At 35.4% G+C, this 57,671-nt stretch carries 48 protein-coding genes, 2 tRNA genes and 1 pseudogene (2 of these 51 cut by a window edge); 24 read left to right on the top strand and 27 right to left on the bottom strand.

Going from position 1 to position 57,671, the window contains the following annotated elements:
- From OOK87_RS02260 to pgsA, 4 genes are all read right to left on the bottom strand, one after another.
- A protein-coding gene (locus OOK87_RS02260) for a YebC/PmpR family DNA-binding transcriptional regulator (protein WP_253309949.1) crosses the window boundary here: on the bottom strand, nucleotides 1-285 show its 5' end (the start). It extends 456 nt beyond the left edge of the window; the window shows 285 of its 741 coding nt (coding positions 1-285); its start codon is at nucleotides 283-285; its stop codon lies off the left edge, out of view.
- Between the two features lie 59 nt (nucleotides 286-344).
- A complete protein-coding gene (locus OOK87_RS02255; RefSeq protein ID WP_264687942.1) occupies nucleotides 345-1,052 on the bottom strand; it encodes an outer membrane protein assembly factor BamD in 708 nt (235 codons plus the stop codon).
- A 60-nt stretch (nucleotides 1,053-1,112) separates the two neighbouring features.
- Nucleotides 1,113-2,111, bottom strand: a complete 999-nt coding sequence (locus tag OOK87_RS02250; protein ID WP_253309178.1) for a hypothetical protein — start codon at nucleotides 2,109-2,111, stop codon at nucleotides 1,113-1,115.
- Between the two features lie 100 nt (nucleotides 2,112-2,211).
- Nucleotides 2,212-2,754: a CDP-diacylglycerol--glycerol-3-phosphate 3-phosphatidyltransferase gene (pgsA, locus tag OOK87_RS02245; protein ID WP_253309177.1), complete on the bottom strand. Its 543-nt coding sequence runs from the start codon at nucleotides 2,752-2,754 to the stop codon at nucleotides 2,212-2,214.
- Nucleotides 2,755-2,880: 126 nt separating this feature from the next.
- On the opposite strand from pgsA, the gene OOK87_RS02240 reads away from it, so the two are divergent.
- The 3 genes from OOK87_RS02240 (at nucleotide 2,881) to grxD (ending at nucleotide 4,839) form a co-directional block, all read left to right on the top strand.
- On the top strand, nucleotides 2,881-4,203 hold the full coding sequence (locus tag OOK87_RS02240) for a malic enzyme-like NAD(P)-binding protein (RefSeq protein WP_264687941.1): 1,323 nt from the start codon (nucleotides 2,881-2,883) through the stop codon (nucleotides 4,201-4,203).
- A 78-nt stretch (nucleotides 4,204-4,281) separates the two neighbouring features.
- Nucleotides 4,282-4,500, top strand: coding sequence for a BolA/IbaG family iron-sulfur metabolism protein (locus OOK87_RS02235; RefSeq protein WP_253309175.1), 219 nt, complete (start codon nucleotides 4,282-4,284; stop codon nucleotides 4,498-4,500).
- 15 nt (nucleotides 4,501-4,515) lie between these two features.
- A complete protein-coding gene (gene grxD / locus OOK87_RS02230) occupies nucleotides 4,516-4,839 on the top strand; it encodes a Grx4 family monothiol glutaredoxin (protein ID WP_164224629.1) in 324 nt (107 codons plus the stop codon).
- Nucleotides 4,840-4,912: 73 nt separating this feature from the next.
- Here grxD and OOK87_RS02225 read toward each other — a convergent pair whose 3' ends face one another.
- Nucleotides 4,913-5,995, bottom strand: a complete 1,083-nt coding sequence (locus OOK87_RS02225) for an efflux RND transporter periplasmic adaptor subunit (protein WP_264687940.1) — start codon at nucleotides 5,993-5,995, stop codon at nucleotides 4,913-4,915.
- A 184-nt stretch (nucleotides 5,996-6,179) separates the two neighbouring features.
- Complete coding sequence (gene dnaG / locus OOK87_RS02220) at nucleotides 6,180-7,928, bottom strand: DNA primase (protein WP_264687939.1); 1,749 nt, start codon at nucleotides 7,926-7,928, stop codon at nucleotides 6,180-6,182.
- A gap of 175 nt (nucleotides 7,929-8,103) precedes the next feature.
- Between dnaG and ubiG the strand changes: the two genes are divergently transcribed.
- On the top strand, nucleotides 8,104-9,273 hold the full coding sequence (gene ubiG, locus OOK87_RS02215) for a bifunctional 2-polyprenyl-6-hydroxyphenol methylase/3-demethylubiquinol 3-O-methyltransferase UbiG (protein ID WP_253309173.1): 1,170 nt from the start codon (nucleotides 8,104-8,106) through the stop codon (nucleotides 9,271-9,273).
- Between the two features lie 25 nt (nucleotides 9,274-9,298).
- On the opposite strand, the gene OOK87_RS02210 is transcribed toward ubiG, so the two are convergent.
- Nucleotides 9,299-9,769, bottom strand: coding sequence for a TrbC/VirB2 family protein (locus OOK87_RS02210; protein WP_264687938.1), 471 nt, complete (start codon nucleotides 9,767-9,769; stop codon nucleotides 9,299-9,301).
- 139 nt (nucleotides 9,770-9,908) lie between these two features.
- Here OOK87_RS02210 and metG point away from each other — a divergent pair, with 139 nt between their 5' ends.
- The gene (metG, locus tag OOK87_RS02205) at nucleotides 9,909-11,486 is read left to right on the top strand and encodes a methionine--tRNA ligase (protein WP_264687937.1); all 1,578 of its coding nucleotides are present in this window, start codon (nucleotides 9,909-9,911) and stop codon (nucleotides 11,484-11,486) included.
- Here metG and OOK87_RS02200 read toward each other — a convergent pair.
- Nucleotides 11,483-12,967 (bottom strand): hypothetical protein, encoded by a 1,485-nt coding sequence (locus OOK87_RS02200; RefSeq protein ID WP_264687936.1) that lies wholly within the window; start codon nucleotides 12,965-12,967, stop codon nucleotides 11,483-11,485. The genes metG and OOK87_RS02200 overlap by 4 nt on opposite strands.
- Nucleotides 12,968-13,091: 124 nt before the next feature.
- Nucleotides 13,092-14,543, bottom strand: coding sequence for a replicative DNA helicase (locus OOK87_RS02195; protein ID WP_253309169.1), 1,452 nt, complete (start codon nucleotides 14,541-14,543; stop codon nucleotides 13,092-13,094).
- Nucleotides 14,544-14,650: 107 nt separating this feature from the next.
- Between OOK87_RS02195 and OOK87_RS02190 the strand changes: the two genes are divergently transcribed.
- Both OOK87_RS02190 and OOK87_RS02185 read left to right on the top strand, forming a co-directional pair.
- Nucleotides 14,651-14,733: transfer RNA gene (locus tag OOK87_RS02190), tRNA-Leu, on the top strand.
- 24 nt (nucleotides 14,734-14,757) lie between these two features.
- A complete protein-coding gene (locus OOK87_RS02185) occupies nucleotides 14,758-15,354 on the top strand; it encodes an RDD family protein (RefSeq protein WP_264687935.1) in 597 nt (198 codons plus the stop codon).
- Between the two features lie 33 nt (nucleotides 15,355-15,387).
- Here OOK87_RS02185 and OOK87_RS02180 read toward each other — a convergent pair whose 3' ends face one another.
- On the bottom strand, nucleotides 15,388-16,923 hold the full coding sequence (locus OOK87_RS02180) for a lysine--tRNA ligase (protein WP_264687934.1): 1,536 nt from the start codon (nucleotides 16,921-16,923) through the stop codon (nucleotides 15,388-15,390).
- A gap of 116 nt (nucleotides 16,924-17,039) precedes the next feature.
- Here OOK87_RS02180 and OOK87_RS02175 point away from each other — a divergent pair, with 116 nt between their 5' ends.
- The 8 genes from OOK87_RS02175 (at nucleotide 17,040) to rsmD (ending at nucleotide 32,469) form a co-directional block, all read left to right on the top strand.
- Entirely contained in the window at nucleotides 17,040-17,336 is a 297-nt protein-coding gene (locus OOK87_RS02175) for a type IV secretion system protein VirB3 (protein WP_253307377.1), read from the top strand.
- A gap of 9 nt (nucleotides 17,337-17,345) precedes the next feature.
- The gene (locus tag OOK87_RS02170; RefSeq protein WP_264688467.1) at nucleotides 17,346-19,751 is read left to right on the top strand and encodes a VirB4 family type IV secretion/conjugal transfer ATPase; all 2,406 of its coding nucleotides are present in this window, start codon (nucleotides 17,346-17,348) and stop codon (nucleotides 19,749-19,751) included.
- Nucleotides 19,744-22,296, top strand: a complete 2,553-nt coding sequence (locus OOK87_RS02165) for a TrbL/VirB6 family protein (protein WP_264687933.1) — start codon at nucleotides 19,744-19,746, stop codon at nucleotides 22,294-22,296. Before OOK87_RS02170 ends, OOK87_RS02165 begins: the two co-directional genes overlap by 8 nt.
- Before the next feature lie 33 nt (nucleotides 22,297-22,329).
- Nucleotides 22,330-24,729, top strand: coding sequence for a TrbL/VirB6 family protein (locus OOK87_RS02160; RefSeq protein WP_253309163.1), 2,400 nt, complete (start codon nucleotides 22,330-22,332; stop codon nucleotides 24,727-24,729).
- Nucleotides 24,726-27,719: a TrbL/VirB6 family protein gene (locus OOK87_RS02155; protein WP_264687932.1), complete on the top strand. Its 2,994-nt coding sequence runs from the start codon at nucleotides 24,726-24,728 to the stop codon at nucleotides 27,717-27,719. Before OOK87_RS02160 ends, OOK87_RS02155 begins: the two co-directional genes overlap by 4 nt.
- 90 nt (nucleotides 27,720-27,809) lie before the next feature.
- Nucleotides 27,810-31,184, top strand: coding sequence for a TrbL/VirB6 family protein (locus OOK87_RS02150; protein ID WP_264687931.1), 3,375 nt, complete (start codon nucleotides 27,810-27,812; stop codon nucleotides 31,182-31,184).
- Nucleotides 31,168-31,800 carry a WD_0853 family protein gene (locus tag OOK87_RS02145; RefSeq protein ID WP_264687930.1) on the top strand — a complete coding sequence of 211 codons (633 nt, stop codon included), beginning with the start codon at nucleotides 31,168-31,170 and terminating at the stop codon, nucleotides 31,798-31,800. The genes OOK87_RS02150 and OOK87_RS02145 overlap by 17 nt, the downstream gene beginning before the upstream one ends.
- Nucleotides 31,801-31,920: 120 nt before the next feature.
- Complete coding sequence (rsmD, locus tag OOK87_RS02140; protein ID WP_253309159.1) at nucleotides 31,921-32,469, top strand: 16S rRNA (guanine(966)-N(2))-methyltransferase RsmD; 549 nt, start codon at nucleotides 31,921-31,923, stop codon at nucleotides 32,467-32,469.
- On the opposite strand, the gene OOK87_RS02135 is transcribed toward rsmD, so the two are convergent.
- From OOK87_RS02135 to murD, 3 genes are all read right to left on the bottom strand, one after another.
- On the bottom strand, nucleotides 32,466-33,821 hold the full coding sequence (locus tag OOK87_RS02135; protein ID WP_264687929.1) for a hypothetical protein: 1,356 nt from the start codon (nucleotides 33,819-33,821) through the stop codon (nucleotides 32,466-32,468). The genes rsmD and OOK87_RS02135 overlap by 4 nt on opposite strands.
- An 89-nt stretch (nucleotides 33,822-33,910) precedes the next feature.
- Nucleotides 33,911-34,510 carry a COQ9 family protein gene (locus OOK87_RS02130; protein ID WP_264329272.1) on the bottom strand — a complete coding sequence of 200 codons (600 nt, stop codon included), beginning with the start codon at nucleotides 34,508-34,510 and terminating at the stop codon, nucleotides 33,911-33,913.
- 6 nt (nucleotides 34,511-34,516) lie between these two features.
- Nucleotides 34,517-35,923 (bottom strand): UDP-N-acetylmuramoyl-L-alanine--D-glutamate ligase, encoded by a 1,407-nt coding sequence (gene murD / locus OOK87_RS02125; protein WP_264687928.1) that lies wholly within the window; start codon nucleotides 35,921-35,923, stop codon nucleotides 34,517-34,519.
- A gap of 902 nt (nucleotides 35,924-36,825) precedes the next feature.
- Here murD and OOK87_RS02120 point away from each other — a divergent pair.
- Genes OOK87_RS02120 through OOK87_RS02110 form a run of 3 tightly spaced genes read left to right on the top strand, consistent with a single transcriptional unit; the run spans nucleotide 36,826 to nucleotide 38,607 of the window.
- A complete protein-coding gene (locus tag OOK87_RS02120) occupies nucleotides 36,826-37,185 on the top strand; it encodes a ferredoxin family 2Fe-2S iron-sulfur cluster binding protein (protein WP_064125547.1) in 360 nt (119 codons plus the stop codon).
- Between the two features lie 2 nt (nucleotides 37,186-37,187).
- Nucleotides 37,188-38,228 carry a hypothetical protein gene (locus OOK87_RS02115; protein WP_264687927.1) on the top strand — a complete coding sequence of 347 codons (1,041 nt, stop codon included), beginning with the start codon at nucleotides 37,188-37,190 and terminating at the stop codon, nucleotides 38,226-38,228.
- Complete coding sequence (locus OOK87_RS02110) at nucleotides 38,212-38,607, top strand: cytochrome c-type biogenesis protein (RefSeq protein WP_064125549.1); 396 nt, start codon at nucleotides 38,212-38,214, stop codon at nucleotides 38,605-38,607. Before OOK87_RS02115 ends, OOK87_RS02110 begins: the two co-directional genes overlap by 17 nt.
- Before the next feature lie 9 nt (nucleotides 38,608-38,616).
- On the opposite strand, the gene OOK87_RS02105 is transcribed toward OOK87_RS02110, so the two are convergent.
- Nucleotides 38,617-39,498 (bottom strand): Rpn family recombination-promoting nuclease/putative transposase, encoded by an 882-nt coding sequence (locus tag OOK87_RS02105; protein ID WP_264687926.1) that lies wholly within the window; start codon nucleotides 39,496-39,498, stop codon nucleotides 38,617-38,619.
- A 163-nt stretch (nucleotides 39,499-39,661) separates the two neighbouring features.
- On the bottom strand, nucleotides 39,662-40,984 hold the full coding sequence (gltX, locus tag OOK87_RS02100) for a glutamate--tRNA ligase (protein ID WP_264687925.1): 1,323 nt from the start codon (nucleotides 40,982-40,984) through the stop codon (nucleotides 39,662-39,664).
- Nucleotides 40,985-41,062: 78 nt separating this feature from the next.
- Here gltX and OOK87_RS02095 point away from each other — a divergent pair, with 78 nt between their 5' ends.
- The 4 genes from OOK87_RS02095 (at nucleotide 41,063) to OOK87_RS02080 (ending at nucleotide 45,174) form a co-directional block, all read left to right on the top strand.
- A complete protein-coding gene (locus OOK87_RS02095; protein ID WP_264687924.1) occupies nucleotides 41,063-41,209 on the top strand; it encodes a hypothetical protein in 147 nt (48 codons plus the stop codon).
- Between the two features lie 4 nt (nucleotides 41,210-41,213).
- The gene (gene ligA, locus OOK87_RS02090; RefSeq protein ID WP_264687923.1) at nucleotides 41,214-43,211 is read left to right on the top strand and encodes an NAD-dependent DNA ligase LigA; all 1,998 of its coding nucleotides are present in this window, start codon (nucleotides 41,214-41,216) and stop codon (nucleotides 43,209-43,211) included.
- Nucleotides 43,212-43,555: 344 nt separating this feature from the next.
- Nucleotides 43,556-44,461 carry an Rpn family recombination-promoting nuclease/putative transposase gene (locus OOK87_RS02085; RefSeq protein ID WP_264687922.1) on the top strand — a complete coding sequence of 302 codons (906 nt, stop codon included), beginning with the start codon at nucleotides 43,556-43,558 and terminating at the stop codon, nucleotides 44,459-44,461.
- A gap of 326 nt (nucleotides 44,462-44,787) precedes the next feature.
- Nucleotides 44,788-45,174, top strand: a complete 387-nt coding sequence (locus OOK87_RS02080) for a hypothetical protein (protein WP_264687921.1) — start codon at nucleotides 44,788-44,790, stop codon at nucleotides 45,172-45,174.
- Here OOK87_RS02080 and dapA read toward each other — a convergent pair.
- From dapA to OOK87_RS02025, 11 genes are all read right to left on the bottom strand, one after another.
- On the bottom strand, nucleotides 45,164-46,096 hold the full coding sequence (gene dapA, locus OOK87_RS02075) for a 4-hydroxy-tetrahydrodipicolinate synthase (protein ID WP_264687920.1): 933 nt from the start codon (nucleotides 46,094-46,096) through the stop codon (nucleotides 45,164-45,166). The genes OOK87_RS02080 and dapA overlap by 11 nt on opposite strands.
- Before the next feature lie 9 nt (nucleotides 46,097-46,105).
- Nucleotides 46,106-46,579 (bottom strand): single-stranded DNA-binding protein, encoded by a 474-nt coding sequence (gene ssb / locus OOK87_RS02070; RefSeq protein ID WP_096616007.1) that lies wholly within the window; start codon nucleotides 46,577-46,579, stop codon nucleotides 46,106-46,108.
- Nucleotides 46,580-46,646: 67 nt separating this feature from the next.
- A tRNA-Arg gene (locus OOK87_RS02065) sits at nucleotides 46,647-46,720 on the bottom strand.
- Nucleotides 46,721-46,830: 110 nt separating this feature from the next.
- A complete protein-coding gene (locus OOK87_RS02060; protein WP_253309204.1) occupies nucleotides 46,831-47,646 on the bottom strand; it encodes a hypothetical protein in 816 nt (271 codons plus the stop codon).
- Nucleotides 47,647-47,650: 4 nt separating this feature from the next.
- Nucleotides 47,651-48,259 carry a hypothetical protein gene (locus OOK87_RS02055; protein ID WP_253309205.1) on the bottom strand — a complete coding sequence of 203 codons (609 nt, stop codon included), beginning with the start codon at nucleotides 48,257-48,259 and terminating at the stop codon, nucleotides 47,651-47,653.
- A gap of 4 nt (nucleotides 48,260-48,263) precedes the next feature.
- The gene (locus OOK87_RS02050; RefSeq protein ID WP_253309206.1) at nucleotides 48,264-49,703 is read right to left on the bottom strand and encodes a hypothetical protein; all 1,440 of its coding nucleotides are present in this window, start codon (nucleotides 49,701-49,703) and stop codon (nucleotides 48,264-48,266) included.
- Nucleotides 49,704-49,907: 204 nt separating this feature from the next.
- A complete protein-coding gene (locus tag OOK87_RS02045; RefSeq protein ID WP_264687919.1) occupies nucleotides 49,908-50,033 on the bottom strand; it encodes a hypothetical protein in 126 nt (41 codons plus the stop codon).
- Nucleotides 50,026-51,771 (bottom strand): type I secretion system permease/ATPase, encoded by a 1,746-nt coding sequence (locus OOK87_RS02040; protein WP_264687918.1) that lies wholly within the window; start codon nucleotides 51,769-51,771, stop codon nucleotides 50,026-50,028. Before OOK87_RS02040 ends, OOK87_RS02045 begins: the two co-directional genes overlap by 8 nt.
- Nucleotides 51,772-52,329: 558 nt before the next feature.
- Nucleotides 52,330-53,337 (bottom strand): tRNA (adenosine(37)-N6)-threonylcarbamoyltransferase complex transferase subunit TsaD, encoded by a 1,008-nt coding sequence (gene tsaD, locus OOK87_RS02035; protein ID WP_264687917.1) that lies wholly within the window; start codon nucleotides 53,335-53,337, stop codon nucleotides 52,330-52,332.
- 234 nt (nucleotides 53,338-53,571) lie between these two features.
- Nucleotides 53,572-53,862 (bottom strand): GIY-YIG nuclease family protein, encoded by a 291-nt coding sequence (locus tag OOK87_RS02030; RefSeq protein WP_253309210.1) that lies wholly within the window; start codon nucleotides 53,860-53,862, stop codon nucleotides 53,572-53,574.
- A 191-nt stretch (nucleotides 53,863-54,053) separates the two neighbouring features.
- Nucleotides 54,054-54,791, bottom strand: coding sequence for a WD_0702 family putative metalloprotease (locus OOK87_RS02025; protein ID WP_264687916.1), 738 nt, complete (start codon nucleotides 54,789-54,791; stop codon nucleotides 54,054-54,056).
- Between the two features lie 850 nt (nucleotides 54,792-55,641).
- On the opposite strand from OOK87_RS02025, the gene OOK87_RS02020 reads away from it, so the two are divergent.
- Complete coding sequence (locus OOK87_RS02020; protein ID WP_264687915.1) at nucleotides 55,642-56,250, top strand: superoxide dismutase; 609 nt, start codon at nucleotides 55,642-55,644, stop codon at nucleotides 56,248-56,250.
- A 1-nt stretch (nucleotide 56,251) separates the two neighbouring features.
- Complete coding sequence (locus OOK87_RS02015) at nucleotides 56,252-57,535, top strand: M16 family metallopeptidase (protein ID WP_264687914.1); 1,284 nt, start codon at nucleotides 56,252-56,254, stop codon at nucleotides 57,533-57,535.
- 19 nt (nucleotides 57,536-57,554) lie between these two features.
- On the opposite strand, the pseudogene OOK87_RS02010 reads toward OOK87_RS02015, so the two are convergent.
- Nucleotides 57,555-57,671: pseudogene (locus OOK87_RS02010) on the bottom strand (IS256-like element ISWpi15 family transposase) (its annotated part continues 429 nt past the right edge of the window); the annotation flags it as partial.

Here is a 57,671-nt window from a genome sequence, read left to right as displayed (position 1 = left end):
AGTGCCAGAAGGCCCATGACCTTCATATTGGATTTCCTCATAATTTTCTCCAGCAACGTTACCAGTTGCATTTTTTATTGCTGTTTCTATTTTATCTTTTGGTAGATTTTCCTTGCGTGCAGCAAATATAGCAGAGCGAAGGCGCGGGTTGAGTTCGGGATCGGGTAGCCCTTGCTTTGCAGCAACTGTTATTTCTCTAATCAGCTTCGTAAATTTTTGAGAGCGCTTTGCATCCTGAGTGCCTTTCCGATGTTTTATATTTGAAAATTGTGAATGACCAGCCATATTCAAATAGTTAAAAACCTAATTATATATCAAAGCATAGAAAAAGCTAAAGCAAATTTTCAAGCCTCTGGCTTGGCATCTTGCAGGTTTTCTGCTAATAACATACTTTCATACTGCTCAGCTTCTAAGTCAAGGCCAAGAGCTGAATGGGCTGCTATTAAATAGTTAATAGACTTAGAAAAATATTTAGAATCCTTATAGCTTGCTATATTCTGGAAACGCTTAATTGCTGCTAAATATTCACCACGCCTCAGGTAAAACTTACCGATAGAGTACTCTTTTGTTGATATATGCTCTGTGATCAGCTTTGCTTTTTCCTTCATCTCGTCTATATATTCGCTGCCTGGAAAGAGATTAATGTACTCTGTAGCTAGCTCTAAAGTTTTATATGCAACTTGTTGCCCGAGCTGCACTTTGTTAATTTGCATGTAATAAGATAGTACTCTTAAGTAATACACATATGGCAAATCTTCACCATTTGAATAAACGTATATATAATCATCCATATCACTTGCAGCACTACTGTAGTTACCCATATTATAGTGAGAAACCCCAGATAATAATTTTGCTTTCCTTGCCCAATAAGAGAAAGGGTACAAATCTTCTATCTTTTGAAATGCCCTAATAGCTTGTTTATATTTTTTCTGGTCAAAAAGTTCAACTGCTTCCTCATATAGTTCAGCTTCAGTTTTTTCAAGATCATCCGCATACGATTGTGTAAAGGAGCAAATTAGGAAAATAAAGCACGTGATTAAAGTCTTATACATAAGATTTTTTTCGATCAAAATAAAGTATAGACCTAAATATTACTTAAATAAATAAATTTCTTAGGCAATAGCCGGCCCTTCCTCTTTATAACTACGGTCAGAACTACCTGCATTCCTCGATTTACCTTGTCCTTCCACTTTTGGATCTTTCAGCGTTTTGCTGTAGGAATGTGTAGTTAATATCTGTACAACCATAAAAAGTGCAATACCTATCAAGCCTAAAGTAGGCCCAACAGCAGGATTTAAGGACGATGCTAATGCCATTAACATTATCCTTCTTATTAAAAATATAGAAGAACCAGCAAGCGCCAATCCGGCTACAGACATATTGCTAGTTTTCTTGCTAGATTTTTCATCAAGATTAGATTTTTCTGTTTCCTTTTTCTTATTTTTTTCATGCTCATCAATATAAGAAACAAGAGTTACAAGAAAAGCAATTGCATTGGCAAGAAATAAAATTGCATCCTCTGCTGCTTCAAGTGAAGATGTTTCACCCATTATCATACCTACAATAATCAGTGCAGTTGTTATAGCCTCAATATAGATCAAACACTGACCTATATCAGAAATATTGTGCTCTTTTTCCTTTACTTCCTCTCCATTTTCAATATTCTCCAACTCTCGTTCTTTTTGTGCTATTTTCCTATTATTGTAAATTAAATATAGCGTACAAATAAGAGATAGGACCATAGAAGGTAATATAGTGTGGCTTAGCGCGCCACTTATCACGCCAAGTAATACCTGATCGCTACATATTTTTTCCAGTTCAATAGCCATAAATAATGCAAATGGAACCATTGTTACCAATGATACACATTGTCTATATAGCTCTCTTTTTTTTAGTGTTAATAGCTCTTGTTCTAGCTTCTTCTTTTTTTCTGCTTCTCCTACTTTTAGCATTAATAACTCCTGTTCAAGCTTCTTCTTTTTTTCTGCTTCTTCTTTTAGTGTTAATGACTCTTGTTCTGACCTTTCTTTTTTGACTTCCTTATCAACTGTCAGCCAAAAATCCCCAAAAAAATCTTCAGGAGAAAACGTAGTCTTAAAGTTATCAGTCATATAAACCCTATTAACTAATATATTATACAGGATTTTAACTATTCAGTCAATATTATGAAAGTATTAACTACTTTTGTATATTAACTGTTTCTCAAGAAATTCAGTCAACCTGTTTGATGCCGGCTAGGATATAATTATAGCCTGACCACATAGTTATAATAGCTGCAACCCATAAACAAATTGCACCTATATATTGAGTTGTGTCGTAATCGTTCATTATTAGCGCTACTACAGCAACCATCTGCAAAAATGTTTTAATTTTGCCAGCTTTGCTTACAGGTAGACTAACATTTATAGCTATAAGGAACTCCCGTAAACCCGAAACTAATATTTCCCTACAGATGATGATAATCGATGGTACTATTGTAAAATCATTTATCTTCTGCTTATAAACTAGCATAATTATCGTTGAAACCACTATTAATTTATCAGCAATTGGATCAAATAGCTTGCCAAACTTTGATTGGACTTTCCACGCACGCGCCAAGTAACCATCAAAAAAATCCGTAATGCACGCAAACACAAAGATTGATATTGTTATCAGGCCTGCATATTTATTTTCTATATAAAAACTTAATATTATTGCTGGTATTGCAAGTGCACGAGAAATTGTAAGCAAATTAGGCACGTTTTTCTTAAGCATGTAATATCATCTTACGTAATAGGTAAACTTATACAGAAGTACAACAGAGTTCACAAGCTAATAGTTTACAATTGAACATTTATAAAAACTCCATATACTTAAAAATTACAAGCTTAAAATATAAGAATGAACGATGATTTAGATAATACCACAAAACAAGAGGCACTTAAGTATCACAGTAGAGGTGGTAACCCTGGTAAAATTTCAATCATGCCAACAAAACCTTTATCTACCCAGTATGATTTGTCACTTGCTTATTCTCCTGGCGTTGCAGCTCCGTGCCTTGAAATAGCTAAAAATCCTGAGGTTGTTTATGATTATACGGCAAAAAGCAATTTTGTAGCTGTCATTTCAAATGGCACTGCAGTGCTTGGGCTTGGTAATATCGGTCCTCTTGCTGCAAAACCTGTCATGGAAGGCAAAGCTGTTTTATTTAAGCGTTTTGCTGATATTGATGCAGTTGATATAGAAGTTGGTACAGAAAATATAGAAGATTTCATCAATGCAGTAAGGTACCTTGGGCCAAGTTGGGGGGGGATAAATTTAGAGGATATAAGATCTCCCGATTGTTTTATAATAGAGAAACGTCTGAATGAACTGATGGATATTCCAGTGTTCCATGATGACCAGCATGGAACTGCAGTGGTTGTTGCAGCTGGTATAGAAAATGCTCTTGATATTGTCGGAAAGAAATTAGAGGACGTTAAGATCATTATGAATGGTGCTGGAGCAGCCGGTATTGCATGTTTAGAAATACTAAAGTCCATGGGCGCTAAAAATATAGTGCTGTGTGATAAGCAAGGAGTAATATACAAAGGTAGAAACGAGGACATGAATGAGTGGAAGGAAAAATATGCAATTGATACTTCCGAACGTTCTCTACTTGATACAATAAAAGGCGCTGATGTATTCATCGGATTATCTGCAAAAGATGTGTTAAATGAAGAGATGTTAAAGAGTATGGGCAAAGACCCGATTATTTTCGCTCTCGCCAACCCCGATCCAGAAGTAAGGCCTGAGTTTGCAAAATCTGTGAGGCCAGATGCAATAATCGCAACTGGCAGGTCAGATTACAACAATCAAGTCAACAACGTAATGGGATTTCCTTATATATTCAGAGGAGCGCTTGATGTACATGCAACAACAATAAATGATGAGATGAAAATTGCAGCTGCAGATGCAATAGCAAAGCTTGCCCGTGAGCCAGTGTCTGACGAGATATCTGCAGCCTATGGCGGTCGTAAAATGAGCTATGGACGTGAATATATAATACCTACTCCATTTGACCCAAGATTCATTTCTATAGTATCTCCTGCTGTTGCAAAAGCCGCAGTTGATTCAGGTATTGCAAGAAAGGCAATACAAGATTGGAGTAAATATGAAAATCAATTGAAATCTCGCCTTGCTAGTACACTTAACACGCTGAATCTACTGTCTTCACAATATTAGTAACCATATAATCAATAATTCAATTGCACCCAGTCGTTTTAGATTTATAATGAAAGTATTGTAATTTAAAGCAAATCAATGACTATTGCAATTCACGAATTAGAAAGGATCATCAAACAATCGTTCCCCGACGCTGATATAAAGGTTCAGGACCTTGCTGGAGATGATGATCATTATCATTTAAAAATAACCTCCAAGCGCTTTCTTGGAAAGACAAAAATAGAACAGCATAAAATGGTATATAAAGCTCTGGAAGGTCAGTCTATACACGCCTTGCAACTGGAAACTAATACTTAAAAATAAGGTGAATTTATGAGCAGTTTTGAACAAATAAAAAAAGATATAGCGGAAAATGATGTGGTGTTGTACATGAAAGGCACTTCTGATTTTCCTCAATGCGGATTCTCTGGACTCGTCGTGTCAATCCTAAAAAAATTGAACGTGAAGTTTAAGTATATTAACGTGTTGGAGAATGATGAAATACGTGAATCTATAAAAAAGTTTTCTGATTGGCCAACAATTCCACAATTATATATAAAGGAAGAGTTTATCGGTGGTTGCGACATCACTCGCGAGATGTACGAAAAAGGCGAACTGCAAAATTTATTGAAGGAAAAAAAAATTATTGCGGAATAAGTACCAAGAAACCAGTGCCCAGACGCTGGGATTGGTATAACGTAGTATAAGCTATGAAAAAGGATCTTATGTCTTAAACCTTATCACCAGGCTTAACAAATAGGTGGCCCAATACTATTAACTTTATGGGTTTACCTTCGTTATTTGCTACTATCCAAACCCCATCGCTCTCATGATCAACAATTTCTATTGGTACAAATATTACATAATTATTGTCATCAACAATCTTTATTCCAAGAGCACCCTCGTCACTTAAGCTCAGGGCTGAAGAAGGAACTTTATATGCAAATCTTTCGCCTGAAGGTAGTCTTACGTTGGCAGTTAGTCCCTGCAAGGATATCATTTTATTATTAATTACCTTTACCTCTACCCTATAAGACCCAGTTTTAGGCTCAGCAATTTTACTAATAAAACTTACTTCACCTGCCAATTCTTTTCCGTCCAGTAAACTAATTTGAGCTGTGCTGCCTAGCTCTATTTTATTTACTTCATTTTCCGAAACGTATAACACCACAAGAATTTGATCGAAATCAACCACGTCAGCTATTTTTTGCCCAGCATTAACAAAATCCCCTTCGTTTGCATTGATTTTATCAATATAACCATCTATAGGAGATTTGACTGCAGTATTTTCTAAATCCAATTCTAGCCTTTTTAGGTCAGCTTTTGCACTTTGTAACGCAGTAAAAGCTGCTTCTACTTGTATTTGTGCTCCATAGCCTGTTTTATTCAGTTTGTGAGAGGAATCATACTCAATTTCACGCTGCTTTAATAAAGCTTTGGCTTTCTGAGATTGCTCAATCCTGTCATAATCTTCTATCTTTAACACTACATCATCTCTTTTTACCTTTTCACCATCAGGTAAATAAATAGCAATAATCTTACCACTTATTTTTGAGACAAGGCTAGCTCTATGTAAGGGATTTACTGTACCAGAAAAATTTAAATATATAGTGCGGTTTTGCGGCGCACATTCTTGAGTTTTTACTGAAAAGCTACTAGTTGCATTATCACTATGAACCGCCTGATCTTTTTTTAAAAATGCACTGCTGATAAAAAACAGTAGAATAAAAGCAATACTAGAAATGATGATTACTTTATTTCTCATCTTTAAACAATAGAATTTGTTGACTAATTTTGTTAGAAACAACTGCATAAATTTTCGAATCAAAAATGTAAGTATAATACATGCACCATTGTCACTCCATAAATAGTTTTATATGAGAACAAACACAAGATTTTCCTACAATAAGTAAGTTTTTTATTGCTAAGAGGCAGTATAAATTCCGTTAAAAAGCAGCAGAATGACAAACAACCTAAAAATAATTAACTGTAGCAGCCTACTTTTCAATAAACTCCATTTGCATTTCTTGTATATTACTTTCTATTTGCTCTATTTGTTCTATCAACCTTTCCTCTAAGTCAAGATTACCGCTCAGCCTCGCTTCGGTTCTTTCTTTTCGTAACGCATTTAATTCTTTTAGTAACACTATATTATTCCACACAATTTCTGCAGATTTTCTCTCGTTCAGTTGGCTATTTAGTACACTAGTTTTTTCAAATACATACTTTATAACGTCAAACTGTTTCAATTCTTGTAACAAAGCCTCTTTACCAAGTTTGCTTTTGTTACTTATTACATCAATTACACGCTGTTGTAATCTTTTCATCTCATTAGTAAATTCAAAATGAGAAAATTGCTCAAAAAATATAGGACGGTTCAAGATTTCAGGAAATTCTACGGCTATACGCAAAATTATGGCCTGATTTTGCTCTGCCTCAATTAGCTCTGGAGATTTGTTATGAAGATACTCACCTTTTGTTGCTCTAGTTTTACTATTAAAAATCTGTTTTTTGAAGCTACTTCTTAGTTCACTAGCCTTATTGTAAAAATAATCTCTATAATACCTTCTAATACTGCTGTTGCTAATAGTATTTACATATTCCATGAAGTTGTGCTCAAGAATTGAATATTTTTCCGGAGCAAGTTTTTCATAATTTTGAAAGTTGCTATCGATTATGTGACGCCATAAATATTCAGAATGCAGTTTTGTTGAATGGTCAAGAGCAGTCAACACGTCTTCTTTCTTGTATGCCAGTTCGTTACATATATCGTATGGATCTTTATTACTCGGCAAAGTCACAAACTTTAACGTGTATCCAGGCTCTAATATTGGCAGAGCAAGTTCCGCAACTCGTGTAGCAGCACGATATCCGGCATTATCGCCATCCATACAGATGGAGATTTCTTTAGCAAATCTCCACAGGTTTTTTATCTGTTCTGCAGAAATTGCGGTACCAAGTGGAGCAACTGTATTACTAATTCCCGCTTGATGTAGCGCTATAGTGTCCATATATCCTTCAACAACAAATATGTGCTGTTTTTTACGTATTTCGCTTAAAGCAAAGTTTAATCCGTATAAATTCTCCCTCTTCTTGAAGAGCTGACTCTCTGGGCTATTTAAATATTTTGGCTGTTGCTCAGAACTCAGCGCACGTCCGCCAAAACCAATAACTCTTCCTGCAATGTTGTATATAGGAAATATCAGCCGGTCATAAAAATAATCATGAAAATTTTTGTTTACTAATCCAATATCAATTAAAATTTTGTCTTCAATACCTGAAGAGTTTAAATACTCTTTCAAACCAGAGCTTGGTGCATAACCTATCTTAAATTTATCTATGATTTCAGGTAAAATCTTGCGCTGCTTTAAATAATCTACAATGCCCTGATTTTTTTGTGCAAACCAATTTGCAGCTAAATCAAGCGCTAAAAATAGTTTATTGTCCCCTTTTGTAATACTAAGACTTTTGGGCAGTTCAACACCTGTAACCGATGCTAATCTTTCCAATGCTTCTTTAAAGCTTAATCCTTCAGTTTGTGAAATAAATTCAAATGCATCACCACTAGCTGAACAACCAAAACAGTAATATAACCCCTTAGTATTGCTCACCGAAAAAGATGGGGTTTTTTCGTTATGAAATGGACAGAGCCCAACAAAACTATCTCCTCTTTTTATTAGCCTGACTTTTTTACCTACTATGTCAGATAATAATAATTTTGATTTTATAATATCTATGTGATCCATCTTATTGAATTAGTAGTAGGATAAAAATTATATAGAATTTATACACATCTGACTCGAAATTTATTTCAAGCTTTAGGACTCCCGAAAGATCAGGAGTATTAAAACGGCTTGACAGAAAGATCAAAATAAATTACCCATATAAATATCCTTAAGTTATGCAAGATCAACTTTTTATATGTCAGATATAATATCAATTGCCTCAGATCATGCTGGTTATGAATTAAAATCAGAAATAAAATCCTACCTGGAAACCCTGGGTTACACAGCGGTAGATCAAGGCTGCACTGCTAAGCAAAAGTGTGTAGATTACCCAGACTATGCTGTTAAAGTTGTAGAAGATATAACAAGCAAAAAAGCAAATTATGGGATATTAATTTGTGGTACAGGTTTGGGCATGAGTACTGTGGCAAATCGTTTTGAAGGAATCTACGCTGCTTTATGTAACAGTGTTGAGATCGCAAAATTAGCTCGCGAGCATGGCAACGCAAATGTACTGTGTCTTGGTGCAGGGTTTACTGCGAGTGGATTAGCAAAAGACATAGTCAAACAATTCCTCGAAACAGAATTTTCAAAAGAAAGCAGACATAAAAAACGCCTTGATAAACTCAGTAATATAACCTCTAAGAAAAAAAAAACAAAAACTTATAACGAAGATGAAATATCAAAATTCGCTAAAATGGCAGGCCAGTGGTGGGATGAGAACGGCAAATTCAAACCATTGCACATGATGAATCCTGTTAGAGTATCTTACATTATTGAGAAAATAAAAGAGTTAAAAAAATGCAATTTGAAAGAATTATCATTGCTTGATGTTGGATGCGGTGGTGGCATTTTGTCAGAGTCAATGGCACGCGTTGGCATTAACGTTGTGGGAATAGATGTATGTGAAGAAAACATCAAAGTGGCACAGTCACATGCGAAAAAAGTAGGGCTTAATGTAGAATATATGCACACCAGCATTGAAGAGCTAAGCAATGACAAGAAGTACGACGTGGTTCTGCTGATGGAAGTAGTCGAGCATGTAGATAATTTAGAATTCTTTATGAGAAGAGCAATAGAATTGCTGAAACCAGAAGGGCTAATCTTTATATCCACAATAAATAGAACTATCAAATCCTTCTGTCTTGCAATAGTCGGCGCAGAGTACATATTAAATTGGCTGCCTAAGGGTACGCATAATTGGAATAAATTTCTCAAGCCGTCAGAAATTGCAAATCACTTAAGAGAAAATAATGTAACGCTGCAAAACATGGCTGGCATGGAGTACAACGTAATAAAGCGTGAGTGGAATTTAACTAAAGGTGTGGATATTAATTATATACTTTGTGGTTTGATGAGTAGTTAGATTTAACTCTATAAAAGCACCATTTTCACTTCCAATACTTTGAAGGATCTTGGCCAGCTTTTATACAGTAGCCTTTATTAGTTAGCGCCCAACCGCGACGACAAGAATAACTTGTACCTACACGTTCATATCCAGGAGCAGCAACACACTTTCCTTGAACCAACGTTTGACCTTTATAAGGACAACGAACCGGCATTTGATCTTCAAGAAAATTACAAACGTTTTTTTCTGTTATCGCTGTTGCAATTTTAGGTGCACCAAAAAACACAGCAACAAACATACCAAGTGAGAAAAGTGAAGGCCAAGGCATTCTTCCAAATATTGCAAGCAAGCTTGTACCAATTACTACTACTGTAATCATTGGTCCACCTATTCCATGAACGTAACCTATTACATTACACATTACATCTGTTGCTCCATCAGCGTGTGCATCAAATGCATAGAAAACTATAAATAGAATTACAAGAAAATTTCCCATTGTTCTTTCAATAATCATACCTGATTGTTTCTTATTTTAATAAAATTTCAGTAAATAGCTTTTTTCAAAAATTATGCTTAACCCAATCAATATTTATTTATTACTGCCTTTTTAATACTATAATTAACTCAGTTGATTTTTATCAAAATGCTAAACCATGGATCGATTTGAGAGTTTTTACATCACCACGCCAATATATTACGTAAATGATAAGCCGCATATCGGTCATGCATACACTTCTCTCTTGTGTGACGTGGTGGCAAGGTTCATGAAACTAGCTGGGAAAAATGTCAAATTTACCACCGGTACAGATGAACATGGACAAAAAATAGAAAAAGCAGCTAAAGCAAAGGAAATGCAGCCAAAAGAATTTACAGATGAAGTGAGTGTTTCATTTAAAGAATTAGCTAAGTTCATGAATTTTGAGTATGACGATTTTATTCGCACTACGGAGGAACGTCATGAAAAAGCAGTGGTAGCTTTATGGAATAGGCTTGAAGAGAGAGGACAAATATATTTGGATTCCTATTCGGGTTGGTATTCAGTTCGTGATGAAGCATTTTATCAGGAATCAGAGCTGATAGATGGTAAAGCACCAACAGGTGCTGAGGTTGAATGGGTAAAAGAAGAGAGCTACTTTTTTCGTTTGTCGAATTGGCAGGATAAATTACTAGAACTATATGAAAATCAGCCAAATTTTATCTTTCCTGAGAGCAGAAAAAATGAAGTGGTATCGTTTGTAAGATCAGGGCTCATTGACCTCTCAATCTCTCGCACTAGTTTTAACTGGGGAATAAAAGTACCAGGTAATGACAAACACGTAATCTATGTCTGGATAGATGCATTAACCAATTATCTTACATCAATAGGTTTCCCTAGTACTGAAGGTGAAGAATATAAGAAGTTTTGGGCAGAACCAGAAATACAGATTCCAGTGTCAAGCACTGCAAACCTAGCTGACAACTCTTTCAACGTTCATGTAATCGGCAAAGACATATTGCGCTTTCATGCTGTGTATTGGCCAGCGATTCTCCTTGCAGCAGATTTGCCACTGCCAAAACAAATTGCAGTTCATGGTTGGTGGCTAAACGAAGGAGAAAAAATATCCAAGTCTCTTGGTAATGTCATAGATCCAATTGGCCTCGCTCAAGAGTTTGGTGTTGATCAACTACGCTATTTTCTCCTTCGAGAAGCAAGTTTTGGCCAGGATGGCAACTTTAGTAAGAAAAACATGATCAGCCGCATAAACTCAGAACTTGCAAACAATATAGGCAATTTAGTACAAAGAACAATTTCATTTTTACACAAGCAATGTTCTGGAATTGTACCAACAATCGATCAAAGCCTACTTAAAGGTGAAGAAAGTCTTCCAGGTTGCAAAGCTATACTCGATCAGGTGATGAATCACCTATCAAAGTATGAGTTTAACCATATCATACTTCTAATCATCAACATCTCTTCTGAAGCCAATGCTTATATAGATAAAAGTGCACCCTGGACACTAAGCAAAACTGACAGAGAGCGCATGAACTTAGTAATTTATAAGCTACTGGAATACATCAGGATAATTGGCACTTTATTGCAGCCAATTGTCCCGAGGTCAGCGGAAATGATACTCGATCAATTGCAAATTCCGAAAGAGCAACGAGGTTTAAAATCTTTGTGCGATACGTGCGTAAGTTCAGGCATTACGCTGCCTAAACCTACGCCGGTTTTTTTGAGGGTTGATGTTTAACTAAGGAAGCATTCAGGTAGCAACACATCATATTTATTACTTGTTGTAACTGTATACACTATAGGTTGTTCTACTCGTGTTTGTTTTCTTTTTCTTCTTGCGGCTCCACTCCTTTTATTTTTACCGCCTTCTTCCGTATTGTTTATGCTGTTGTCCCTTTGAAGATTTGGCTTTTGGTCTGCTTGCTCTTCTGGCTTTTGAGCTTCTTTATTTACAACCTCTTCTTGTGGTACATTAGCCAAGGTGTTTTTATGTTGAGCATGCAACAGATCAGTACCTAGTGCACAACTATTATAAACATTCTTACTATAAATACTTTGTACCACACTCCAAAAGCTGGTAAACTTTCCTTTTACTGACTCACATAAATCAGAAATTCTTGACGGAACTTTTGCTTTACTGTTTTCATCTAACTGCTCTTTCAGGCTAGAAGTCTCAGTATCTTTTTCACCACCAGATTCTGCATCATAAAATATCTCCTGATCCTCAGAAAGACTCATTAAATACCTTTTAGCAGCATCAATACTTAAATGATCAGGTTGCTTAGGAACGTCGTTATCAATATTTAAATAATCCAAACTATTAGCTCGTTGCTTTTGCTCACTGGAAGAAACTGCAAGATCTAAGTAATCCAAACTAGTTAGTTCTTGCATACTAGGTTTAGATCCATCTTCACGCTTAAACTGCTCTTCCGAACTAGAAACCTTAGTACCATGAAATCTACTGTACAAGCTGCTTCCAACGCTGTTAAGTGCTCCTTTTGTATACTCAACTGATGTACCATAAACATTTTTTAATTTATTTCCAGCACTATTAAATTTCCCTTTTACATACTCAACTGATGTGCCATAAGCATTTTTCGCACTACCTACGACATTTTTTAAGTCATTCGCAACATCACTACGGCGCTGCTTAATAGTACTATGAACGCGCCCACTACTGTAGGCTTCTGCTACATATGCAAATACTTCTTGAGATGCTTCTTTGATATTCTTCATTGCTTGCGGAACAAAAGTTTTCTTGTGTTTAAGTTCTTCTATTTCTTTTTTTTGATTATCAATCTCCTCATTTTTTTTATTAATTTCAATTTTTTGCTTAGAATTTTCCTCCTCTTTAGCTTTTACTTCCGCTTCTTTTTTAGTCAGTTGGTCATTTTGCCCAGAAATTGTTTGCTTTTGAGCCTGTACTTTATCTTCTTCTTTAGCTAGTTGAGCATCTTTTTTAGATATTTCTTCTACTTTCTCAGTCAGTTGAACATCTTTCTCAGAAATAGTTTTATTCTTACTAATTGCTTTATACGAAAGTGCCATAGCTACAGCAGAAAATACAGCACCACCAATAATAAATGGCAGGCCAACACTTAATGCTGCAACAGGAGCTAAGAAACCAATATAAGGAGCTGCAGCAAACACTCCAGATGCTAATAAAGTTAAAGCAGCCAGAGTTCCAGCTATATAATAGGGTAAATTGTTTTTACTCATATGATTATTCCTCACGTATTGTAAAATATAATACCATATAAAAGGATTTAAAGGAAGTTGTCAAGCTAACTTTTTACATAAAAAAACAATTGATGAACTTGGGAACAAGAAGATTGCTGCCAAGCTACACACTATGCCTCTCCGTGTAATCTTTAAACGAACCTCTGTTAGAGTCAAAATATAGCTTCACACTGCCAATTGGCCCATTTCTCTGCTTTGCAATAACAAGCTCTGCAATATTTCTAATTTTTTCCATTTTTTCTTGCCACTCTCGATGTTTATTGCTTCCTTCACTTGGTTGCTTTCTCAATTCATAATATTCCTCTCTATAGAGGAACATCACTATATCTGCATCCTGCTCTATGCTTCCTGAATCACGCAAATCAGAAAGTTGTGGTTTTTTGTCGTCTCTCTGCTCAACAGAACGAGAGAGCTGAGATAGTGCAACAACGGGAATATTCAGCTCTTTTGCAATTGCTTTCAAACCCTGCGTCACTTCCGAGATTTCTTGTACTCTATTTTCATTACTTCTTTTTGTTGTTCCTCTGATTAGCTGCAAATAATCAATGAATACCACTTCTACATTATATAATTGATACAGCAAGCGTATTCTGGTGCGAAGGGCACTAATTGATAGCGCAGGGGTGTCATCTATGATGAAAGGCAGTTCAGATAATTCTGTACTAGCATTGATAAATTCATGCAATTCAAAATCACTAATTCTCCCGGTTAATGCCTTATAATAACTAATCCCTGAATCTATAGTGATCAGCCTTGCGGTTAATTGTTCTGCTGACATTTCAAGTGAGAAAAACGCTACATAATGTTGTTTATCTGCTCTTTTTTGCAACATCTTACAAGCATTAAGTGCGATGTTTAGCGCCAGTGCTGTTTTACCCATAGAAGGCCTTGCAGCTAAAATTAATAAATCAGATTTTTGTAGGCCACCAAGAAGCTGATTTAGATCTTGAAGTCCGGTTGTAACGCCCAGCGCTTCTGGATTATTTTTCAGTGTGCTGATCTTCTCAACTACGTCTTTAATTGAACTTGCAAGTTTTATATATGTTTTCTCACCTTGTTTTTTTACTGCTAAGTTGAACAATTTTGTCATTGCTTGTTCAATTTGCGCCTGTGCAGGATTTTCAATATCGTAGTTGTAGCTATCACCAACTATTTCTTGCCCGAGCTTAATTAAACATCTCCTTAAGTAAGTATCACGGATTATTCTAGTCAAACTATAGATATCAAGTGCAATACTTGCCTTTGCTGCAAGCTTTGCTAAGTACTCTACCCCACCACACTCGGTAAACGCTTGGTCGTTCTCAAAAAACATTTTGAGGCTTAGTTCATTGGCAACTATACCGTGTTTCCTGGTTTTGGATATCTGCGTAAAAATACTTTGATGTAATGGATCATAGAAATTTTCTGCTGTGATTGTGTCTTCAACTGCATCACAGATTCTATTATCACGAATCATTGCACCAATAAGCATCTGTTCAGCTTCTAAATTATGCGGTAATTTACATATTTCCTTATCTACACTTCTTGAACTGAGGAGACTAGCTAATTCATTCATTTTAAGTTTTGAGAGTAACTGTTGATTATTGTAGAATATTTAGTCCTCATTTGAAAGACATATAAAATTTGACTAATTCCGTGTTGCCTATAGCATTAAAACTTAATGCCCCTGTGGTGGAATGGTAGACACGGCAGACTCAAAATCTGTTGCTTGCAAAAGCATGCTGGTTCAAGTCCGGCCAGGGGCACGTTAAATATTGGAAAGTATATATATGTTACATAAATTTTTTAATCGTTTATTTTCTATTTTTTCTTCTATAAATGTTATTCAAAAGGTAAAGAAAGATGAAAATGGGATATGTTATGTAACAGGACTTAGGCGCTATATATCAGTATTGCTTGATTTGATTATTATCGTTTTGTTCTTGCAGTTTTGCAGCCAAGCCTTAAATAAGCTCTTTATGAACTCAGAGGATAGCAAAATATTAAGTCAAATTGCTGCAAAATACCAAATGCAAGCGCCACTGTCTGCAGAAGAAAAGACAATGCAGAGTAGACTTATAAAATTACAAATCCTAAATCAAATAGTCCAATGCATTATGCTCTTTTGCTATGTAACATATATGTGGGTAAGGTTTGCTGCTACACCTGGAAAACTATTACTTGGGCTTAGAGTTGTGGATGCACAAACTTTCGAAAAGATGACCCTAAGACAAGCAACAAAGAGATTTTTTTCCTTTATATTGTCAGCTGCACCATTATTCTTGGGCTTTTTATGGTCAAATTTCAACAAACGCTGTCAAACTTGGCACGACAAGATCGCAGGCACAGTGGTTGTCACGAGTAAAAGCCTTAGAAGGCAGAACTAAAAACTAAAGAGCTCAAATGAAAGAAGGTAAACTCTACAGTATACATTTAGTAGCGCTTTCTATGAGAGAAATCGTATTATCTATTCCATAAAGCTTTATGAAAGATCCCATTCTTGGACCGGTTTTTTGGCCAAGTAACGTTTCATATAATAGCTGAAACCAGTCACGTAAGTTGGTATAATCATATTTTTTTCCAATAGAAAATACCTGAGATTGAATTTCTTCAGCAGTAACAGTTGTAGATAGAGAATGTAAAGTGTCCTTCAAATCTAGTAACGCTTCTTTCTCTTTTGCATTTGGAGTTTTATATGATTTTGTTGGTTTGATAAAATCGTGGTAATACTTTACTGCAAAGTCTGAAAGTCTATCAAGCATTTTATTATTTTCTGGTGTGACGCTTGGTGCATAAGTGGATATAAAACCCCAGAGAATCTCTTTGTTTTCAGCGTTACAAGCCGCCGCTAGGTTTAAAAGTAGCGTAAAATTTATACCTGAAGTTTCTATACTGGGAACTTCACCTTGATGAATATGCCATGCAGGATTATTTATATCTTTTTCTTTACTCTCATTATAGCACCTTACAAACTCTATATACTCATCGGTTGATTTTGGTATCACATCAAAATATAAACGTTTAGCTTTTTTAGGACTCTGAAAAATATACAGTGATAAACTCTCCGTTGGTGCGTAAGTTAGCCACTCTTCAATCGAAATGCCATTTCCTCTTGATTTTGATATTTTCTTTCCTTCTTTATCAAGGAAAAGCTCGTAGCAAAACAGAAGTGGTGGCTTTTCTCCAAGTATTTCACATATTTGACTTGAAAGCACAGCAGATGGAGTTAAATCTTTTCCGTGAGCTTCATAATTTACTCCAAATGCGGCCCACCTCATTCCCCAATCAGGTTTCCATTGCAGTTTACATTTTCCTTTTGTCACTGGAACTTCTATTTTTTCCCCGTTTGGGTCTTCATACGTGATTGTTCCTTTATCTGTATTTGTTTCAATTACTGGAACTTGTAAAACTTGGGAAGTTTTTGGGCATATCGGCAAGAATGGACTGTAAGTCTGCTGCCTTTCTTCCCGAAATGATGGAAGCATTACGTCCATCACTTTATCATAATTTTTCAGCAGGAGTAAAAGTTTTTCATCGTAAACGCCAGATTTATAACACTCTGTTGCACTCCTAAATTCGTATTCAAATTCAAACAAATCAAGAAATTTACACAACAACGAATTCATGTGATGACCATAACTCTCATGAGTGCCAAATGGATCGGGTATCATAGTCAATGGTTTATTTAAGTGCTCCCTTAGCATCTCTTGATTTGGCACATTATCTGGTATTTTTCGCAAACCATCCATATCATCTGAAACTGCAATGATTTTGGTTTTTATACCAGGAGCTATTTTTTTTAATGCATTTACAACAACTGTAGTGCGGAAAACCTCTCCAAAGGTTCCTATGTGGGGTAAACCAGAGGGTCCATAACCAGTTTCAAATATTATTTCTTTTTTATTAGGAAACTCCTGCAATATTTTTTCTGCTTCTTGAAATGGCCAACTTGTCATTATCTGGGTTAAATTATTAATCAATGTATCTTAACTTAAAGTGCTACTAGTTTCAATGGATTTTTAATATAATGATATAGTATTAGTGTTAGAGCTATTATTAGAAGGTTAAAGATATGTCCACAGGTAGTATACAAACAGATCAATTATTTAAAGGTCTTACAAGACCTGCAATGCTCTTTGGTGTGAGTTATATGTTTGCAATATTAAACGTCCTGATTTGCCTGCTAATTTTCATTAATTCAAATGATTTGAGAGTGATTCTTTTAATGTTACCAGGTATACATGGACTTGGCTATATAGCTTCTGCAAAAGAACCTTTGTTTATTGAATTATTTATGGTAAAATTAGGAAAGTGCTCGAAATGTTTAAATCGTTTTTATCATGGAGCCAATTCTTATGATATTGCTTAATGTTGTGTGATGCTGAGGTTTAGGGCTATTCAATCAAAGAGTAAATCTACTCTGAGCAGGGAAGTTCACGCTGCTGAATTTATTCCTTATTCTTGCTATTGGAATAGCACAACCTTGATGACAAAAGAAAATTGGTTGGTTAAGGTTATAAAACTAAGTGGCTTTGCATTTGAAACCGCCGATGACGAGGATTTAGTAATACAAAATAATATCAGGAATCAGATGCTCAGAAGCATTTCATCTCCGGCATTTAGTTTGTATTTTCATACTATCAGACGTAAAAAAAATATTTTTTCTGATGAATTTGCAAGTCAAGGTTTGCCGAATTTTTTCGCTAATCACGTAAATCTAAAATGGAGAGAAAAACACGCAACAAGGCAATCATTTATTAATGACCTATACATTACGATTATCCGTAGAGCAGACACAAAAGGAGTAGAATTTTTGTCATATCTACTAAAAAAATTCGGACATGTAACTTCAAAACATGCTTGGGAAAGTGATATGCGTGCCACGTATGAAGATTTAGAGGAAACGACAAATCGTGTAGTGACAAGCCTTAGAAATTATTCGCCTAAAATTCTTGGAGTAAAAGAAACTCCAGATGGTTTGTTCTGCGAAATAATGGAGTTTCTATCTAGAATCGTAAATTGTGGCTTCGTTACAAATACGCTTTTTCCGCTAAGAACTGAAATATCAAGATACTTACCAGTACATAGGTTATTCTTTGGCCGTAAGATGATACAGGTTGTGACTCATAATGAGAGTAAATATGCTGGAGTAGTTAGTATCAAAGAATATGGAAATCATACTTCTGCAGGAATGCTTGATTCGTTTTTACAACTTCCTTACGAGTTTATAATTACGCAATCTTTTCAATTTATAAACAGGCAAATGGCGATTGGAAAAATGCAGATACAGCAAAATCGAATGATACAGTCTGCAGATAAAGCTATTTCTCAAATAGCAGAAATTTCTCAAGCGCTTGATGACGCAATGAGTGGTAAGATTGCATTTGGTCAACATCACCTGACTATTTTATGTATAGAAAAAAGTCCTAAATCATTGGATAACGCTCTGTCGTTGGTAGAATCAGAGCTTTCTAATTGCGGTGTTTACCCTGTCCGTGAGAGAGTTAACCTTGAACCAGCATTTTGGGCGCAAATTCCTGGTAATTTCGATTATATAGTGAGAAAAGCTACAATAAGTAGTCTTAATTTGGCTGGATTTGCATCTCAACATAATTATCCTACTGGTAATAAATTCAATAACCACTGGGGAGATGCCGTTACAGTTTTCGACACGACATCTGGTACTCCATTTTTTTTCAACTTTCATATAAGGGATGTTGGACACACTATGATAATTGGCCCAACTGGTGCTGGTAAAACTGTTTTAATGAATTTCTTATGTGCTCAAGCGATAAAATTTTCTCCAAGGATATTCTTTTTTGACAAAGATCGCGGTGCAGAGATTTTCTTAAGAGCACTTGGTGGTATCTATACTGTAATAGAACCAAGAACTAAAACAAATTTTAATCCTTTGCAACTTGATGACACCTCTGATAATAGAACATTTTTAATGGAGTGGATAAAGTCTTTAATTTCGGTATATAATGATAAATTTACTTCAGAAGATATTGCACGAATTAATGATGCAATTGAAGGAAATTTTAAATTAAGAAAAGAAGACAGGTTCTTGAGAAACCTTGTACCGTTTTTAGGACTTGCAGGTCCTGATACTCTAGCTGGGGCAATATCTATGTGGCATGATAATGGTTCTCATGCTGCAATATTTGACAATAAAGAAGATTTGCTAGATTTTTCACGAGCAAGAGTATTTGGTTTTGAGATGGCTAGCTTGCTCAAAGATCCTGTTGCCCTTGGACCAGTATTGATTTATTTATTTCATAGGATTAGTATATCTCTTGATGGCACTCCATCTATTATCGTTCTTGATGAGGCATGGGCATTAATAGATAATCCAGTTTTTGCACCCAAGATAAAAGACTGGTTGAAGGTACTGAGAAAACTAAATGCTTTTGTGATTTTTGCTACTCAGAGTGTTGAGGATGCAAGTAAAAGTGCTATTAGCGATACGCTTGTACAACAAACAGCGACACAGATTTTTTTACCAAATCTGAAAGCTACTAGTGTCTATCGGGATGTTTTTATGTTAACTGAACGTGAATATATATTAATTAAGCACACAGATCCGAGTACTAGATTCTTTTTGGTGAAACAAGGAGTTAATGCTGTGGTAGCTAGAATAGACTTAAAAGACTTAGATGATATAATCAACGTATTATCCGGACGTGCAGAAAGTGTTCTATTGTTACACGATATATTAAATGAAGTTGGGGACAACCCAAAAGTATGGTTGCCTATATTTTATCAGAAGGTAAAAAATGTTTAAGACTAAGCTGTCATTGCTATTAATTGCGATATTTTTACTAAATATAGACTTTTTACTCTCATATCCAGTGCTTGCAGATGGAGTAAGTGGTACTGACAAGACAGAATTTGTTAGCAGATTTAATTCCACTGGCAGCTTCAGTCGTGCCTCTAATCCTGATTGTGGGGCGTTTAAAACAGCTGCAGCACTTGCTGGAATAGCGATTGCTGTTGGCGCAATATTTACTGGCATTGTCTTAATCGTCTCTTCTGCTGGTTTGTTTACCGCTCTTGTTATTGTTGGAATGATAGCTGCAATTGTTGGAGTCTGGAAAGCAATAGGGGGGCTTGTTGTTTGTGAACATAGTTTTGTTAAACACCCAGTTGCACGTGGTCATGATGGAAAATACAAAAATTTTAAAGAAGACACAGGTTATAGTGGCTGCACCAATAAAAATTACCAAACAGAAGATGAATATTTTTCTTGTTTGCAAGATAAAGCTCGGGAAGACGTGAACAAAAAAGACTATGACGGGAAAAGAGCAGAAAAAGAAGCCTTAAATTCTAACGTTCAGGAGAGTACAGAAAGTTATTACTGGCCAAAAAACGGTGTGCAATACAGTGAATATATAGAAATATGTCATCGAAATCCTTTAACTTTTGGTAATCTTTTTAACAAGAAAGACTTTGATTCCAGAGAAAAACCTGGATACATAGACTTTGATGTAAGGGAAAAAGATACTGGATATGTAGATGGGTCATGGTCCCCGACGGTCGATGGTGAGCTGAAATGTAAAGTTCTTAAAGCTGGGCAAAGCGAAACCATACATGGGTCAACATTTAAAGCAGTAAGAAAAATGGGCAGGTTGTGTGTGGAGCTGGGAAGTGTGAGCATGCTTGGTATCGAAATGACTCCTTGGCCGCAAGGGGTTGATATGGGGTGCACGGAATTGCCACCTGACCCACTTGCTCCTATGTGTGAAAAATCTATGATGACATTCAAAAATAAAGATGGTACAGGAGAGGAAAAAGTTTCTATTGGTAATAATGATGACTATAAAACTATTATCAGATCTAAAGAAAAAGGACTCAACGGACAAGGGGGGAAAATTTTTGTAGGTTATGATAATGCTGGCTGTTTTAGCTCGTATGTCTCTAAAGCTTGCTATAATCAGGCAGGAAGTAAATCATTAGCTCCTATTCCCATCACTTCTATGATAGTGCAATGCATTAAGGAATCGTTAGATAATTTAGTTGCAGGTATTGATTCAAGTGGCAGCCCACTTAAAGATAAAGATGGACATAACAAGGGCAGTTTCTTATCTGTAGCACAAAAGAGGTTGAAAAACACTGTAACTGCTGTTTTAGTTTTAGCTTTAATACTGTTCTCTATAAAAGCTATGTCTGGTGGAGTTCGCAGCCCACAAGAAATGTACATGTTGATTATTAAATTCGCTTTAGTGATTTACTTCACAACAGGCAGTACCATGTCTCATTATTATGGAGAATTAACTCGTCTCTCAAATGGTTTGTCAGAGATAGTGCTAAAAGCGTCATCTGAAAGTAAAGGCATATGTAATTATAAAGCAGGTACAGATTATGAATATACTCGTGAAGGAAAGAAGGTATCTTACAGTTATCTTGCACCTTGGGATAGGCTTGATTGTAGAATTTTATTTTATTTAGGTGCCCCTTTAGATGGAATTGGTGGCAAAATTGGTACTGGAGGTGTTGCAACGTTAGCAGTCTTGCTTGGTGCTGCTCCTGTCTTGTTAGTTGCAGGTTCGGTGATTGGTATTATTTTCGCTGGTGGACAAATTTTAGTAGCTCTTGTCTGTATATTTATGGCCGTTCTGATGATGATGGTTATTTTGTGGCTGTGCTATGTATTTATTTTATCTCTAGTTGCTTTAAGTGTAATTGTTATTCTATCACCTTTGTTTATTCCTATGGTTTTATTCCAACACACCAAAGGATATTTTGACGGCTGGGTGAAAGAGTTGATTACCTATAGCTTATACCCGGTTATCCTTTTTGCGTTTTTGTCCTTTATGTTCATAGCATGTGATAAAATATATTTTAAAAATTTGAAATTTGAATCGGATAAACTATATGAAAAGAAACAAGCAGAAACCTCAGATAGTAAGAAAAAACAGTGGTTCAAATTGAAGGATGGTGAATGTGATAAAAATGAAACTACTCTTGCATGTATGATGCAAAATTATAGCTTTAAAAAGAGCAACATACTTGGTCTATTCTACTTTAAATACATGGAGTTTGGCAGCTCTCTCATCGGAGAGTTATTAAAGTTGTGTCTAGTGTTATTCCTCTTTTACCACTTTTTAAACATTCTTCCTAACATGGCTGCTGAACTTGCTGGTAACCATAGAGCATTACTCGGTTCTGGTAGTACACCTGGACAAATGGTGGGCAAAGCTTTATCTGCTGCCAAAGCCGCTGCTGGAGGTGTTGGTCAAGCTGCTGCTGCGGCTGTCAAGAAGGCAAGAGGTGGTGCTGGTGGAGGAGGTGGAGATAGTGGTAAAGGTTCCAGCGAAAAGATTAACTAAGGTGGCGGTAATGCTAGTTAAGGTAAGTAACAGATGCTTAAACGTTTAAGTAACCAAAACTTGGGTAAGCTATGCATAAGTTTTGTGGTACTTTTTTTATTGTCTGGATGCGGGGAGGATCACTGTATTAAGCCAGAAAATTTATCAGGTTTGCGTGAAAAACTAGATATAGTGTCAACAGAGCAGAAGTGGGTTGATTCTGGTGTTTACATCTCAGATGGGATAAGAAGCGTAACAGAGATTAATATAGTGCCTAGTAAGGTTAATTTTTGTCCTAAGCAGTATGCAGATTTTGCAATTAGGCCTGGGAGAAATGACGTTACATTACCATTTGCACTTAAAAAAGACGATACGATAAGCTTTAGTGTTATTGGAAGTAAAGTGTGTAAAGATAAAGAGAGTGAGACAAAAATCAGGTATGTGAAAATCGATGAAAAGTGTAGCGAGCAAGAAACGGAACATTTTGCACATGTTTTAAATCAAGAAGAATGTCAAGGTAGTATTCAAGATGGAATATGTCCTAATAAATATATAATAGGCGATGCGCAATGGTTGAATGGAAAAGAGTACTGGTTTTCGAAGTTAGATCAAGATGAAAAAAAGATTAAAAATATCATCAATTCTATAAAACAAGGAGAAAATATAGACTGTAGGAGCCTTTCAGATAGCAGCGCAAGCGAAATAGATACGCGCATTTTGAATTTACTCTGCGGACGTATATGTAAATTTCCTTCCGGCAGCGGAAACAAAGGTTGCGCATATATTGAATACAATAGTGTAGAAGGTGAGATATCCCGGTCTGATGTTGAAGCTATTAGTAAAATACTAAAAGAAAAACAGATAAAAACTGGCATTACACTTTTGAAAATTCACATGGATGGTGAAGATTTTGAATACATTCCAACAGGTGGCATATGTACTAACTGTGATTATAAGATAGAAAAATACCATCGAACACCAAGTTTAACTTTTAGTTTATGTAGTAGAAATGACGAGCACTGCTACGATAGAAATGACAAAGGTGGTTTCAACATAAGAGTAACAAAGAACCATAGCCTAAAAAATAACTTATATATACGTGTTTCTGATAAATTCCCTGACCATAAGCCTGGTGAAGACCAAGCGGATATATCTGTGGATATTAGCCAAGTTCATGACGTTCAATACATGGAAAGCTTAAAAGAAAAGTTAAAAGACAAAACAGGCACCATATATTACGGAATAAGAGACCATGGCTGCGATTACAAAAATGAAGGTCAGTTTAGCATTAACCTAACAACTAAAGAGCCACCTACAAGAACTTTTAGTGCAATCTATAATTTTTTTGACGAAAAAGTAAAAACTGCATTTTTTGGTTCCAGCTATAAAGACTCCAACGCGATTCACTCTGATACTAGTCCTGTAAAGCATCTTTACGAAAGTTTTCTAAAATCAAGCAAAACAAATATCATTAGATCTACGATAATATCGCTGTTAGTATTATACATAATCTTATATACCCTTTACTACTTTTTTGGATTAACTCATATTTCTATATATGAGTTTCTAATTATATGCGTAAAGATAGGAGTTATTACCCAGCTGCTGCAGGACAACAGTTGGAATTTTTTTTATAACAATGCATTTTCTATTTTTATTAACACCCCAAAACAGTTAATAGAAATAGCAAATTTCAGAGGCACTACTTCAAATGTTTTTGAGTTTCTTGATTTGCCGTTAAATAGATTTCTGTCATCGCATTCAGTATTGTTAATAGTATCTCTTATATTTTCTGGCCCTTTGGGCATTGTATCTTTTTGCTTGGTGATTTGGGGTTTAATCACAGTGAGCTTATCTATTTTTAATGCCTTATTTTCTTTTATTACATCTATAGCAATAGTTGCGTTATTGCTTTCTTTAGCACCTATTTTTATTATTTGTCTTTTATTTGCGTATACTAGGCAGATGTTTCACAACTGGGTTAAAAATTTAGCAAGATTTGCGATTCATCCAGTAGTGCTTTTAATTTTTATATCACTGATAAGTCAGGTTATGGATTATATCATATATTCAGTATTTGATTTTGAAGTCTGCTCTACGTGTATACTTAGTATTAACCTAAAGATTTTTAACCCTTGTATCTTCTATGGTTATGCTTCCAAATATACACCTAATATTACCGCTATGATGGCTTTTGTTATTTTGGGACACGCTATGAAAGCTTTAGTTAAAGCTTCTTCGGCAATATCTGACTCGTTGTTTGGTGCTTATGTGCAAAACGAACCTGGAAAAGAATATCAACAAAGCTTAATGGGAACAGTAGGGTTAGATGAACAAAGCGTTCAAAGAAGAGGAGGAGGTACTTTTCAACAGTCAGGTGCGTCAAGACCTCAAATACCACAAGGGACTCAAAGGTCAACGCCTCAGATACCACAACCAGGAAGACAGCAATGATAAGTAAAAGATCACTATTATTGATACTGTGTCTTGCAATCACTGGTTGTACTATGGAGTGTGTTGAGCCTGGGTTGCAGAGCAGAAACACCAGCGTTAATGTGGATGTTCCAGTTCATAAAGCAGATGAAGGAGTTAAAATTCATTGGGTTGATTCTGGTCAGATAATTAGCAAGGGTGAGAAAATCAAATTCACCCTCGATGGATCAGTAAATTTTTGCCCTTTTAAAGAAGACAAAAATCCAAGGAAAGTACTTGTGCCAGCTAGCTTTTGTGCTGATGGCTCAGAACCAAATTATAGTAAAGCTGCAAATATTAACGATGTGCCTAATAATTATGGCGTAAATGAAAACGAATTGTGCGGCGGTAAAGAATTTGGCAGCAATAGACGTTATGTAGACACTGGAATAAAAGTAAGTCCTGGTGACAGGTTAAGCTTTAGCTTAGTTCCCAGAAAAATAACAATTGATTATGACAATCCAGAAGGGAAAGGCATCAATTTTGATGATAATTGTTATAAAGCTGTAGAAAATGACCGTAAGGAAACTGTATATAAGAAAGCTACAGTGAGTGAAGTACATCAGGGGGGAGAGTTTTTTTGTGATGGTAAAGATGGTACAAAAAATGAAATACAATTTTTACCTCTTGATAAAACAAAAGCAAAGGAAAGCAAAGTGCTAGTTGGCAATGGTTACACCCCATATGATAATAAGGTACATTTTAATAAAGGTTATATTCAAGACAACGAACCATGGATATATGGCTCGCTACTCGATTTACGCCGCGCTAAAATAGGATTGAACGAATTATGTGATGGAAAAAACTGCGATTCTAACGAGGTGAAAAAGTACAGCTCTTATGAGCTTAATTGTTACTATCAGAACGTGTGCTATACCGAGAAGGGTATATGGAATTATACATATAAAGACAAAGAACGGAACTGTGTCTCTTCTATAAGGTATAGCAAATATGATAAAGGAAATAAATGTGACATGTATTCTCACCTTAAAGGAGTTGAAGATAAGCTTAAGAGGATAGAAGAAAATAAAGGGGGTCCCATGCAGATTAACGTTGATTTTACATCAAACACTGAAGAAGATATCTCATGGGCTGAGGCTCTTGTTGCAAAAATTGGTGATCTTGGTGATCAAGATACTGCTAAAGGTATTCAATGTCTTCCAAAGGAAAGGGGTGCAAAAGGGGATAATGTGTGTTCACAAATTAAAGATGAATTTGGAGATTTTTCTCTGAAATTAAATCATGACTATCCAATAGGAAGTGTAACACCTGGTAGCAGTGTGATGCTTGCCATTGCAGATTATGATCATTATGGAGCTAATAGGGGTGGGTACCATGTTAAAGTGACTAGATCATGTGAATATATTAATGGCGAAAAACTGTATGTGTATTTGGGTGATGAGCCACCTAAAGATTTGCATGGTGTGGGAACTAATGATTTCAAAGTGGTAGGAGTGAGAGAAAGAGTAGACGGAAAAGATGAGTACACTATATTAGATGTAATAAGCGGAAAACACTTTCAGAACGAAGAATCTAAGAAGATATATTTTGGTATTGATATAAGCAACGTAGAGAGAGATGACATTACGGACAAAAATGGCAAATATTACGAAAACAATAAGTATAGTGTAACTTTATTTGTCAAAAGAAAAATTAATGATTTTATTTCATCAAATATAAACAAGATATTTGGTTTTATGAAAAAAGAAGTAATTGGTGACAGCGTTAAAGATTCATACAAAGGATATGCAAGAGGTCTTCTTCAAGGAGTAAGAGCTTTGCTTACTCTATACGTTATATTTACTGTCGTTGGCTATATGCTTGGAACAATACAGCTAAGTAAATTTGATTTCATTGTAAGAATGTTCAAGATAGCATTTATAGCTTTTGCCTTTAGCGATAGAAGCTGGGAACTTTTTGGTACAACTTTATCCAGACTTTTTATAGATGGTAGCACTTATTTAGTTGATAGCTTTTCTGGCTATATAGGGGAAGGGGGGAGAAAATTTGCATTCTTAGACTTGACAGCAGGAATATTATTCACAGCAGAAACTTGGTTAAAGTTTTTATCGTTGATGCTCTCTGGTCCTTTTGGCTTTATTGCATTTTTGGCAATACTCTACGCTACTTTTGCGTTTTTAAAATGCATTATTAGCGCTACGTTTAAATATGTAATATCTACTGTTCTAGTAGCGTTTTTACTGTCATTAACACCTTTGTTTATCGTGTTTATTTTATTTCAACAGACTAAACCCTTGTTTGATAACTGGATAAAAACGCTGGCTCACGTTGCAGTACAACCAGTTATTTTATTTTCATCTTTATCTCTTTTAAATCAGTTGATGTATTCAGTTCTATACAATCTCACAAATTTTTCTGCATGCTATCAATGTTTAATTAGCGTAAATTTCTTATCGTATGATCTGTGCTTGATGAAATCAATACTGCCTCTTGGATACAGTCCTGGCACTAATGTTGATGTTGCACTCAGTACCGGAGAAAGGGCTGGTGGGCACTTTGCAGCATTGCCCATAGATCTGATCCAAGCATTTATGTACTTAATTATTGCTAATGCAATGGAAGCTTTTGTTACTATATCAGAAACTATGGTACAAGCACTATTCAGCTCTGGTTGGGGAGTTGCTGGCAGTGTTCGTCAAGTTGCCACAAGCGCATCACAAGCTATACTGTCAACTGTTGGCCTTGATAATAACACCCAAGGTATGATACAGAACATTAGGCAACAAGTGGGTAAAGATCGGACGGAAGTTGACGTGAAGGATAATTCCATGAGCCCTAAATCTGAAATACCAGAACAATCAGGTAAGCAAGAAGGTCCTGATAAAAAGGAGAGGGGGAGCTATAAACCTGAAGCACCAAAACAATCAGGTCAGCAAAAAAATCCTGATGAAACAATAAGAAGTGATCCTAGTGATAAAGCTAAAAACAAGGAAGGAAATGGAGAGAAGTAAGATATGAATGATGTTATGGAGTAACTAATTAAAAAGATATTTTAAGTAAAGTTTTAGAAATTTATTTCTATATTTGGAAAAAGTTTAGATATGCAATCACGCTTAGGCAAATGTTGGTTTAGGGTATTACTTCTTGCAGCTTATGTGCTGATCACAGGTTGTAGTAAGAACGATATGCCTTTCCCAAGGTGCATATCTGCCGATTATTTTGGTCCTGAACCTATTGCAGTAAGCGCTCATTTTACAAACGATCACGATGCGTTTATTCCAGAAGATGGAGAAGTTATTGATCCTGAAACTGGCGAAATTAATTATGGTTTTCACCATAACCAAGTGGTGAAGTGGGAGGATACCGGACTCGAAACCAATGGAGATAGTTTAAGAGTGCGAGTTAATGGTGCATGGACATCTTGGAGCAATAATAACAAGAAGGAATCTAAAAAAGGCAGTTATACCTTACAAAGCTTGGAGCAGTTAAAATATGCAACTAAATTTGAAGGCAAGTCAGGTGATAATAGTCTACCTGACTTTCACTTAGTTTGTAATGATTATAAACCTAGCATACAAAAATTTTCAAGTAAGCCTAATGCAAGTTGCACTGTAAATTGCAAGTGCATTAATGAAGATGATAGCGCAAATACAGTATCACGTGGTGCTCCATGCTGGTTTACCAATGGTCATGGTGCTTATCTTTTGTTTCAAACGGGGAAAGATGATCCTAACGAAAATCTAAAGTTAATGCGCGATCCTCAATATCCTACTGTACATCTAGGTTATAACTCCACAGCAGAGGGCGCCAATGGACTTTTTACTTTAGACAGAGATAGCACTGAATTAAAGGACAGAAATTGTAATGAGTTGAAGTTAGAAAAGGGATGGAAAATATATGTAAAAATATTAGATAGATATTACTTAGATAATGTAGGTGGCTACTCTTTTGAGTTTTTGTATGGAGTACAAAAACCAGGTACCTTTGGATTTTTCAATGAAGTTTATCATTATCTAAAAGACACTTTATTGATCTCACCTAATAAAGATTGTAAAGGTAGTGAGTGTGCGGCTGCGCAAACTATGTTTGAGAATATAGTTAAAAAAGGTTCAAGTTTTCACAATTTTGTTCTTTCCTTGCTTGTTCTATTTGTAATGATTTCATCGCTTCTTTATCTTTTTGGCATGATACGAGAAACTAAGCATGATATGCTCATCAGAATGATAAAAATTACTCTAGTAATAGTGCTTATATCTCCTGGAAGTTTTAGATTTTTCTATGATCATTTTCTCGTTCTATTCGTTAAAGGTCTTGAACAACTGATAAGTATAATTACTAATTTTGCTCCCAACATGAACACCGGAAGTATTGCTCAAGGAGATGAAGCTAAGTTGTTTAAGTTCATGGAGGACATGTTCAATAAGTTTTTTGCTTATTCTGTTTGGAAAAAGTTTGCAGCGTTTTTACATTACCAAATGTGGGCAAGCTTACTTATGATACCAGCAATTTTCATAGGGATAGTTTTATATTTCTTGCTGTTCTTATATGCTTACATAATATTTCTCTCTGGTTTTATGGGTATAGCTTTTCTTATAGCTATCATGCCATTGTTCCTGATCTCTATTTTATTTTCACCGCTGAAAAGTCTGTTTGAAGGTTGGATAAAATTCTGCATCAGCTTTTGTTTACAGTCGATTATGATATTTGCTCTCTTGTCATTACTGGCTTCCATTATAATGAATACCTTTTATAGGCAGTTAGGTTTTACTGTATGCTACAATAAATGGTTTGAGGTAAGGTTATGTGCTCCAAAATGGTTGTTTGGCGGTTTTTGTATCGTTGATAAGCAGTACTTTGGTTGGACCCCAGGGCAAATTTTCGTACCTTACACTCTTGGAGAAGCTTCTCCGCTGAACGTAGATAAGAACATAGAAGGTATAGAAAAGATAAGCAGAGAAGGTGGTACAATAAAATTTACTGGAGGCGCTGGATATATCCTGCTTCCACCGGATTACATTGAAAAAGGTTTTCGTTATATAGATTATCCTTTCTTTAATCCAATTCCTGGTACTAAAAGGAATCCAGCAGACCACTATATTGCGGAAAGTGATATAGTAGTGGATAATAACTGTAGTGCAAAGGATCTAGTACGCTTAACAAATAGTTTATCTCATGCATCAGAGAGGGCTAACATTATATTACTGATCAACAATATAGACAAAAAGATAGGTGGTATGAATAGTAAAATAACAGAGCTTTACTGTCAACCTCAGCAAGATGAAGAAAAATGTAAAAATTATAGGAAAATAGTGGATGACTACAGAAAAGGTACCATAAGACCAGATCTTAAAAGAGAGATAAAGTCTTTGGTGCAGGATGTTATTAGACGAGAGCCACATTGCCAATTACAGGATTTGCACAAATTATATAGGGATCCCAACAGTGAATACTGTCAGAAATGTAAAGATTGTGAGGATTGCAAAAATTATCAAGAAAATAGCGATTACCAAAGGGTGCAAGACATACAGAGGGGCTATTTAATCAATGCGGGGGAAATCTTTGTATTATTCTTGCTCTCATTCTTAATGTTCTCCTTACGTGAGTTTGTGCAACAAATGGGCTCAAGTATTGCCGGTGGTGGATACAGCGTTTACAGCATATCTAGCATGTATCATGCGTCACCTTTAGCTGGTGTAGCAGAAGGATTAAAGCAGAAGTGGCAAGATTTTGCTGGTGGAAAACTAGAGTCTTTAGGCAGTTGGGCTACTCATTTACCAGACAGATTAGCCGGAGGTACAGCTAATCTACTGGGTAGGATACCAAGAGTTGGAGGTGTACTGAAACATGCTATTGATGCGCCACGTAAACTTGTAAATGCTACTATTGAAGCAACAAAATTTGTGACATCGCCTGAAAATGACATTGATAAGCTTGAGGAAAAAATTTACAGGGCATTTGGAGTTGATAAAGAAGATATTACACATAGAAGGATTGGTAAATATTTAGATTATTATAAAGGATATGTAGGGTCACATTTGGGCTATACAATAGAAGATGCTATGAAGTTTACTTGGGAGCATGGCCTTGATTCTATAGGAGTTAGCCACCGTACAGGAGAAAAAGATGGTTACCAAGGTAATCTGCTCTGTAGAGCAAAATCGCATAGGCGAGATTTCTTAGAAAAACTTCATGATTACACTATCGGACGTAAGAGAGAACCAGAAAAAGACAAGCTTGATCAACCACTAAAGGAAAATAAGTCTGATCAATCAAATGAATTAGCACGAGAGTTAGGCACAGAAAAATACACTAATACTCCGGAAGATATAGAAAAACGTGCTGAAAGAGCTAGAAGAAAAAAAGAAAGAGATCAAGAAGGCGAAAATTACGACACCTCATTACTTTTTGGAGAAGATACAGAACGTGAGAATAATGAAAGGGCTGATAACAGGGGTGATAATGACGAAGAATCATAACTTTAAAGGATTAAATTATTATGGTCTGCAGCAAGACGGTGATGGTAATATAAAGTTAAATGACTACGATGACATTTTAAATGCGCGTAGGGCAAGAGTAGATCTACTATTAGACAACACACTAGACAACAATATCGAACTCACTAAATTAAATAAAGCTTTGAGTGAGAAATTTGTAGATAATCATAGTTTATTGTCTGAATTTGATAAGGAAGACAAAGAGATTGCACAAGAAAGGCTTAAGGTGTTTAATATTTTAGACAATCTTGATAATCTTGCAAACATTAAAAGTGAAGATCTATTAGAGGTTAGTTTATTACTATCAGATCTTAGCTTCGTAGAGAGAAATGTTGTACTGAATACCGATCAGAATTCCAATTTAGTAGGATTTAAAAACCTATTTGTTGAAAAAAAAGCATCTGGCGAAGAGTATAGTGATGAAGAATGTAAAAGCTTTCTCGATAACATAGATAAAATTAATACTATAATTAAGCTGGAGTTAGAAAGCAGAATTGAAGGGATAAATCATGATGAAAGAAATGATTATGGTGGTTTACAAGATGAGATTGGTCAAGCAATTAATGCAGTAGGCAAATCAGAAAAAAATAACGGATGAGTTTTGTGTTTGTGTTTTTCTTACAAGCGACTCGATAGCTTCTCTCTATTAAACTGCTAAAGCCATATTGACATTAATCATATAGTATTAAATAATTAGTTATTTTGGAGCTTATTTAGTATGCTACGCATCATTGCAGGCAAATATCGCGGAAGAAAAATAACTACAGGTAAGCATTTAGCTGCACGACCAACTATGAGTGTTGTCCGAGAAGCAATATTTAGTATACTTTCCTCAAGAAAACCTATTTATAACTTGAATGTACTTGATTTATTCTGCGGAAGTGGCTCTTTTTCATTTGAAGCACTTTCTCGCGGCGCTAAACATGCATTCATGGTGGATTCAGATTATTACAATTTGCAACTGCCTAAAAAAACAGCAGAAGATTTTGGAATTACGAACAATGTCACGCTAATTTGTTGCAGTGCTAACAAATTGCCACAACCTATTTCAAAGTGCGATGTAGTTTTTATAGACCCACCTTACAATAGCAATCTAGTTGAATCAACGTTGAATGGACTAGCTCACTCAGGCTGGTTAAGTGATGATGCATTGATAATTCTAGAGATTAGGAAAAACGAAGGTTTTGAGTGCAATAAAAACTTCAGTATAATCTTGGAACGTACCTACGGTATAGCAAGAATAATTTTTCTTTCTCTATTAACTTAAACTTGTATATGCTTTTCATTGATGGGTTTCAGTTCTATTTCCGTCAAGCTTCCAAAGATACTACTTTTACAGTAGTCTTTTAGCTTAAAATTTCTATTAAATTTACCTTTCAACAAATACTTATGTGCTTTTTCAATAAATTTATTTTCTTTTTCTTCGTAACTGGTGTATTTTGTTATATCATCATTATCCTCACGATAAACTAAATGTTCTTTATGATCAGCATGAATATTTTTGCTCTTACACTCCGTGTTTTGAGGATCGTGTTCAAGTACTATATTCCATCTAAACCATTCAGATGTGTCAGATGTGGATGAATCTGGAAGTTTACCAACGAGTTGTGCTTCCTGTGGAATTACAGTATCGCCTTTCCTGCCAGCAATTAATACAGGGCATTTTGTATTCTCTATAATCTCTCGTGAATTAAATTCCAATCCGCAACGATTAAACCAAAAATTCAAGAATTTTGCAGGAAGCCGTCTCATGAAAAAATTCCCTATCCCATGAGGAAAGTTATTAGTTGCATCCTTAAGTGAGCTATAAGAATTACTATGAATTAATGTTAAATAGATACCTTGTTTTTCAAATCTTTTTAAAACTTCTGCTGCAATTCCTCCAAGAGAGTTAGTATCCAAAATTATATTGTTTGGATGCACACCTTTTACAAGTAACATGTTTACCATTGCCATTCCAGCTTGAACTAACTTTTCACCGTTTGTTAGAAATTCATATAGCGCTACAATTTTCTTTCTTTCCAAGAGGAACTCTATAATATCCTCTATATCTTTTTCCAACTCTTGATCACAAGCTTCTGCATCTCTTTTCGAATCTTTATCTATAAGTTCTTTTTTATAACGCTTTATCCACTCAGGGCTGACTTCATTTTCTAAAAAGCTTTTAATTCTGTGTACTACAAATCTCTTCTTAATAAAGTCAAAAAGCATCCATAGGCAAAGTACGATAAAACATATGGTAGCCAAAATTGATAGCACTACTGATGCAAAAGCTAACCCTGTAAGTACCTTTTTTGATTTTTGATTCTGGTATGCCAAGTATAACGACACAATAGAAGCAGTGGACAATATAGCAGAACATAACCATAGTGAGATTATTCTCCTATTGAATTTTTTTTCTTCAGCATTTAATTCTTCTTGAAAGAATCTTGGATTAACAATTCTAGAGAAATAGGGATAGTCAAAATAATGCTTAACTAACTTACTTTCTTGTCCCTTAAGTGGATTTTTACCACGAGCATTAACCTTAATACACCCAAGTACTCCAAAAAAGTTTATCACGTGTTTTGTATTTTTTTCTGGCTTGATATCACTATTGGTATGATAAATAACTTTCATTTTATCGTTAATGAATATTTAGTTATTTTAACATAAAGATCAAAAAAAACAAGAGAATATAAATATGAATAACCAGTATGATGAAAAGCTTATAAGAAATTTCCTATGATTCCTTTTAAGCGAGTTTTGAATTTTTGAAATGTCATGACATTGTTGATACGGTTATCAAGAAACGATAAAGTATCCGCAAAATCTTCTGAATAATCATTGATAAAAAAAAGTATCGTACTTAAGTACACTCCAGCTAATATTGCTCTTTTTGTATAGTAGTTAAAATCTGTTGATTGGTCATGAATGCCATACCAAATCGCGCTAATAGTTCTGTATAAAAGTTTACTAGAAAAATATGTATTTTTTGGTGATACGGAGAATGATAAAACATTTTTTAAAAGTTCTCTATAATTCGGTAGCTTAGCGTAGTTTGAAAGGCGTATTTGAATAGCTAATTTTACCCGCTCTCGCACTTTCATATCTTCTAAATTGGAATTTCTTAGTTCAGCTTCCATTGAGCTATTTAAGTCCTCTGCTATGTGCTCCAAAGCGCTATATATTCCATTCTGAAATTTGCAAAAGCTATTAGCTAGATTAAGGTCTGTGCAAATTTTTAATAGGGTTTCATCGCTTATCCCTTCAAATGGAATAACCCTAATTAGCTTATCTATTATTAACTTTATTTCATCTTGTTCCACGCAACATTATACTAAACAGCATGTGTGATTGTACCTGAGATTTTCAAACATTCTACAAAATGCTTCACCACGTTCCTCGAAATTTTTCCATTGATCAAAAGAAGCACACGCGGGAGAAAGTAATATAGTTACTTCTTCTGCGCTATTTAAGGCCTCTTCAAAAGCCAATCTGAATGCATCTTCTAGATTGCAACATCTAACATAATCTACTTTATTCTCCATAGTGTTTGCAAAGGCTTCGGTTGATTCTCCAATAAGAAAAGCTTTTCTAATCCTCGTGAAATGCTTGCTTAATGATTCTATTCCACCTTTTTTGCTTCTTCCACCAACGATCCAATTTATGTTTTCATAAGATAAGATCGCCTTTTCGCTCGACTTTGCATTAGTTGCTTTGCTATCGTTCACGAAAAACACATTTCTTATTTTGCCAAGCAGTTCATTCCTATGCCTCAGTCCTGAAAAGGACTTGATTCCATTGATAATAGTGTTGCTATCTACTCCAAGTAGCTTACATACGGCATATGCGGCTGCTATGTTTTCTGCGTTGGATATTAGGTTTATTTTCACGTCGCTTACTGATAAGCTATGACTCTCTAGTTTTAACGAGATCTTCTGGATCCGAGTAGTCAAGCACTGGGATGACAAAAGAAGTGGCTGGAATGACAAAGAGGATGACATCGAAGCTGAGATTGGAATTTTGTTTCCAGTGAATTTGTTGAATATGTCAGCAGTAATCTCATTGTCACATCCTATTACGGCAACCTCACTACCGTTTATCAGTTTTAATTTAGTTGCTATGTAGTTCTCCATACTTCCATGCCTATCTATGTGATCTGGTGTAATATTGAGCAGTGCTGAAATGTCCACGTTAATTTCATTCATCAACTCCAATTGAAAAGAGGAAAATTCAATTACATAAATTTCTGCATCTCTTTCTAGATCCAAAACAGGAACGCCTAAATTTCCACCAATAGCTACTTTTTTCCCTGCAGATTTTAATATGTGCCCTATTAGTGATGTAGTGGTTGATTTACCATTTGTTCCTGTGATGCCTATTACCTTCTGGTTCGTAGTTTTAGCTTCAAGAAATAGCTCAATGTCTGATTTTATTTTGCAATCAAATCTCCTTGCAAGTTTTACTATCCAATGTGTCTCTGTTGGCACTCCAGGGCTTAAAACCAATGCACTGATCTCATGCCAATTGTATTCCTTGGGATGAATAAAATTACATTTTTTATACATCATTTTTGCATTTGCTATTTGCTCTTCATGATCATCCCATGCATATATTCTTGCACCACTCTTTATTAGAGCGTTAATGGCGGATAAACCAGTTTTACCAAGACCAAAAACCGCGACGTTTTGATTTTTGTATTTGTTTAGTTGCACTGCTAGATAACTTATGCGAACCATTTTATAAAGATATCGTACAAACTACAACAGACTTCTTGCATAGGTCACAACTGTCATTCAGTAGAAACGAAAAAACTTCCTTGACAAACTCCGCCAGCCCCCTTATTGTAGTATTCAGGGTATTTATGACTCAAAACTTGTTTTTGATCCGCGCGGGCTCAACAACAAAATTCAGTAAAAAAACTCAGGTATTTATTGGCGGATTACATAAAATTATAGCGGCTGCATGTCTTTTAAATTTTTTCTACATTCAGCCAAATCGCGCTTAAACTAAGCGTCAGCACATTATTACAGCGCCACTTACAGTAATATAGAGTCAAAGCTCGCTACTCGGGGCTTCTTTTGCCTTTTTTTCGTTTGGTAAATTTCTTAAATATTTATAGCTAAACGACAACCGTCATCCCGCTACGTGTTAGCGGGATCTGAAGATACCGCGGCGGTATGACGGTCTGCGGCGGTATGACGGTTCGTGGTGACATGACGATAACCTCGTCATCCCGCTGCTTGTTAGCGGGATCTATGTGAGATACCGTGAATAAATCACGGTATGACGGTTAAGTAATTCGTCATCCCGCTACTTGTTAGCGGGATCTAGAGATACCGCGGCGGTATGACGGTTCGCGGCGGCATGACGATAACCTCGTCATCCTGCTGCGTGTTAGCGGATGAGATACCGTGAATAAATCACGGTATGACGGTTCGTGGCGGTATGACGTAGAAGCTATACTTTTATACTCACCAACTTCAGTATCCAATCTGGATCCAAGTAGTCAGCTACTTGAATGACAAGAAAGGGGTACTTGGATGACAAAAAATAGGCACTGGAATTGCAAAGAGTTTGCAAATATTAGTTATTACCTGTAGAATACAGAGAAATTAGTAAGGATTTTAATAGGAATAATATGCCATCTGTTACTTTTGTTTTACCTGATGGGAGTAAGAAAAGCTATGAAGCTGCAGAGGGAGAAACTCTGCTTAATTTAGCCCACAGAAGTGATCCAGATCTGCTTGAAGGTGCATGTGAAGGCTCTCTTGCTTGTTCTACATGCCACGTGATTGTTGATCCAGAATTTTATGATGCTGTAGAAACGCATAATCCCATATCTGATGAGGAAAACGATATGTTAGATCTAGCCTTCGGCTTAACAGAGACATCAAGACTTGGGTGCCAAATAAAAATCACAAAAGATATCGACGGTTTGTGTGTAACCATACCAAGGGGTACAAGAAATATATCATTGGATAAACAGGGGAATAATTAGCTATGCGTAAGATTTTTATCTATATTATCATCTCTTTACTTTTGTTTATTCCTGTAGCGTATGGTGGTTTTTGGTATTTTTCTGCATGTAAGGTAAAAAATCTTTTAGCTGAAGCAATACTATACATTAACGACGAAAAGTTTGATATTTCACATGATTTCAGTGGACTTCCTTCTAACCTAATTTTCCGTGTGACAAACCCAAAATTTTCCAATAAGCAATTAACCATCTCATCTGATGCTTTATTGATAAAAAATAGATTGTTTGATAAATCAGTATATATCTACATACCAAGCAATGAAGTCAACATTGTTGTTCATGGTGATGAGAAAAAGAATATAAAATGCCACACAAACGATAGCAGCCACTTTGTTGTTAGACTAAATGATTTACCATCTTCATTGCGATTCAACAGAAATAGTACCGTGATAGACTATATAGATACACTTCGTTACGCAGATTATGGATTAAAATGTGATGTTTCAGAAAATCAGCAAAGTGTTATAACTGAAGTGAATGATAAAAGCAATTACATTCAATTTCACCTCGATAAAGAACCAAGTGGAAATACTAAACTAGGATTTGATTTTTATACTTATCGGTATAAAAATACTGCAAGTCCTGAAAGTTACCTTAGTATCGACACTAAATTTGATTACGAATTTGTAAACCACATCTCAGCTTCCAGAGTTAATTTCAACATAGAGAAATTTTTAATTCAAAGTAATAATTTTTCTCTTGCTGCAGATGGTGGAATGCAAAATTATAATTTGGTTACGTCTTCATTTAAAGACAAAATCAACGTGGCTATATCAAATTATAAAGAATTAATCTCGTTTATGATTGGTGACTCAAAAACTTCAGATGCGTTTGAAAAATTAATGTCTTCCTTATCAGAAAAAACAACTGATGACAGCGTTCAATTTTCAATAAAGTACGATGATGATGTAGGGTCAAGCTTTATTGGAAAGTTATCCACCACTGATTTTATGAACCAACTCAGTAAAATAACCCAATTAACCAAGGATGAGAGCAGTAGTTAGTTTACTTTTCATATTGATATTTCACTCAGGCGTAAACGCTTTTACTCTGGATAATAAACTCAGAGATAAAAGCATGGAAAAACGAGCAACCAGTTTATTTGAAATAATAAGGTGTCCAATATGTTCTGGCGAATCATTGTCTGAATCTGGATCTCAGATTGCGTATGATATGCGAAAAGCAATTCGTAAAAAAATCAATGATGGATACACAGATGAAGAGATAATCTCAGAGTTAAAAAATTCTTACGGCAATTCAATTATAACTACCCCACCTAGCACTTACATTTTGTGGTTTATTCCACTCACAACTCTGCTTATTGGGTGTTTTTTAATACGAAAGTATATCAGTATGTCCAGTATATTTAAACCTTTTATGTAATGTAACCGTTCACAGATTTCCACTTAATTCTTCAATCTCACTAATAGAAAGGCCTGTAAACTTGACAATAGTGTTGACATCAACATTATTAGCCAGCATTGCTTTTGCGACTTCAATTTTTCCTTTCTCTATACCTTTTTCTATACCTTTCTCTTCAGCAAGATCAAGTCTGTATTCAAGAATGGCTTCTTCTTTCCGTAGATCCATTATTCTTTCTTCGTAAGCTACTAAATCTTTTTCGTTCCAACGAAACTTATCTAACTCATCATATGCTAGCTTTATTATTGGTGCCTTTTCTGCAATTTTCTTTAGATCTTCATCTGTCGTTTCTTCAGCATATTTAAAGAAAAATAGCCAACGATCTACTATGCTTTCTAGCTGTTCTACTTTGCTTTTTGTAAATTTAGGTAACTCAATAAAGACAAATTGAAAATCTTTTAAGTAATGGCCGTTGGTTTTTATATCACGTATATTATGAGTAGAGATATAACCAACTTCTTCAGGAAGTAAGTTACAATTGGAAATAGCAATAAAGAAGACTTTCTTTAAATCAATGTAGTTGCCAGATTTATCTAATTGTCTTGAGTAAGCCTTAGCAGCATATAGTTGAGCGCGTTTCTCAAAACCTTTATCACGAGCCAGTTGCATCTCAATCACAAACCTATTACCAATAGAATCCTTGCAGAGAACATCAACAATACTTTGTTTATCAGAGGCAATTTTGGGATCCATGATAGTACTTAAGAATTCTACTTCTTGTATTGCACTTGCCTCAGCAAATCCTAAAATATCGTTCAAAAAGTGAATAAGGATATTCTTATTTTTTTCCGTTCCAAAGATTTTTTTGAAACACAAATCATTGCGAGGATCGAGAAATTTTGAAAGAGCCATAATGCTTGGAAAATATTAATAATTATACACTATTATTAACAATTATTCAACTATATTTTTGAAGATAGCTAGTTTCTGTATTTACTTTAAATTGAAGAAAGCTCAAATGAAAGATCGTGTTTTTCACAGAATGCAGTCTGGTTACTATATAATTTTTTGATTTTCACTTTTTTTTTAACCTTGCAATGATATTTTCTTTGCCGATAAAAATTAATAATTTAGCGAGCTCTGGTCCTGTTTCTGTTCCTGTTAAAGCTGAACGCAACTGCATAAATAAGTCTTTTGCCTTTATATCCACTGTCTGTCGAATAGCTTTTACCCACTCTGATAATGTGTTTTCGTTACAATCGCCTTGAGGCAATGCATTGAACGCAATTTTTATAAGCTCCTTATCAAGAATCACAGGCTCTATATCAGATTTGCATATTTTCCACCACTTGGCCACCTCAGAAAACCTTTCTATATTGTTCCTTATAAAATACCAAAACTCTGAGGAGCCCACTCCAATTTGATTTAAACGTTCTTGTACAATTTCAAATGACATTTGTTGCAGCACTTTGCTATTTAGCTTGTATACTTCACTCAAGCTGAATTGTACAGATGCTGAGCTAAATTTTTTAATGTCAAATGAGTCAATCAAAGATTGCATACAGGCGCAAGCTTCAATTGGATTGGATGTTCCGAGCTTCACTAAATAACTAACTAGCGCCATTGGTTCAGTCTCATCTTCTCTTATGGACTTGATATCCAGCCCGCCTTTCCGTTTCGATATCTTGCTATCATCAAAATGTAGTAGAGAAAGGTGAGCAAATATAGGAATTTTCGCTTTTAATGCTTTAATCATTTGGATCTGAACTGCGGTATTAGTTACATGATCTTCCCCACGTACAACATGGGTTACATTAAAGTCAACGTCATCAATAACAGAAGGTAGCATGTATGTATAAATTCCATCTTCTCTTTTTACCACAGGATCGCTGATGTGACTTGTTGCAATATTTATTTCACCTTTAACTTCATCATTCCATTTAACAACTTCATTTCTATCCAATTTAAACCTGAAATGTGGTCTTCTTCCTTCTTGCTCATAATGAATTTTCTCTTGCTCAGTTAGAAGTAACGCGCTTCTGTCATATACCGGGGGAAGTCCTTGTTTTAACTGCAATTTTCGTTTAATGTCTAACTCTTCTCTTGTTTCATAGCATGCATAAACATGCCCTTCTTTTATTAACTGCAAAAACACCTCATTGTAACGCTCAAAGCGCTCTGATTGCTTAAAACTTGCATCCCAATCTATGCCAATCCATTTTAGGTCTTCTATGATATTATTTATATATTTGACATCTGAACGCTGAAGGTCAGTATCATCAAAACGGAGTAGAAATTTTCCATTTTGATTACGTGTGTACATCCAACAAACCAAAGCAGTCCGTACGTTTCCTACGTGGAGATAGCCAGTTGGGCTTGGAGCGAATCTTGTTAGCATTTAAATAGCAATATTGTAAAATAATAACTTATTTACTCTAATTTATTTTAATTTTATATAAATATACGGCTAAAGCAAGTGAGATCTGCTAATACAATTGAGCAAGAGAAGAATAAGTATGGCTATAGCATTGTGGCACCTTTGATATTTGATGGATTAAGACCATATGATAAATTCAAGAAAATTCACAACTTGACGACAAAGGCTAATGTAGCATCATATTGATATCATGACTAACTTAGAAAAGATGAGAGAAAAACTGCAAGATCAAATAAATTATCATAATGTTTTGTATCACCAAAAAAATAAGCCAGAAATAAGTGATGCTGAATATGATGAACTGAAGAAAAAGTTAGCTGAAATAGAGGCACAATTTCCAGAAATTTATGCAACACAAGATAGTGTTGGTGCTCCACCTGATGAGAGGTTTTCTAAGGTGGAACATCAAGAACCTATGCTTTCTCTTGAGAATGCTTATGATGAACAAGATGTAGAGAAATTTTTGTCTAAAATAAAGAGGTTTTTAATTGAGGACAAAATAGAGATATTATGTGAGCCAAAAATTGATGGGTTGTCGTTTTCTGCAATTTATGAGGATGGGAGATTTGTTAAAGCTGCAACTCGAGGTGACGGTTTTTTAGGGGAGGATGTCACTCACAATGTTGCAACAATAAAAGGCTTTCCTAAGTTTTTGCAAGGCGTGCAAGGAAGACTAGAAGTAAGAGGTGAAATATACATCAGTAACAGCGACTTTTTAAAGTTAAATGAAAACGATGAATTTGCCAATCCTCGAAATGCAGCTGCTGGTTCTCTAAAGCAATTGGATGCAAACATTACAGCAAGTAGACCACTTAGATATTTTGCTTATTCTTTGATTGGTGGAGCAGAGAAAAGTCAAAGTGAAATACTAAATAAGCTTGAGGCACTTGGTTTTTGCGTAAATGAGCATCAGTCCTTAACGAGTAGTTTGGATGGAATGCTGAAGTTCTATAACGAGGTCTATAATTGTCGCTATAACTTGGATTATGATATTGATGGAATAGTCTATAAAGTAAATGATTTGGTACTACAAAATCGTCTAGGGAATACTCAAAAAGCACCGCGCTCAGCACTTGCATACAAGTTTTCTGCGGTTTATGCAAAAACAAAGTTAAATAAGATATTTATACAGGTGGGCAGAACAGGGGTTTTAACTCCAGTTGCAGATTTAGTGCCAGTCAATATTGGTGGGGTGCTAGTTAGTAGAGCAAGTCTGCATAACCAAGATGAGATAAAACGTAAAGACATAAGAGAGGGAGATATTGTAACAATCAAAAGGGCAGGAGATGTAATTCCCCAGATAGTTGAAGTAAGCAGAGATTCTCGTCTTCCAAATACACCTGAATTTGTGTTTCCTGGAGTATGCCCTGAATGTGGTAGTAAAGTACGTCAGGTTGAGGGAGAGGCGGCAGTAAGATGTCCTGAGGAATTTGCCTGTAAAGCTCAAATAATAGAAAAACTAAAGCATTTTGTATCGAAAGATGCATTTGACATTGTTGGCCTTGGTGATAAGCAGATAGAGTTTTTTTACGACCTTGATCTGATAAAACAAATCCATGATATTTTTACTTTAGAAGAAAAATTGGATGAATTTAATCTGGAAGGACATTCTGGCTGGGGCGAGAAATCTATAGCTAATTTGTTAAATTCTATACAAAGCAGAAGGGTAATAACTCTAGATAGGTTTATATTTTCTTTAGGTATTAGATTTATTGGCCAAGTTGCAGCAGAATTGCTTGCAGATTATTATGTTTCTTATGATAATTGGTATAATTCGATGATTGAACTGTCATCAGATAATACTGAGCTAGTCGGTATAGACGGCATAGGAAAAAAAGGGGCTGAATCTTTGGAATCATTTTTTTCTAAGGAACATAACATCAAAATGTTAAATGATCTTACTGCTTGTCTTCAAATTCTTCCTGTGAACTCCAACTCTAGTGACTCTGTTTTAAATAATAAAATTATAGTGTTTACTGGTAAGCTACTTGCTATGAGTAGAGGAGAGGCAAAAGTAAGAGCCAAAACTCTAGGAGCAAAGGTCAGCTCACATCTTTCTGCTAAAACTGACTACCTAATTGCAGGAGAAAAACCAGGATCCAAATATAAAAAGGCAGTGGAATTAGGTGTAGAAATTTTAGATGAAGACCAGTGGCATAAAGTGATAAGTTTGGGAGTGTTCAAATAACATTTGGATTGTATATTAAATCAAAGTTGCAAGACTATAATGAGCAAGCTGTTAATTGGATTGATTGGATTACCACAAAAAAACTCCTTTCTTTCTCTCCATTTTTTCTGGGTAAGGTCATGGTGCTGGTACAGGTCCTATAGCTGACCCAAGCAACACGTCATACCGCGATTTATTCGCAGTATCTCAGCATAGATTCCGCTAACAAGTAGCGGAATGACGAATTTTTGTTTTTCAAATTATCGGTAAACCTAAGTCACTTTAGCTATAGCTATCTTCAAAAATATGGTTGAATAATTGTTAATAATAGTGTATAATTATTAATATTTTCAAGCATTTTTGCCATGGCTCTTTCAAAATTTCTCGATCCTCGCAATGATTTGTGTTTCAAAAAAATCTTTGGAACGGAAAAAAATAAGAATATCCTTATTCACTTTTTGAACGATATTTTAGGATTTGCTGAGGCAAGTGCAATACAAGAAGTAGAATTCTTAAGTACTATTATGGATCCCGAAGTTGCCTCTGATAAACAAAGTATTGTTGATGTTCTCTGCAAGGATTCTCACGGAAATAGATATATAGCAGAAATGCAGCTCGCTAGAGACAAGGGCTTCGAAAAACGCGCTCAATTATATGCCGCTAAAGCCTACTCAAGACAATTAGATAAATCTGGCAACTACATTGATTTAAAGAAAGTCTTCTTTATTGCTATATCAAATTGTAACTTACTTCCTGAAGAAGTTGGTTATATCTCTACTCATAATATACGTGATATAAAAACCAACGGCCATTACTTAAAAGATTTTCAATTTGTCTTTATTGAGTTACCTAAATTTACAAAAAGCAAAGTAGAACAGCTAGAAAGCATAGTAGATCGTTGGCTATTTTTCTTTAAATATGCTGAAGAAACGACAGATGAAGATCTAAAGAAAATTGCAGAAAAAGCGCCAATAATAAAGCTAGCATATGATGAATTAGACAAGTTTCGTTGGAACGAAAAAGATTTAGTAGCTTACGAAGAAAGAATAATGGATCTACGGAAAGAAGAAGCCATTCTTGAATACAGACTTGATCTTGCTGAAGAGAAAGGTATAGAGAAAGGAAAAATTGAAGGGAAAATTGAAGGGAAAATTGAAGGGAAAATTGAAGTCGCAAAAGCAATGCTGGCTAATAATGTTGATGTCAACACTATTGTCAAGTTTACAGGCCTTTCTATTAGTGAGATTGAAGAATTAAGTGGAAATCTGTGAACGGTTACGGATTGATTGGATTACCACAAAAAAACTCCTTTCTTTCTCTCCATTTTTTCTGGGTAAGGTCATGGTGCTGGTACAGGTCCTATAGCTGACCCAAGCAACACGTCATACCGCGATTCATTCGCGGTATCTCGGCATAGATTCCACTAACTAGTAGCGGAATGACGAATTTGTCGTTTTTCAAATCGTCGGTAAACCTAAAAAAGTTTGCATCATATGCAGCAATAGCCATAGGGTCTGTAGGGCTTATAGCTAGTATCACAGCTCTTAAATATTGTCCTAGTTTACCGCCTTTGATCGCAGGGGGGATGATTGGCTCTATGCTCCCGCTAGTTGCGTGTACGCTTGTTGGCATTTTATTGCTTATAGATAGAAGCTCTCTCGATAAAATATACGGTAATATATATGACCAAAAAAAGATAAATGAAAAAGCTGAATTGTTTGATAAATTGAGTAAGTGTGTTTTACCTCTTATAGCAGGGGCTGTTGTTTCTTTTGGAGTTGGAGCAGGTTTAGCTGCCCTTGGCCTTGAATCGCCCCTAGCTATAGCCGTCTTAGCTGCAGTAGCATGCAAAGTTATTATGTCACTTTTTAGTGCAATAACTGAACGCTCTTCTTCTCCACCAACACCACCAGGTAGCTCGGTTGACAGCGGTGTGAAAGTTAATGGTGCTAGTGCAGGTTGTGTTCCTAGCCCTAGTCATTAGTCAGTTCTTTCCATCCAAGAATCATTTTATTGGCTTGCCTCAATTTTTCAACAGAAGGCAAGTCTTCTGTGCTGAGTGGTAGGCGGACAGTTTGATGTTCTATAAGACCAATATCATGCAAAAGTGCTTTAGTGGGTATTGGGTTGCTGGCAATAAATAGAGCTTTGCAAGCTTGTTGCCAGATATCTGTTGAACTTTTCATGTCATTTCCTGTCATTTGAGGAGTTGTTTTTTTTCTAGTTACGTGCTGGAATGACAGTAGGCATTGCTTAACATATTCATGTGCTACATGTGGCCAAACATTGGAAGCAACGGAAACCAGACCAGCTGCACCATAAGCGGCCATATCGGATATCATATTATCATCTCCGTAAAAGACCTCAATATTTGGAGCAACTTTCTTATACCGAGCTAAAGTATCAACGGTGCCACTTGAATCTTTGATAGCCCAAAATTTTTCGTGGCTGGATAAGTTGCGTACAGTTTCAGCGTGAAGACTCACTCCTGCTCTCGATGGAATATTGTAAAACATAGCCGGCACATGTGCTTTCTCAAGCAGCTTTTCAAACCATAAAGTCTGCCCCATAATTCCGGGCTTTGCATAAATGGGAGTTGTCATTAGATAGCCATGAATAGGCATACCCTTGCAAAAATCAAGCCATTCAAGAGTTTGATATAGATTCACTCCTGGTACACCAATTATAATTTTCGTATTTAATTTTAGCTTACATACAAATTCAACTAATGTACGCTTTTCAGAATCAGTAAGCGATAGGCCTTCACCTGTGCTACCCAGTAACACTACGCCATTTTCAGCTTCAGCTTGTATTGTAAGTAAACGCTGCAAACTGCGGTAATCTATGTCATCCCCATTGCAATTAAAAGGAGTAACACAAGCAGTCCATAAAAATATAAATTTCAATTTAAATTGTTAAAATGGTATTTCATCGTCGATTAGTTCATCTTTTATATCGTTGTCAAAACTTTCGTGCTTATTTTTTTGTTCTGTTTCATTTTGCTTGTATTCACTTGGCTTGTAATCGGAATTTGGTCGCGAATCCAAGAGAGTAAGAGCGCTATTAAAATTATATAGAACCACCTCTGTTGTGTATCTTTCACTACCGTTTTGGTCAGTCCATTTTCTAGTTCTCAAAGAACCTTCAACATAAACTTTACTGCCTTTGCGTGCAAAATCTTTGACGATTTTTACTAATCCTTCACTAAAAATTACAATATTATGCCATTCTGTCTTTTCAGAGCGCATACCGGAAAGTTTGTCAGTCCAACTTTCAGACGTGGCTATTGAAAAACTTGCCATCTCTTTTCCATTTTGTGTAGTCCTAATTTCAGGATCTTTTCCTAAATTACCAACTAATATGACTTTGTTTATGGTACCACCAGACATAATTATGCTCTAAATAAATCCCTTTATTATCTTATGTGAAAGTACTATTGTCAAATTTAATTAAAAGTGCGCTTGGAGGGATTCGAACCCACGGCCTTTGCCTCCGGAGGGCAACGCTCTATCCAACTGAGCTACAAGCGCATATATAGCTACCCACCCGCGGTATCTATGTTGAGATCCCGCTAACGAGCAGCGGGATGACGGTTTTTCAAATTGTCGGTAAACCTAAGTCACTTTGGCTATATACTAAATTATTTAATAGATAAGCTATCCAAGTCAAATTTTTGTTTTGGATAAAGCGTAAACATAACACTCCCATGTCCAAGATATACATTTTGAGAATCATTCGCATGCTTTTTTATTGCTTTTTGATCTACGGCCCATACAAAAGTCACACAATTTTCAGTGACTGAGTGCACCTTTAAGTCCTTAGTATTTATAAACAGCTTTCCATTTACCCATATTTTCCATGTATCGGAAGAAAGATATAAAATTGAGTCTAAACTCACTACCTTACAGTTGAAATTATCTGATACCTCCTCTTTTGCAGCTCTTGAAGACCGTAAATTGAACTTTTCCATTTCATTGACCATTCTATTAACTGGCTCTTCATCAAAAAAAATGCTTTTTACGTTACTATATTGTGACAAAACGTCAAAGTCACTTTCCACTGCTTCTCTTATTATATCGTCCCGATCTGTATAGCTTAGTTTTTGATTGTTAATAAAGAAACACTCTTTTGCACGTAAATTTGCTATATCAATAAAATCATCGATTTCTTGATTGCCAACTTTAAGAATACTTTCAAAATATCTTTTTTCTATCATCATTCCATACTGAGAATGATGACAAACCATTTCATCATCACCTTGTTTTTCTATATATACGCATAAATTTCCACTATTTAATCCTAATATTTTATGCTCAATAAAATCTTCATTGCCAATATATTGTCGGCAAGAATACTCCTTACAAATTTCTATGCTTTCTATGATATCTTCACAACTGCAATATGCATTAACATTGGAAATGAGTAGCGTAAAAATAAAAAACAGCTTTATGTTCATCACCTTATCTACTTAATATAGTATACCAATCAAAGACTATATTAACTCTCACTATCTCTATCATATTACCATTCAAAATTTGATTCATAGTTGCAGCATCAATATTTCTCTGCTTGTTTAAAATAAGAGATTTGATCATAACATAACCGGGCAGATTTGGAATAGACTGTAGAAATAAAAAAATATGCTTATCGCTGATTGAACTTAAATTTAGGACCACTTCACTTTTTATTACTTTTGTGCGTTCACTTTTGTTGTGGAGCTCAACTTCTTCGGGTATAGAAATTGATATTTCAGGTTCTAATATATAGTACTTTTTATATAACCTGCTAAGCTCGAAATTTAAATTTGCAATGTATCTGCTACTGTGTAAATTTGAAGAAGAAATTTTTTTCCATAAATCTAGGTTTTTATTTAGAACAACTTCCTTTTTTTGAATTCCAGTAATCTGTAAATTAATAGAACGTATTTTATCAATCGCAATTTGGTTTTTATTATAAACCTTTTCGTTATAGATAACAACATATGTTAATAACCCTATTAATCCAACAGATAATAACAAACACGATATAAACTGAATTGTAGCTTTTCTTTTTAATTGAGAGATAGTCATTAATCTACATTGCCTCTCCTATTTCAACATCAATAGATAGATTTTGCCCTTTAGCAGCAGGTAAGTTAGAAATATTAATGTCATAGGTACGAAAATTATCGTTTAAATTTTTTCGTAGTTTCTCGTATTGATAGGAAATATTTTTACCGGATCGAAAATTAAACCTTAAAGTTGTGGTAATATAACTTTTTGCCTCATTATAATTCCATTCAAATGATCGAAGCTCTATACCTGGTACTTTTAACTTTTCTACATACTTAACTTGTGTAAGAGGAGAGTATTCTATTTTTGATAAAATATTATTGATATTAATAAAATCATAAATTTCATCTATTTTTTTTACATTATAGCTTTGGCTAAGTTTTGTTAATTGGTTATTTAAGGTGCTCTGCTTTGCGGATAAATTATCAGCGACACTGAAGTTTGAATACAAATTTAGCAAACAAAGGGCGTTAATTACGACTAAAACCAAAGCGAAGTATAGAAAAATTTGAGGAGAGTTTAAATAAAGATAATTGAATAGATAAAATTCTTTAGTTTCCTTTGTATTAAAAATAGCTGCTAATTTATTCTTAAAGCTGTGAAACAAAATTATGGTATCGCAAAAGTTATCTTTTTCACTTATAGCTAGTTCTGCTCCTAATAGTTTGCCTAACTCATATGGAGTTAATATGTTCACACTGTTCTCTGAAAAATTTATGACTGATAAACTAGCTTTAATATCTTCTGACACTATGATGCAAAGGTCGATAGGGTTATTTTTTTCAAACCCAAACTTAGTTAAGGATCGAATAGTATCTTGCACTTCCTGATATATTCCACCAGCAATAATTCCTGGTAAATTATCATTAGTAAATGGTACTAAACGCGTAAATATCATTTTATTCTCTTTAAGAACCACTTGTCTATAGCCTCCCGTTTTAGTTGCAGCAACTATAATTTTCCAATTATTAGGATCTTTATGTAGAATCTTTTTTGTTATATTACTTATTTCTATAGGAAACATTAATATTCCCTTAAAGTTGGAGCCTATCTCAATAAACACATTCAACCAATATTCTACTAAATGCTTTGCTTTTGATGAAACAAGAAGATAGCACCAGTTTTGATTGAATTTGTTTGGCTTCTCAACCAAAAAAACTGAACTTATGTCATTATTACGAGAAAAATGCTCCATCTTTGTTTTTGCTGATAGATAGGCACTAATCTTGTTTGCCCTTGTAATAAACTGTAGCGAGTAATTTTGATCTGCATGATTAAGCACCAGGTATAAAGGTGCTTTTTTGTCTGATGAAAGACATGAAATTAAATCGGAAACTGCTTTATCGTTTTTGCCCTTAACAAAATACCTTTTATTTAAAGTATTATTTTTAAAATATAGTAACATTATGCCTTCTTCTCCAATAGAAAGCATAAACTTACTTTTGGATTTTGAACTAAACATATTAACAAAGCATATACTTATCTAGAATTAAAAAGGCAATTTATTGAAATTCATTAAACGTTAGAGGGAAATATTGTTATAAATTTTCGCAGCAACATTATTTATATTATAATTTTTTTATAAAATCACTACTAATATTAAGCTATTAATTAATAAATTAAGAAAACTCATTAATTAGAAATATACACTATCTGCCGATTAACTTTAATTAATAGGAGTTATTAATCTATTTACTATTCTTGTAATATTATTTCTAATGGTAAACATTTCTAGTAATACTGGAACAGTTGTTATTTCAGATACAGAATTTAGTGTAAGTAAACTAACCATTTGCTGAAGAGCGCTCATCTTCTTTGGTATTTGATGATGGAGCAACTAATTTGCTCAAAATCTCATCTTTTGGTCCCATAGCGTAAATGACACCATCTGACATGAGGATCACCTTATCAACTACGGACAATAACGGTAGCTTGTGAGTGATGATAACAGTAGTAGTATTTTGCTTTCTTGCAATGCCAATTGCATTAATTAAGCATGCCTCTCCATTGCTATCTAAGTTAGCGTTTGGTTCATCAAGTACTAAAAGTTTTGTGTGACCATAAAAAGCTCTGGCAAGTCCAAGAAGCTGTTTTTGGCCGCCAGAGAGCGTTACTCCTCCAGGACCTCCTATTGTTGTATCATATCCATTTGGTAAGCTTAGTATTAGTTCATGTATTCCTGCAATTTTTGCTGCTTTGATTATTTCTTCAGGATTTGGATCTGGTCTCATGCGAGCAATATTAGCTTTGACACTAGTGTTAAATAACTCAATATCTTGAGGTAAGTAGCCAACATAATTACCAAAATTTTCTCGATTCCAAGTATATACATCAGCGCCATCTAGTCTGACTACACCAGATATTGGCTTCCATACACCAACAGTTAATTTTGCGATAGTGGATTTACCAGAAGCACTTGCACCAATCACACCTACTACGTCCCCTGGTTCTATAATAAATGATATTCCTTTTACTGTTGGCTTATTGCTTCCATAAGGAGTAAAAAATACTCTATCAAATTCCAATTTTCCTTCAGGTTCTGGTAGAGCCATCGTTTGCTCTCTTTTTGGTGATGTTAATATAAGTCTTTGTAGCCTTCCATATGACATTCTAGCCTGATTTAAAAACTTCCAAGTATGAACCGCAGCGTCAAATGGTGCTAATACTCTACCCATTAAAATTGAAGCAGCGATGATGCTACCAGCAGTTTTATGAGCTGTAATTGCAAGTAATGCACCTGTTCCAATTACTGATATTTGCAGAGTTGAGCGCAAAAACTTAGTGATTCCAGTAATTACATTAGAGCGATTTTGTGCTTTAATTTGCATTGCTCGATTCTGATCATTTCGTTTACACCAATCAGAGACTATGAATTCTGACATGCCCATAGCTTCAACTACTTCTGCATTTCTTGTTGCAACATCTATAGCATTGATATTCCGTATAGTTTCTTCGTTGGTTTCTTGTAATATTCGTTTAGTGGCAAGTTCATTCCATATTGCCATAGAGACTAATATAATGATTCCAGCAATAGCTATAAACCCCGTGGAGGTGTGTATCATGAAAATCACAACAAGGTAAATTAACGACCATGGAGTATCAAACAGTGAGAATATACCATTTCCTGTAATGAAATTTTTTATTACCCCGAGATCTCGTATTGCTTCACCACTTGAAGTTGAGCTCTGCACTGACGTTAGCCTGATTGACCTTACTATCAGATCTGGTGTTGCAGTTTTATCGATCCAATCACCTATTTTTGCCATGGCTAAATATCGACAAGTTTCAAGCATTGCAGAACATGCAAATGCAGATAAAGTGATAATTGTCAGCATAGTTAGTGTTGATACACTTTCGCTTGATATCACCCGATCAAGCACTTGAGAGGTATAAAGTGGTAGAAATAACATTAATAAATTGATTCCCGCACTAAACCAAAAGATAAACCAAAATGCACTTTTGCATTTTTCTATGCAAATATATAGAGTACTTTGCTTCAATTCTTTTTTTATTGATGGCGTAATTTCCACAATCTTCCTCTTAATTTAATTACATGCACCATATACAATTTTTATTACAAAAATATTAATAACGGCAGTTAGCCTGCTTTAAGTGAGTAAAATATTAATATATGTGAATAGGAAATATAAACAATGGTAAAAAGAAGTATAGTTAATATTTCCTTCATTGCCTATAGCTGAGCTACGTCATACCGCCGCGGCGCTAACAAGAGATCCCGCTAACAAGCAGCGGGATGACGAGGTATAAACCATCTTCATGCAGCCGCAAACCGTCATACCGCGATTTATTCGCGGTATCTCATCCGCTAACAAGCAGCGGAATGACAGCAATCCTACGTCATACCGCCACGGCGCTAACAAGAGATCCCGCTAACACGTAGCGGGATGACGGTTGTCAGGGTAGCTGTCATCCCTTGTGGAAATTGTTCTCAAATCACAATGTTCGTACAGCTATAGATTCATTCTCGGCGTAGATTCCGCTAACACGTAGCGGAATGACGAATTTGTCGTTTTTCAAATCGTCGGTAAACCTAAGTCACTTTAGCTATAATTCAGAATTGAGAGTTTTTAATAACTTTCTAACTCCCACTTAGGTCTTGGTGCAAAATTAAGTGGATCTATATAATTCTTCTGTAACCTTTCAATTCCTGCCCATCCAACCATTACTGCATTGTCTGTACATAGATTATTAGGGGGGAAAAATATGTTTAAGTTTATGTGTTCTTTCAGTTTTTCTCTCAAAAAATTATTTGCTGCAACTCCGCCGGTAATCACAAAGTCATTGATTTTGATATTTAAAGATTCGGCCATAATAATCGCATTACTAACCCTGTCCAGCAGTATGTCACTAATACACTCTTGAAACGAAGCACACACATCACACACATCTTGCTCGCTCATTTCGAGTTTCTGCACTAAGTTTTTTACTGCTGTCTTGATTCCAGAAAACGAAAAGTTACATCCAGAACGTTTTATCATCGCCCTTGGCAGTTTAAATCTTGCACCATTGCCTTTTTTAGCTAACTTTTCAATTAATGGCCCTCCGGGATAGCTTAAACCCAGCATCTTAGCAACTTTATCAAATGCTTCTCCTAACGAGTCATCAAGTGTCTCCCCGAGTTTAATATATTTACCTACATCCTGTGCAATTAAAAATTGACAGTGACCACCTGATATTAATAGAACTAAAAACGGAAATTTCACCTCATACAGTAACCTAATAACTAATGCATGCGCTTCTAAGTGATTCACTGCAATGAACGGTTTTTGTGCTACATGCGCAATTGCTTTAGCCATCATTGTACCAACTATTAATCCACCTATGAGTCCTGGTCCTGATGTTGCTGCAATTGCATTGAGATCACAAAAGTTAAGGTTAGATTTTTCCACGGCGCTTTTTATTAGACCACTTAAATGCTCCATATGAGCACGTGAGGCTATTTCAGGGATCACCCCACCGCGTTTTTTGTGTTCTGCTTGGGAGAGAATTTCGTGAGCAAGGACTTGCTTGTCACTATTTACAATCGCTACTGCAGTTTCATCGCAGCTTGTTTCAACAGCTAAAATGGTTTTCATGTATATTCGAGCACTTTATTATAAAAACTATACCTTGAAACGCTGTAGAAGTTAACTGCAAAGTTAACTTCTATAGCTAAAAGATTTACCGACAACCGTCATTCCGCTGCTTGTTAGCTGATGAGATACCGCGAATGAATCTACAATCGTATGAACATTGCGCTATTGAGATGGAGCACTTTCTTGTTATTCCAGGTCTCCTCTCTCGTCATCCCAGTGCGTGACACTGGGATCTCACTTAGTAATTTCGTAATATAAATCATACCAATTTGGGTTTTTTCTTGCAACTAAATTGATTTTCCATTCCCTTCTCCAACTTTTTAGAAGTTTTTCTCTATCAAGAGCCGAATCTACGTCTTGAAATTCTTCAAAATAAACTAATTTTTGTACATTATATTTCGACGTAAAACCGGGAATAACCTTGTTCTTATGCTCCCAAATTCGTTTAATTAAATTCGACGTAACACCTATACATAGAGCCTTATTGTGTCTACTTGCAAGTATATAAATATAATAGTTTTTCATAAAATTTAGATCCCAGTGTCACGCACTGGGATGACAGGAAGAGGAGACTGAGATGACAAATGTGAGTGCTGATGTAACAAATGTAAATGCTTGAATGACATCAATAATTATATACATTTTATCACTAAACTAGACGTTCGTACAGTCGTGGAATGAATTGCGGTATGACGTAGTAAAACCTGCACTATAAGCTAATCATCATCTCCAAATATGGAGCTAATTTTTTTGCCCCCAGGAGAAAATTTATTAATCCAACTGCTTTGCACTTTGGTTACGTCTTTAGTGGCGGTTTTATTGCTGTATTCCTTGATTTCCTTATCTATTCTATCCATCATTTGTGGATCCAGGCAGCTCTTTTTCCATTGATCAGTAGCAAGGAACACTTTGTTTAAATCTTGAGTGCGAATTAAGTATTCTTTATCCTTAGGATAAACCTCTTGTGCCCAAGCAAATAGCTCAAAATAGCGTGCAAACAATTCAGATGCGCGTGACTTTGCAGTTTGATAAGCTTGTATCTCCTTAAATATAACTTGGCTAATAATTTTCTGCACAAGAACATTTGCTTGCCTTAAATTCTGCTCAATATCCTGGTAAACCTTATGGAGAAATTCCTGCTCTAGGCTCAAGTTAAGCTCATTTTCAACCATATGTGAAAGTTCATGCACTATAATGTATGGATTTGACCTTCTCAGCACAATAACATACCTATTTACACCGGAAGACCTGATTGTCTTACACACCCCTTCTTCCATATCCACTAATCCCTCTTGGTATATTTTAAACGAAAGCTTATTTTGCTTTATTAGTGATAAAGTGAGGTTTAATGTGTTTCTAAACTTCTCAAATTGATAGAGATACTCAATATATCGTATTGCATTTTCACTGCTTCCTACTTTAGTCGCTTGTTTGATTAAATTCCTGATTAGCATGCCTTATTATTAAAGGAATTTTTTTTTATACTCAAGAGCTATAAAGTGTTTTTTAGGAAATCTCATTGCATAGCTAAAGTAATTCAGGTTTACTGACAACCGTCATACCGCTAACACGTAGCGGGATGACGAGATGCCACCGCAAACCGTCACGAACCGTCATACCGCGATTCATTCGCGGTATCTCTTAGCATAGATCCCGCTAACAAGTAGCGGGATGACGATTGTCGATGAACCTAAGTTACTTTAGCTATAAACATTAAGAAATTTACTAAACGAAGAAAAAAGGCAAAAGAAGCCCTGGTCATTATCTATTTTCAGTATTTGGCGTTTTTTAAGTCTTAAACACTGCAATTTAGCTGCTTTTAAATGCAACTCACCTTAGTTTAAATGTTTAAGAAATTTACTAAGCAGAAAAAAAGGCAAAAGAAACCCCGCGTTAGCTAGTTGTCACTCTCTAATCCTGCAAATTGGCGTACTATACTGTCTTAAACGACTTATAAGCGCGTTTCAGCTTGTGTAGGTAAAAACCTAGAAATATTGTGAAGACATAAGGTGCACATAGTGCGAAAAATTAAAAATAAGACGCCAAGTACGTTGTTTTTTTGCTGTTTAATCTGCACAGATGAAGATAACTGAATACCTTCAATACCATGATAAGGGGGCTGGCGGAGTTTGTCAAGGAAGTTTTTGTATTTAATCCGTTTCTATGGCTTATATAATAATCATTATTGTGATATAAAACTTAGAATAATGCAATAGATACCTAATGTTTTAGCTATTAATTATATGTTGCACAAGAGCACATATTACAATACCATCCAAGTAGGTCAAAAATAAGGAGATTGTCATGAGTTTTACTTTACCTGAATTACCATATGATAAAACAGCTTTGGAGCCTTACATATCTGCAAAAACCTTAGATTTTCATTATGATAAGCACCATAAAGGATATTTAAATAAACTCAACGAGCTAGTTGAAAATACAGATTATCAACATGTGAAAATTGAGGAATTAATAACAAAAGTGCATGGTAATAGCGATAAAGTTCCCATATTTAATAACGCAGCGCAAGTTTGGAACCACACTTTTTATTGGAATTCAATGAAGAAGAATGGTGGTGGTAAACCTAAAGATGATGGTTTTCTGGCAAAAAAAATTCAAGATGATATCGGTGGTTTTGATAAGTTTTGTGGGGAATTTGCCAATCATGGAGTAAGCCAATTTGGTAGTGGATGGGTATGGTTAGTGCTCGAAAAAGGAAAGCTCAAAATCACCAAAACTCCAAATGCAGATTTGCCATTAATTTATGGCCAAGTTCCATTACTCACTATGGATGTCTGGGAGCACGCCTATTATTTAGATTGTCAAAACCGTAGAATTGACTACATAAAAGTTTTCCTTGACCATTTGATTAATTGGGATTTTGCAGAAGAAAATTTAAAAAAGAATACATAAGATGAATACACCTCAGGTAACAAAATTAGATAATGGTCTGCGCATAATAACTGAGCAGGTGCGTGATGTTGATTCCGTAGCTTTAAGCATACGAGTTGGTGTTGGCAGTAGAGCGGAAAGTGCAAATCAAAATGGAATATCCCATTTTCTAGAACACATGGCTTTCAAAGGAACGAAGACAAGAACTGCGTTTGAAATTGCAAAAGCTTTTGACAACATAGGTGGGGTTTTCAACGCCAGCACCGGTAGGGAAAGCACCACCTATTATGCAAAAGTCCTCAAGAAAGACATAAAAACTGGTATTGATATATTAATAGATATATTGATGAATTCAACATTTCCAGAAGATGAATTGGAACGTGAGAAGGGCGTTGTAATACAAGAGATTTTTCAAACTAATGATTCACCAAGTGACATTGTTTTCGATAAATATTTTGAGGCAGCTTATGAAGATCAACCTTTCGGCAGGTCAATCTTAGGCACGCAAGATACTGTAAAATCTTTTACTCGAGAAGATCTAAATAACTACATAAATGAGCATTACTTTGGCGAGAATATGCTATTTGCCGTTGCAGGAAATGTTGAACATGAAGAAGTTGTTGCATTAACCAAAGATTTTCTCTCAAAGATTCATTCTAAAAAGCTGAAAAAAAGCCAAAATGCGACGAGCTACACTGGTGGTGAGTATTTAGAACATCGTAAATTAGATCAGGTGCACTTGCTAATTGGTCTACCTAGCGTTTCTCGTTATGACGATAAATATCACACGTTTCAAGTGCTTGATTCTATATTAGGGAGCGGAATGTCATCACGTCTGTTCCAGGAAGTAAGGGAAAAGCAGGGATTAGCTTACTCTGTTTATTCATTTAATTCCAGCTACACTGATACAGGGATGTTTTCCATTTTTGCTGGCACAGATAGTAGTAACTTAGATAAGCTTTTAAAATCTATGACGACAGAGTTGAAGAAGCTGTCTACAGATAATCTGAGGGAAGAAGAAGTAAATAGAGTGAAAGAGCGAATAAAATCCCAAATTTTAATGTCACGCGAAAGTGTTAGCTCACGCGCTGAAACATTGGGGCACTACTATGGTAACTATAATAGGTACATCAGTAAAAATGAATTAATAGAAAAAATTAGTGCAGTTACCACTGCTAACGTAAAAAAAGCAGCAAAAGAATTGTTATCTCAGCATGAAAAAACCACTCTAGCTGCAATTGGAGAAATTAAATCATTGCCAAGTTACGATAAAGTGGTTTCTATGCTTAAAGGGAGTGTTAAATAAACTGTGTCAAACCGCATTTTTAGTTCAACTCAATTTTCAATCTGCCAGGAAAGAAAACATCAAGTTGAGAGATAGTTAATGCCCAATCATGTACAGGCATCGTCCACTTTTCCTCTGCCTTCTTTATAGCACAATA

The sequence above is a fragment of the Wolbachia endosymbiont (group A) of Sympetrum striolatum genome, assembly GCF_947250715.1.
In the GTDB taxonomy this organism is placed as follows: Bacteria; Pseudomonadota; Alphaproteobacteria; order Rickettsiales; family Anaplasmataceae; genus Wolbachia.
This window is presented reverse-complemented; position numbering and strand designations above follow the sequence as displayed.

Bases quoted from the DNA above. Each gene is read 5' to 3' on its own strand.
- OOK87_RS02255 (WP_264687942.1), bottom strand. From the start codon at position 1,052: ATGTATAAGACTTTAATCACGTGCTTTATTTTCCTAATTTGCTCCTTT.
- OOK87_RS02250 (WP_253309178.1), bottom strand. From the start codon at position 2,111: ATGACTGATAACTTTAAGACTACGTTTTCTCCTGAAGATTTTTTTGGG.
- pgsA (WP_253309177.1), bottom strand. From the start codon at position 2,754: ATGCTTAAGAAAAACGTGCCTAATTTGCTTACAATTTCTCGTGCACTT.
- OOK87_RS02240 (WP_264687941.1), top strand. From the start codon at position 2,881: ATGAACGATGATTTAGATAATACCACAAAACAAGAGGCACTTAAGTAT.
- OOK87_RS02235 (WP_253309175.1), top strand. From the start codon at position 4,282: ATGACTATTGCAATTCACGAATTAGAAAGGATCATCAAACAATCGTTC.
- grxD (WP_164224629.1), top strand. From the start codon at position 4,516: ATGAGCAGTTTTGAACAAATAAAAAAAGATATAGCGGAAAATGATGTG.
- OOK87_RS02225 (WP_264687940.1), bottom strand. From the start codon at position 5,995: ATGCAGTTGTTTCTAACAAAATTAGTCAACAAATTCTATTGTTTAAAG.
- dnaG (WP_264687939.1), bottom strand. From the start codon at position 7,928: ATGGATCACATAGATATTATAAAATCAAAATTATTATTATCTGACATA.
- ubiG (WP_253309173.1), top strand. From the start codon at position 8,104: ATGTCAGATATAATATCAATTGCCTCAGATCATGCTGGTTATGAATTA.
- OOK87_RS02210 (WP_264687938.1), bottom strand. From the start codon at position 9,769: ATGATTATTGAAAGAACAATGGGAAATTTTCTTGTAATTCTATTTATA.
- metG (WP_264687937.1), top strand. From the start codon at position 9,909: ATGGATCGATTTGAGAGTTTTTACATCACCACGCCAATATATTACGTA.
- OOK87_RS02200 (WP_264687936.1), bottom strand. From the start codon at position 12,967: ATGAGTAAAAACAATTTACCCTATTATATAGCTGGAACTCTGGCTGCT.
- OOK87_RS02195 (WP_253309169.1), bottom strand. From the start codon at position 14,543: ATGAATGAATTAGCTAGTCTCCTCAGTTCAAGAAGTGTAGATAAGGAA.
- OOK87_RS02185 (WP_264687935.1), top strand. From the start codon at position 14,758: ATGTTACATAAATTTTTTAATCGTTTATTTTCTATTTTTTCTTCTATA.
- OOK87_RS02180 (WP_264687934.1), bottom strand. From the start codon at position 16,923: ATGACAAGTTGGCCATTTCAAGAAGCAGAAAAAATATTGCAGGAGTTT.
- OOK87_RS02175 (WP_253307377.1), top strand. From the start codon at position 17,040: ATGTCCACAGGTAGTATACAAACAGATCAATTATTTAAAGGTCTTACA.
- OOK87_RS02170 (WP_264688467.1), top strand. From the start codon at position 17,346: ATGCTGAGGTTTAGGGCTATTCAATCAAAGAGTAAATCTACTCTGAGC.
- OOK87_RS02165 (WP_264687933.1), top strand. From the start codon at position 19,744: ATGTTTAAGACTAAGCTGTCATTGCTATTAATTGCGATATTTTTACTA.
- OOK87_RS02160 (WP_253309163.1), top strand. From the start codon at position 22,330: ATGCTTAAACGTTTAAGTAACCAAAACTTGGGTAAGCTATGCATAAGT.
- OOK87_RS02155 (WP_264687932.1), top strand. From the start codon at position 24,726: ATGATAAGTAAAAGATCACTATTATTGATACTGTGTCTTGCAATCACT.
- OOK87_RS02150 (WP_264687931.1), top strand. From the start codon at position 27,810: ATGCAATCACGCTTAGGCAAATGTTGGTTTAGGGTATTACTTCTTGCA.
- OOK87_RS02145 (WP_264687930.1), top strand. From the start codon at position 31,168: ATGACGAAGAATCATAACTTTAAAGGATTAAATTATTATGGTCTGCAG.
- rsmD (WP_253309159.1), top strand. From the start codon at position 31,921: ATGCTACGCATCATTGCAGGCAAATATCGCGGAAGAAAAATAACTACA.
- OOK87_RS02135 (WP_264687929.1), bottom strand. From the start codon at position 33,821: ATGAAAGTTATTTATCATACCAATAGTGATATCAAGCCAGAAAAAAAT.
- murD (WP_264687928.1), bottom strand. From the start codon at position 35,923: ATGGTTCGCATAAGTTATCTAGCAGTGCAACTAAACAAATACAAAAAT.
- OOK87_RS02120 (WP_064125547.1), top strand. From the start codon at position 36,826: ATGCCATCTGTTACTTTTGTTTTACCTGATGGGAGTAAGAAAAGCTAT.
- OOK87_RS02115 (WP_264687927.1), top strand. From the start codon at position 37,188: ATGCGTAAGATTTTTATCTATATTATCATCTCTTTACTTTTGTTTATT.
- OOK87_RS02110 (WP_064125549.1), top strand. From the start codon at position 38,212: ATGAGAGCAGTAGTTAGTTTACTTTTCATATTGATATTTCACTCAGGC.
- OOK87_RS02105 (WP_264687926.1), bottom strand. From the start codon at position 39,498: ATGGCTCTTTCAAAATTTCTCGATCCTCGCAATGATTTGTGTTTCAAA.
- gltX (WP_264687925.1), bottom strand. From the start codon at position 40,984: ATGCTAACAAGATTCGCTCCAAGCCCAACTGGCTATCTCCACGTAGGA.
- ligA (WP_264687923.1), top strand. From the start codon at position 41,214: ATGACTAACTTAGAAAAGATGAGAGAAAAACTGCAAGATCAAATAAAT.
- OOK87_RS02085 (WP_264687922.1), top strand. From the start codon at position 43,556: ATGGCTCTTTCAAAATTTCTCGATCCTCGCAATGATTTGTGTTTCAAA.
- OOK87_RS02080 (WP_264687921.1), top strand. From the start codon at position 44,788: ATGCTCCCGCTAGTTGCGTGTACGCTTGTTGGCATTTTATTGCTTATA.
- ssb (WP_096616007.1), bottom strand. From the start codon at position 46,579: ATGTCTGGTGGTACCATAAACAAAGTCATATTAGTTGGTAATTTAGGA.
- OOK87_RS02060 (WP_253309204.1), bottom strand. From the start codon at position 47,646: ATGAACATAAAGCTGTTTTTTATTTTTACGCTACTCATTTCCAATGTT.
- OOK87_RS02055 (WP_253309205.1), bottom strand. From the start codon at position 48,259: ATGACTATCTCTCAATTAAAAAGAAAAGCTACAATTCAGTTTATATCG.
- OOK87_RS02050 (WP_253309206.1), bottom strand. From the start codon at position 49,703: ATGTTTAGTTCAAAATCCAAAAGTAAGTTTATGCTTTCTATTGGAGAA.
- OOK87_RS02045 (WP_264687919.1), bottom strand. From the start codon at position 50,033: ATGGTTAGTTTACTTACACTAAATTCTGTATCTGAAATAACAACTGTT.
- tsaD (WP_264687917.1), bottom strand. From the start codon at position 53,337: ATGAAAACCATTTTAGCTGTTGAAACAAGCTGCGATGAAACTGCAGTA.
- OOK87_RS02030 (WP_253309210.1), bottom strand. From the start codon at position 53,862: ATGAAAAACTATTATATTTATATACTTGCAAGTAGACACAATAAGGCT.
- OOK87_RS02025 (WP_264687916.1), bottom strand. From the start codon at position 54,791: ATGCTAATCAGGAATTTAATCAAACAAGCGACTAAAGTAGGAAGCAGT.
- OOK87_RS02020 (WP_264687915.1), top strand. From the start codon at position 55,642: ATGAGTTTTACTTTACCTGAATTACCATATGATAAAACAGCTTTGGAG.
- OOK87_RS02015 (WP_264687914.1), top strand. From the start codon at position 56,252: ATGAATACACCTCAGGTAACAAAATTAGATAATGGTCTGCGCATAATA.